We start from the raw sequence: 51,046 nt of genomic DNA, 5'->3' as shown, positions 1-51,046 counted from the left end.
CGACGCGGGCGGTCGTCGTTCTCACGACGCGGAGCACGGTCGTCGCGGTCGAAGCGACGAGGCGCACGGTCGTCCCGGTCGAAGCGACGGGGAGCGCGGTCGTCGGTGTCACGACGCGGAGCACGGTCGTCGCGGTCGAAGCGACGAGGACCACGGTCGTCCCGGTCGAAGCGACGCGGGCGGTCGTCGTTGTCACGACGCGGAGCACGGTCGTCCCGGTCGAAGCGACGCGGGGCACGGTCGTCCCGGTCGAAGCGACGCGGGGCACGGTCGTCGCGGCGCTGGCCGGCGTCGCGCGGCTCCCAGTTCGGACGGGCTGGGCGGTCGCCCTGCGCCGAGCGACCGCGACGCTCCTCGGCGTCCCAGCGCTGCTTCTGGCGCGGCTGCGACGGGTCGGCGGCGCGGAAGCCGCGGTGCTTGCTGCTGCGAGCGGCGGGGGTGCCGTTCGGGTGACGGACACGGTCGGAGGCGCGGTTGTCCGCGCCGCCCTTGTTGTACGGGGCCATGACTGCTTTCTCGGGTGCGCAACGTACCGCAGCGCCCGACAGCGACATCGGCGGGGGCTGCTTGCGGAGAGGGGGTTCATCCCGTCGCGATTCGACGTGATTCCAGCCCTCGAGCAACACACACCCAGCAGAAGTCCGTGATCACGATGTCACGGTGTCGAAGGCCGACCGGACGATCCTACGCGACCGGACGCCCCGGTACCAGCCCCGCCGGGACCGGCGGCCGTCCGCGCGGGGTGATCCGGGCCTCCTGACCGGCCTTCGACGACGCGCTCGCGCCCCTCAGGACTCGGCGAGCCGCTGCCGCTGCTCGGCGACGTCGAAGTCGGCCGCGGGCCACGACAGGTGCATGTCCTCGAGCGCGCGGAGCAGCAGCTGCTGCACGGCGAGCCGGGCGTACCACTTGCGGTTCGCCGGCACGACGTACCAGGGCGCCTGCGGCGTCGAGGTCCGGTCGAACACGATCTGGTAGGCCTCCTGGTACTCGTCCCAGAGCAGCCGCTCGTCGATGTCGGCGGGGTTGAACTTCCAGTGCTTGTCCGGGCGGTCGAGCCGATCGCCGAGCCGTTCGCGCTGTTCGTCCTTCGAGATGTGCAGCATGACCTTGACGACCGTCGTGCCCTGCTCGACGAGGCGCTGCTCGAAGTCGACGATCGCACCGTAGCGACGTTCGATCTCGTCCGGCTCGGCGAACGACCGAACGCGCTGGATGAGGACGTCCTCGTAGTGGGACCGGTCGAACACGCCGAGCTGCCCTGCCTGCGGTAGCTGCCGCTCGATGCGCCACAGGAAGTCGTGCTCGCGTTCCTCGGCGGTCGGGGCCTTGAAGCCGGCGTAGTGCACTCCGTTCGGGTCGACCGCACCGACGACGTGCGAGACGATGCCGCCCTTGCCCGCGGTGTCCATCGCCTGCAGGACGAGCAGGACGCGTCGCTCGTCCCCACCGGTGGAAGCCGCGTACAGGCGCTCCTGCAGGGCGGCGAGCCGCGATGAGCCGGCGGCGAGCGCCTCGAGGCCGTCGATCTTGCGGCCGGGGAAGCCCGGCGTCGCGTCGGGGTCGACCTGGTCGAGGCGGAACCCGGGCTCGACCCGCAACAGCGGCTCGGGGTCGGCGTTCCACGACTTGCGACTGCTCATGGGTCCTCCTGCGGTCCGGCGTCGCCCCTCATCCTGCACCACCGTGATGACGAGCAGTGGCCCCGCTCGTCCGCCTGTGGACAACCGTCCCTCCTCCGCTCGGGTGACGTCCGGCGCGCTGCCTGCGGCTACCGTTGATCCGGTGAACCCCGGCCGCCGCACAGTGCTCGCACTCGTCGCAGCGGTCGTGGCGCTCGGGGTGGCGACCGGGTGCAGCACGGACCCGCTCGGCGACGGGAACACGACGGTCACCGCGGACAGCGTCATCTACCCGCTGTCGTTGCAGTACCACGGCATCGACGTGGTCGCCGACGTCCCCTACGGAGCCGACCCGCTCCAGCGCATGGACGTGTGCCTGCCCGCGGACAGCGAGCCGGAGACGTCGGCGACCCCGACCGCGACCCCCACGGCCGGTGCCTCCGCAGCACCGGACGACGCCGCAGCAGCGGCCGCCGCCGGTCCGGGCACCGGGCGTCCGGCCGTGATGATGATCCACGGCGGCAGCTGGTCGCACGGCGACAAGGCGACCGCGGCGTACCGGTCCGTCTGCCAGTACCTCGCCTCCGAGGGCTTCGTCACCTTCAACGTGGACTACCGGCTCGCGCCGACCGACCCGTTCCCGGCCGGCCTCGACGACGTCCGTCGCGCGCTCGACTACGTCTTCCGACCAGCGACGCTCGAGACCTACGACGTCGACCCGCAACGCGTCGGCCTGTTCGGCGGCAGCGCCGGCGGGAACCTCGCCGCGATGCTCGCCGTCACCGACCACGAGTCGAGCGCCTTCGCCGAGGGCGACCGGATCCGCGCCGTGGTCGACCTGAGCGGGCCGACCAACCTGACGCGCCGTTCCACGGAGCCGGACGGGGTCTCCGCCTCGTTCCAGCGGAAGCAGCTGCTGTACCTGGGCTGCCGGAACTACACGGCGTGCCCGGCGGCGGTGCGGGCGTCGCCCGAGTACCACGTGACGTCGGACACGGCGCCGTTCTTCATCGGGCACTCGACCGACGAGTTCATCCCGCTGTGGGAGTCGCAGGAGTTCGCAGCGACGCTCCGCGAGCACGACGTGCCGGTGACCTTCATCGCGGTGGAGGGCTCGGCGCACTCGATCGCGCAGCTGGACGAGGCCATGAGCCGCCGCGTGGTGACCTTCCTGCGCGCCGAGCTGGGCTGACCGCGCGGGCGCCGGACGGCCCCGCTCGACCGCCCCCGCACGGTCGCCCCGTCTGGGTGGCACCCGGACTCGGGACTGCCCTCCGGGCGCGGGCGGGGTCAGACTCCGGGGGTGACCGACACCTCGACGAGCCCTACCCGCGCCGATGCCGCCCGCTGGGAGCACTCCGCGCTGCGGACGGTCGTCGAGCTGTCCCTCGGACTGACCTTCACCGCCGCGGTGGCGTTCGGCGGCTACGCGGCTGCGTCCGGCGGGCAGCTCCGTGTGGTGTCGCAGGTCGCCGGCGTGCTGTTCCTGGTCGCGCTGACCTGCGTGCTGGTCTCCTGGTTCCGCGCGGTCGAGCAGGACGAACGAACCGAGCGCACGCGTAGGACGCCTGCCGGCGTTCCCGCGGTCCCGACCGACGTCATCGCGCTCGTCGACGCCGAGTACCGGCGCTAGCCGACCCGGCTCGAGCTCCGACCGGCGCGGCACCGAGGTCGCACGACCCGCCGCACGACCGCCGCCGACGTCGCACGTTCTGTCGCCTGCGGCCCCGCCGAACGGCAGTTCCTGCGACCTCGACGGCGGACACCTCGGCCGCCCCGGCGCCCACTGACCGGGCACCGGACGGGCTCGCGCCAGCCGGCCCGCTCCGAGGTCGCACGACCCGCCGCACGACGGCCGGCGAGGTCGCACGACCGTTCGCCCGCGGCCCCGCCGAACGGCAGTTCGTGCGACCTCGACGGCGAGTCCGCCGACTTCGTGCGACCTCGACGGCGAGTCCGCCGACGACGGACACCCGGGCCGTGGCTACGCCGCCGCCTTCGCCCGGGCGCGCTCCTGCCGGCGCTCGGCGCGCTCCTGCTTGCGCAGCGCGCGGTCCTCCTTGCGGGTGCGACCGGCAGCGATGCGGTCAGCCCGGCGTTCCGCGCGCCGCTCGACGACGAAGTACAGCGCCGGCAGCACCACGAGGGTGAGCAGCGTCGACGAGACCAGGCCGCCGATCACCACGAGGGCGAGCGGCTGCGAGATGAAGCCGGACTTGCCGGTCAGCCCGATCGCCATCGGCACGAGCGCGAAGATCGTCGCGAGCGCCGTCATGAGGATGGGGCGGAGACGCCGGGTGGCGCCCTCGACCAGGGCCTCGGCGACGCGCAGGCCCCTGCGGCGGTACTGGTTCACGAGGTCGATGAGCACGATGGCGTTCGTCACGACGATGCCGACGAGCATGAGCAGGCCGATGAGCGAGGCCACCCCGAGCGGGATGCCCGTGATGATCTGCAGCAGCAGCGCACCGGTCGCCGCGAACGGCACCGACACGAGCAGCAGCAGCGGCTGGAGCAGGCTCCGGAAGGTCGCCACCATGATCACGTAGACGATGAGGATCGCGACGAGCGCGGCGAGCAGCAGCTGGCTGAACGCGGACGACTGGCTGGACGCGACGCCGCCGATCGACGCCGACGCGCCCCGCGGCAGGTCGAGGCGGTCGACCGCTGCGGTGACGTTCTGCACGGCCGCACCGAGGTTCGTCGAGTCCGGCGTGACCGTGATCGTGGCGGTGCGGGCCGCGTTCGACGTCGTGATCGTGGTCGGCCCCTCGGACCGTTCGACGGTCGCCAGGTCGGACAGCGGCACGTCGCCCGAGGCCGTCGGGATCGACAGCGCCCGGAGCGCCTTCGCCGTGGTGGGCGGCTCGGGGGCGGCGATGTAGACGTCGAGGGTGGCGTCCTCGATCTCGACGCTGCCGGTGTCGCGCGGGGAGATCGCCGCGGCGACGATCCCGCCGACCTGGGTCTCGGTCAGCCCCTTCGCGGCGGCCTTCTCGCGGTCCACCTTGACGGCCAGGAACGGCTCGGCGGCGGACAGGTTGCTCGTCGCGCCGGTGGTGCCGTCGACGCCGCGCATCTCGCGCAGGACCTGCTGCGCCGCGGTGCGGAGCTCGGACTGGGTCGGCGCGGTGACGTCGACCTCGATGTCGCTCGAGCCGCCGAAGCCGCCGCCCGCCGACGACAGCGAGACCTCGCCGACGTCGTCGATGGCCTCGATGCGGTCACGTGCCGTGGACTGCACGGTGGTCTGGTCGGCACCCGCGTCGGTGGTGACGTTGTACTGCACGGACGCCGACGCTCCCCCGCCGAAGGCCGCCTGGATCGACTGGCCGCTCGACCCGATGGTGGTCTGCACGGTCTCGACGCCGGAGACGTCCTGCAGCACCCGCTCGACCTTCCGCGCGGCGTCGGACTGCACGGCCAGGCTGGTGCCCGGCGTGAGGTCCTGCGTGACCGTGAACGTGTTCTGGCCGGAGTCGCCGAGGTAGTTCGTCTTCACGAACGGCACCGCGGCGGCCGTGCCGCCGAGCACGAGGACGGCCAGGACGAGGACGACCGCCGGCCGCCGCATCACCCAGCGGAGCACGGGCTGGTAGCCGCGCTGGAGCCGGTCGGGCCGTCCGGCGTCGTGCAGGTCCGCGGCGGACCTGAGCTCGCCGGTCGACGCGGACCCGGTGGCGGACGCAGCCGCAGTCGCGGCGTCGTCGCCGTCGCCCTCCGCCACCGCGTGCCGGTGCGCCTTCGGCGCGCGGAGGAACCAGTACGCGAGCACCGGGACGATGGTGAGCGAAACGAGGAGCGACGCCACGAGCGCCATCGTGACGGTGAGCGCGAACGGACGGAACAGCTCGCCGACGAGCTCGGCGACGAACGCCACCGGCAGGAACACGGCGACCGTGGTCAGGGTCGACGCGGTGACCGCACCGGCGACCTCGCGGACGGCCTCGCGGACGGCCTGCGCCCGGTCGACCCCGGGTTGCAGGTGTCGCTTGATGTTCTCGATGACGACGATCGAGTCGTCGACGACGCGGCCGATCGCGATGGTGAGGGCCGCGAGCGTGATGATGTTGAGGGTGTAGCCGGCGGCGCGCATGCCGATGGCCGCGAGCAGCACCGACGTCGGGATCGAGATGGCCGTGACCAGGGTCGACCGGACCGACAACAGGAACACCAGGATCACGAGGACGGCGAAGCCGAGGCCGAGCAGGCCTTCTTCGGCGAGCGAGTCGATGGACTGCTGGATGTAGGGCGCCTGGTCGAAGACGACGGTGAAGCGCGGGTCGCCCGCGACCTTGGCGGTGATGCCGGGCAGTGCCTGCTTCACGGTCTCGGAGACGTCGACGGTGTTCGCGTCCTGCGTCTTCGTGATGGCGATGGTCAGGGCGGTCTCGCCGTCGACGCGGCTGATCGAGGTGCGCGGCGACTCCTCGATCGCGACCTTCGCGACATCGCCGAGCGACGTCGGCGTCGTGGTCGTGGTCGTCGCGTCCGACGTGCCGCTCGCGGTGGTCCCGGTGCCGGTGGCCGGACTGGAGGCACTGCCCGCGCCCGTCACGCCGCTGCCGTCCGCCGTGCCGGTCGCGCCCGGGGCGCCGGTCGCGCCCGACGTGCCCGTCGCGTCGGTCGAGCCGCTCCCGGCCCCGGTGGAGTCGGAGGACGACGACGAGGACGACGACGTCAGGGGCAGTGCCTCGATGTCGGCGACCGAGGCGATCCGCTCGCCCGTCTGCACGGACAGGGTCGAGCCGTCCTGCGTGATGGTGCCGCCGGGGATGAGCGTGCCGTTGTCGTCGAGCGCGTCGGAGATCGACTGCGTGGTGAGCCCGCGTGCGGCGAGCTCGTCCTCGTCCGGGGTGATGACGACGCGACGGCCCGGGTTGCCGAAGACGTCGGCCTGACGCACCCCGTCGAGCTTCTCGAGGTCGGGGACGGCGGTCGCGTTGAGGCGGTCGACGAGCTGCTCCTGGTCGCCCTCGCCGGTGACGGCGAGCTGGAGCACGGGCAGGTCGTCGAACGAGCCCGTGACGATCTGCGTCTGCACCGAGTCGGGCAGCGACAGCGCGTTCACCGCGGTCTGGATCTTGTCCTCGGCGCTGGCCAGGTTCGACCCGTAGTCGAACGAGGCCGACACGACGCTCTGCCCGGTCGACGAGGTCGCGGTCGTCGACTCGAGGTCCGGGACGACCTGGATCGCCTGCTCGATCTTCGTCGCGACGTCGTTCGAGACGACCTCCGGCGTCGCCCCGGGGTAGGCGCTGACGATCGCCACCTGGGGGAACTCGACGCTCGGGATGAGCTCCTGCTTGAGGCTCGTCAGCGAGATCCCACCGAACACAGCGACGACGATGGTGACGAGCGCGATGAGGGCACGGTTGCGGAGGCTGAAGACCGAGAGGAGGTGCACGGTCCGATCCTCGCAGGCGCAGCCGACAGCCGCGCGCTTCAGCCGCTGATCAGCAGGTACGCACCGAGGACCCCGAGCGTCCCGAGCACCCCGGTGCCGAGTGCGACGACCCGGCCGAGCGGCGTGCGGGCGGTGCCCACCCCGAGCAGGAGCAGCGCGACCCCGACGACGACCTCGACGACCCACGTGGCGTGGCCGGTCGTGGCGGCGAGCTGGAGCAGTGCCCGGATGCCCTCGCCGACGAGCACGGCGGCGCTGACGCCGAGCGCCCCCGCCCGCCAGCGCTCGTCGCGGGACCGGACGGACACGGCGACGGCCCCCGCGAGCAGGCCGGCCGGCACCCCGAGCAGGACCCACGGGTTCGTGATCGACAGGGAGTCCGGGTACCCGCGCAGGTTCGAGGTGGCCCAGTAGCCGACGTGCATGAGCTCGAGCAGCACCACACCGAGCACCATGGCGAGGGGCAGTGCGGACCGACCGGCCCGGACACCGGCGGCCAGGCAGAGCGCCGCGGCGACGACGAACCACGGGCCGGCCGAGTTCGACGCCGACGACAACGCCGGCACGGCCTGCCCGAACGACGTGCCCACCCCGGCCAACAGCGCGCCGCTCAGCGCCATCGTGACCCGGGCGGCGGCCGGGACCGCCGGGCACCCGGACGGCACGGGGTCCCCGGAGGTCGTCGGTCGGGTGCCGGAGGTCAGGGTCGCGTCCACGGCTCCAGGATCGCCGCCCGGCACCCGCCGCACATCATCCGCGGGGTCGAGTCCGTCCCCCGCGGGTCAACCGTCCGGATGAGACGCTCAGACCACGGCGGCCAGCGATCCCCGCGTGCCGGTCGCCTCGCCGCCGACGCGCGCCCACGCCCGTCCGAGGACGTCGACGAGACGCCCCCGGTCCGACGGTCCCATCGTGAACGGCACCCGCAGGAAGCGTTCGAACCCGCCGTCCGGACCGAAGACCCCGCCCGAGGCGAGCACGACGCCCTCGGCCCGCGCGGCGAGCACGAGCGCGCTGGAGACCGGACGGCCGAGCCCCACCCAGGTCGTCAACCCGCCCGCCGGTGACGGGACGTCCCACTCCGGCAGCCGCGTCCGGAGCGCGGCCACGACCTCGTCGCGACCGTCGCGCAGGGTCGCACGCCGCGCCTCCAGGACGGCCGCCGTCCGCGGCACCAGCTCGCGCGCGACCAGCTGGTCGAGCACGGGGGTGCCGAGGTCGCCCGTCGGGCGGGCGCGGAGCAGCCGCTGCAGCAGTGCGGGTGCCGCGCGGACCCAGCCGATCCGCAGGCCGCCCCAGAAGACCTTGGCCGCCGAGCCGATCATCACGACCGACGTGCCGTCGGGGTCCGCGGCGGCGAGCGGGGCGGACGCCTCGCCGTCGATCCGCAGCTCGCCCATGGTCTCGTCGGCGACGACGACGGTGCCGACCGACGCCGCGACGGACAGCAGCAGGCGGCGGGTCTCCGCCGACATCGTCGCGCCGGTCGGGTTGTGCAGCTCCGGCATGACGTAGGCGACGGCCGGGGCGGCGCGACGCAGCGTCGTCTCGAGCGCGGCCGCGTCCCACCCGGTCCGTGCGTCCACGGGGACGCCGACCAGACGTCCGCCGGCCTCGCGGAAGGCCTCGTGCGCGTGCGGGTAGGTCGGCGACTCGACGAGCACGGCGTCGCCGCGGCGGACGAGCACACGGGCGAGCAGCGCGATCGCGTGCTGCGCGCCGATGGTGACGACGATCTGCGACGGGTCAGTCGGCAGGCCCCGTTCCGTGTAGCGCGCGGCGACGGCGGCGCGGAGACCCGGGTCGCCGACGGTGTCGTAGCCGATCCCGGCGAGCGCCGCGGGGACGTGGCGCACCGCACGGTCGATCGCCTCGGCGACCCCCGGTGCCGCGTGCAGGGCCGCCTTGCGCAGGTCGAGGAGTCCGCCGTCGACCACGCCGCCGAGCCGTTCGGGGTCCGGTCGCCCGGCGAGCTCCCGGGGCAGGCGGACCACGCTGCCGGAGCCCCGGACCGAGGTGAGGAACCCGTCGGACCGCAGCCGGGCGTAGGCGTTCGCGACCGTCGTGCGGGACACCCCGAGGGCGTCCGCGAGCCCGCGCTCGGCGGGCAGCCGCGCTCCGAGCGGGACCCGACCGTCGATGACGAGCACGCGGAGCGCGTCGGACAGCGCCTCGTACGCCGGCGCGTCGGTGGCGACCCGCCAGTCGGTGAGCAGGAGGGCGGCGGAGCGGGCGCTCAGCAGGACGGGGGTCACGGGTCCACCGTAGCCCGATTGGCTCTCGACCAGCAGTCCAATCCGTCGCCACGATGGAGCCATGTCCCTGACCCTCCGGTTCGTGCAGCTCCTCGTCGGCCTGTTCCTCTACGGCGCCGCGACCGCGCTCCAGGTCCGGGCCGTCGTGGGCGTCAGCTCGTGGACGGTCCTGACGCAGGGGCTCGAGCACGTGGTGCCGTGGTCGTTCGGCGTCATCACGATCGTGTCGAGCGGGGTGGTCCTGCTGTTCTGGATCCCGCTGCGGCAGAAGCCGGGGATCGGCACGCTGCTCAACGCGCTCGCCATCGGCCCGAGCGCCGACCTCGTGCTCTGGGCCGTACCGGAGCCGGACGGGCTCCTCCCCCGGATCGCGCTGTTCACCGCGGGCCTCGTGCTGCTCGCGGTCGCCACCGCCTTCTACATCGGTGCCGGCTTCGGCACCGGGGCCCGTGACGGGTTGATGGTCGGCCTGCACGAACGGCTCGGCTGGCCGATCTGGTTCGCCCGGACCCTGGTCGAGGTCACGGTCGTCGTCGTGGGGTGGGTGCTCGGCGGCGACGTCGGGGTGGGGACCGTCGTCGCCGCGTTCGCGATCGGCCCGATGGTGCAGCCGATCATGCCGTTGTTCCGTCGGTTCCCCTGGAGCCCCGAGCGGCAGGCCCGCACAGCAGCCGCGCCCGGTGCGACCGCCGCGCCCGCTCCTGCTCCCGGCCCGTGACCGGGCCGGCACCCGAGCGGCTCCCAGGAACGCGACATAGCGTATCCTCCACGACGCGATACATCGCGAGTTCGAGGAGACAACATGGCACAGGAGAAGTGGCTCGTCGAGGAGCCCAAGGTCATCGACACCGGCATCGTCCGACGCCTGCGCGTCGGGCTCGTCGCCGGTCAGGTGGACGTCGTCGCACACGACGAGCCCACGGCACGGGTCGAGGTGCACCGCGTGTCCGGCAAGGCCCTCAAGATCGAGGTCGACGGCGACACGCTGACGGTCGACCACCCCCAGATCCGGTGGGACGACCCGGTCGGCTTCGTCCGGTCCTTCAGCGGCAAGCCCACCGCGGACGTCAGCATCCTGGTCCCGCGCGACGTCGCGGTGACGCTCGGGGTCGTGTCCGCCGGCGCGCTGCTGTCCGGGACGAACCGCGGTGCGAACCTCAACTCGGCGACCGGTGACCTCGTGGTCGACGGCGTCGCCGGTGACGTCGCCGTCAACGCGGTGTCCGGCACCACCACGGTCCGCGAGCTCGACGGCGCACTGACGGTCCGCACCGTCTCCGGTGACGTCGTCGCGACCGGCCCGATCTCCCGCTTCTCGGCGGACGGCGTCTCCGCCGACGTCGTGCTCGACCTGCACGGCGTGCCCGAGTCCGCCCGGGTGAACACCGTGTCCGGCCGCGTGAGCGTCCGCCTCGAGGACGGCGTCGCCTACCAGGCCACCGTGAGCACGGCCACCGGCAGGCTGCAGTTCGACGACGCCGAGCTCCGCGGCGTGCGCGGCACCCACGTCGAGCAGGGCGGGGAGCTCTCCGGCCGCTGGCTCGAGCTCCGCGTGAAGTCCGTGTCCGGCGACATCGCGGTGGTGCACGCACCGCCGGTCCCCGCTCCGGCCGGCCTGCCCTCCGACGGCGCCGCCGACCAGGCGCAGGACCCGACGGCGGTGCACGAATGAGCCCCGTCTTCGCGTACGGCCACCTGCGCCTCTACCTGCTCGTCCTGCTCGCCGACCACCCGATGCACGGGTACGAGCTCATCCAGGCCCTCGGCGACCGGTTCGGCGGCACCTACGTGCCGAGCGCCGGCACGGTCTACCCGCGGCTGGCCAAGCTCGAGGAGGACGGCCTCGTCACGAAGACCGCCGACGGCCGCAAGACCGTCTACGCGATCACCGACGCCGGCCGTGCCGAGCTCGACGCCCGCGCCGACGAGGTCACCGCGGTGCAATCCGGCGTCGCCGACTCGGTGAAGTCCCTGGCGGACGGCGTCCGCGCCTCGGTCGGCGAGGCGATGCGGTCACTGCGCGCGGACCTCGCGGCCTCGGCCGAGACCCCCGACCCGGCGACCCCGGCCGCCGAGCCGGAGTCGGTCCCGTCGGACGGCGCCCGTGCCCTGCGTGAACTCGAGATGGCGCTGTCGTCGTTCCGGCAGCAGGTCCGCGCCGACCTGCGACGCCGTGCGACCCGCGGCACGCTCGGTCCGGACACCGTGACGCGCCTGCGCGACGGCCTGGAGGCCCTGCGCAAGTCCCTCTGAAACCGCCGGCCGACGCGGCGGACAGGAGCCGAGCCTCCCGTCCGCCGCGTCGGAGCCACGTTCCGCGACCTGCCGAACGCGACCGGCAGCGGCACCAGCGCACAGCGCGCACGCGCGCCGCACCCGGCTACCGCAGCGGCGCGAACCCGTCGAACACGCCTGCGGGATCGAGCGCCTCGCCGCGCTCGAGCCGGGCGACGGTCGTGCGCACGGCGGCGAGCTGCCGGGCGAGCCGGTCCCGCTCCCGTTCGAGCCACGCGACGTGCGTGGCGAGCACGGCGGCGTCGTCGTCCGGGGCCTCGTCCAGCAGCGCCCGGATCGCGGGCAGACCGAGTCCCTGCTCTCGCAGCAGCAGGATGCGCTGCAGCCGCACGAGCGCGCGGCCGTCGTAGCGTCGGACGCCACCGTCGCCGATCGCGGTCGGCGGCAGCAGACCGACGGCCTCGTAGTGCCGCAGGGTGCGGCTCGACACCCCGGCGGAACGCGCCACCGTGGCGATGCCGTGCGGCGCTTTCGCAGCAACGTCGTCCATGTCTGACGGATCGCTCATGCATGACACGCTAGGGGTTGCCCCTGCGTCAACGACGAACCCGACCGTGCACCGTCGGCGGAACCGCTGCGCCGATCCGGGAATACGTGCCCTGCGGCCCGTGTTGACTCGCGCCCGGAACTGAGTAGGTTTGCCGCTCGTGACGAACGAGATCCGGTCGTTGAAAGCGCGACTGATCGGGGATCCCCTCCCCTCCGAGAAGCTCGAAGGACAGCTCCTCCCGAAGCACCTGGCCCTGCCGATCTTCGCGAGCGACCCGCTGTCCTCGGTGGCGTACGCGCCGCAGGAACTGCTCATGATCCTGCTGCTCGGGGGCATGGCGTTCCTGACGTTCGCCCCGTGGGTCGCCGCGCTCGTGGTGCTGCTGCTCGTGGTGGTCGTCGCGTCCTACCGGCAGCTCATCAAGGCGTACCCGTCCGGCGGCGGCGACTACGAGGTCGCCCACCGGAACCTCGGCGAGAAGGCCGGGCTCGTGGTGGCGAGCGCACTGCTCGTCGACTACGTGATGACGGTCGCGGTGTCGGTGGCCTCGGGCGTCGACAACATCATCTCGGCGCTGCCGGTGCTCAACGGCGTCCGCGTCGAGCTCGCCCTGGTGTTCGTCGTGCTCCTCGCCGCCACCAACCTGCGCGGGGTCCGCGAGTCGAGCAAGGCCTTCGCCGTCCCCACCTACCTGTTCGTGGCGAGCGTGTTCGTGATGGTCGTCACCGGGCTCGTCCGCGTCGCCGCCGGCCACGCGCCGGTCGCCGAGTCGGCCGGGTACACCGTCGACAACGTCGAGCACACCACGCAGGCGGCGTTCGTCCTGCTGCTCCTGCGCGCCTTCGCCTCGGGCTGCTCGGCGCTGACCGGCGTCGAGGCCATCGCGAACGGCGTGCAGGCGTTCCGCCGTCCGAAGATCCGGAACGCGCAGGCCACCCTGGTCGCCATGGGCGGCATCGCGATCGTCCTGTTCGTCGGGCTCATCACGCTGGCGCTCGTGTCGCACGTGCACTACGCGGAGCGCGCCTGCGACCTGCAGGGCTTCGCGGACTGCGCCACCACGCCGCAGCGCTCGCTCATCGCGCAGATCGCGGCCGCGACCTTCGGCAACGACTCGGTCCTGTTCTTCGTCATCCAGGCGACGACCGCGGCGGTCCTGCTCCTCGCGGCCAACACGGCCTTCAACGGGTTCCCGCTGCTCGGCTCGATCCTGGCGCGCGACTCCTACGCCCCGAAGGCGCTGTCGACCCGCGGCGACCGGCTCATCTACTCGAACGGCGTCATCGTGCTGGCCCTGGTCGCCGCGGCGCTGCTCGTGGTCTACCGGGCGAACGTCACGAGCCTCATCCAGCTCTACATCATCGGCGTCTTCGTGTCGTTCACGCTCGGCCAGACGGGCATGGTCGTGCACTGGACACGGCTGCTGCGGGCCGACCGGGCGGGCACCGCCACGGAACCCGTGCACCGCGGCCAGGTCGTGCGCTCCCGGCTCATCAACACCGTCGGTGCGAGCTTCACGTTCGTCGTGCTCGTCATCGTCACGATCACGAAGTTCACGCACGGCGCCTGGCTCGTCTTCCTCATCATGCCGGTGCTCTACGTGCTGATGCTCGGCGTGAACCGCTACTACCGGGACGTCTCGCACGAGATCGAGGCGGACGTCGAGACGCGATTCGGCGCCACCGGCGACCACGCGATCGTGCTGGTGAACAAGCTGCAGAAGCCGGTGCTCAAGGCGATCGACTACGCGGTCGCCGCCGAGCACGCGAGCATCGAGGCGCTCCACGTCGCGATCGACGACGCGGACGCGCAGCGGCTGCGGGCGCAGTGGGCGGAGTTCGGCCTCGAGGTCCCGCTCACCATCGTGCCGAGCCCCTACCGCGACATCTCGATGCCGCTCATCAAGTACATCAAGGCGCACCGCCTCGAGCACGGCTCCGAGGTCGTGACCGTCTACACGCCCGTCTTCGTCGTCGGGCACTGGTGGGAGGGGCTGCTCCACAACCACCGGGGCCGCCGCATCCGCAAGAAGCTGCTGCTCGTGCACGGCGTGACGGTCGCCCTCGTGCCGTGGCTGCTCGACTCCTCGGAGCTGCTGTACGGCCGCCGGTCCCGTCCGCTGCCCGGGCAGGAACGCCGCGGCGAGCCCGTGCGGCCGCCGCTGCGCAGGACGTCGTCCGACGCACCGCAGGACCGCCTGCTCCGCTCGGCCCAGCGGAACAGCCTGCAGCCGCGTCGGGCGACGCGTCCGGCCGGTCCCGCCGAGGGCGCGGACCCCGCACTGTCCACCGGCGAGATCCGGGCCCTCGTCCCCGCACACCCGCGCCGAGCAGGCGACGAGTCGTAGCATCTGACGTCATGACGATCACCGACCTGCGCACCTTCGCCACGTTCGACGGCCACGGCGGCAAGGTCTCGAAGCGTGTCGAGGTGCTCGACCACGAGCCGCCGGCGGGCAGCCCGCACGAGGGCCTCGTCGCGGTGCGGGGCGAGCACCCGCTCGGCGCCCTGGACGAACGTGCCGCCGACGAGTCGGCGGCACTCACGCGGGGCGTCCCGAGCGTTGGGTGGGTGGACCCCGCGACCCTGCGCGACTGGTACCGCCCGGACCGCGTGGTCGTGTCCCGGCCGGAGGCACGGCAGTCCGGCATCACGCCCGGCCTGTACGCCGATTCGCGGGGACGCGGCCGCGTCCGCATCGACGGACTGGAGGCACGGCTCGCCCCCGACGGTCGGCCCGCCTTCCGCGCACTGGCCGGCCCCGACGACGCACCCGTGGTGGACGTGCCGCTGCCGACCGACCAGGCGGTCCGCCTGGTCGCGGTGTCCGAGGTGGACGAGGGACTCGAGGTCGTCACCGCCCCGGTGTCCCCCTTCCTGCAGCCCGGCGAGTACGCAGCGTACGACGACGACGTGCCCGGCCTGCCGCCGCGGCCCGCCAGCGGCCGGGTCGCGGTCTCCGCCACCGTGCTGCTCGACGGCGCCCTGCACCCCGTCGATCGCATCGACGAGCGCGCCGCCACGATCTGGATCCACCGGCAGGGCAGCGTCGTCCCGATCGCGACGAGCGCCGTCGGCCCCGACATGGTGCGCTACACCGCCGTCCCGGTCTGAGACCCCGCGCCCGGCCCGCACACCGGGGGACGCGGGGGACGTGGGGGCTGCGTGTGGCGTCGGAGGTGCGGCGTAGCGTCCGAAGCATGAGTGACGCAGAAGAGACCATCGGCGGGGCCCGCCCGGACCCGTCCACCACCGCGAGCAAGGACCCCGAGCAGTGGGTCACCGGCGACGAGCCCATGACGGGCCCGCAGCGCAGCTACCTCGACACCCTGGCGCGAGAGGCCGGCGAGGAACTCCCCGCCGACCTCACCAAGGCCGAGGCGTCGGAGAACATCGACCGCCTGCAGCAGGAGACGGGCCGCGGCACCGACTCCTGATCGACCCCTCCTCTGGTGGACCGGTCCACGGGCCGGTCCGCCGTTCGGCGGACCGTTGTCTGGGGGTGTTCTGGTGAAGTCCGGACAGACCCCCGGACGAGGGGCATCGATGACGCGTCACCGGTTACCGTCGTCCCCATGCGAACGACATCGACCTCCATCGGCCTGACCGTGCTCCGCATCGTCCTCGGCGTGGTGTTCATCGCCCACGGCGCACAGAAGTTCGCCCAGGGCATCCCGAACGTCGCCCAGGGCTTCGCCGGCATGGGCGTCCCCCTCGCCGACCTGGCCGCACCGCTCGTGGCCGGGCTCGAGCTCGTCGGCGGGGCACTCCTGGTGCTCGGCGTCGCGACCCGGGTCATCGGCGTCCTGCTCGCGGTCGACATGGTCGTCGCCGGGCTGCTCGCCCATGCGTCCTCCGGGTTCTGGTCGCAGGACGGCGGGTTCGAGTACGTGCTCGTGCTGGCCGTCGCCTCGCTCGCCGTGGCACTCACCGGGCCGGGCCGGTTCTCGCTCGACGCCGTGGTCCTGCGGGCCTCCCGCCGCCGCCGTGGCGTCGAGGAGCCCCTGCCCGCCTGAGCCCGTCGGGGCGGGCCGGCCGGGCTGCGCGCTCGCGTGCTGCGGCGGCCGGTGGCGCTCCTGGCCGCTGCTGGTCGGGGGCCGGGCCACCGCAGGACGGGCGCCGGTTGCCGGTCGCCGCCGGCTGCCTGATGCCGACCGCCCGCTGCCGACCGCCCGCTGCTGGCCGCTGCTGGCCGCTGGCCGGTTGCTGCTTGCTGCTTGCCGCTCGCTGCTCGCTGCTGCGCTCGATCGCTTGATCGGTTGCCGCTGGCCGCTCGCAGCCGTCCGCCGGCCGCGGGCCGCTCGCCGCTGGGCGCTGGGCGCTGGGCGCTGGGCGCTGGGCTGGGCGCTTCAGGCTCCCGGCAGGGCAGCCAGCGCGTCCACGACCTGCCGGGCGATCACGCGACCGGCACGGTTCGCCCCGATCGTCGACGCCTGCGGCCCGTAGCCCGCCAGGAAGAGGCGCGGCTCGTCGACCGACCGCCCCTGCTCCACGACGACACCGCCGGCCGCGGTGCGCAGCCGCAGCGGTGCGAGGTGGCGCAGGTCCGCGCGGAACCCGGTCGCCCAGACCACGGCGTCCGCGTGCACGTGCTCGCCGTCGGCCGTCACCACCCCGGTCTCGTCCATCCGGCTGAACACCCGTTCGTCGCGGAGCACCCCGCGGTCGATGCCGGCCCGGATCCGCCGCGACACGGGGACGCCGGTCCCGCTGACGATGCTCGGCAGGACCTCGCCGGCGCGCGCCGCACGGTCCTGCTCGTCGACCGCGGCGACCGCGGACTCGAGGTCGAGCGCGGCCGACTCCGCCCAGACGACCGGGCGCCGCGTGAACCACCGTGTCGACCGCGCCACGCCGTCGAGTTCGAGCAGGAACCCGATCGCGCTCGTGCCGCCGCCCACCACGAGGACGTCCTGCCGCGCGAACTCACCCGCGGAGCGGTACTCGGTCGTGTCGAGCTGGCGACCGCGGAAGACGTCGCGCCCCGGGTACCAGGGCACGAACGGGGTTCCCCACGTGCCCGAGGCGTTCACCACGACGTCGGCGACGATGCGGGTGACCGAGCCGTCCGCGCTGCGGGTCGTCACGCAGAGGCCGTCGTCCGCGCCCGCGCGCTCGACGGACGTCACCGAAACCGGACGCCGCACCCGCAGGTCGTAGTGCTGCTCGAACCGCCGGTAGTACTCGGCGACGACGTCCCGCGCCGGTCGGGACCGGTCGGCGTCGTCGAACTGCAGCCCCATCGCCCGCATGCCCGGCAGGTCGTGCACGCGGTGCGCGGCACCGAGGCGGAGGGCCTCCCACCGGAACTGCCACGCGCCGCCCGTGCTCGGCGCGCGGTCGGTGATGACCAGGTCGTCGCCCGGCACGAGACCGAGGCGGCGCAGGTGGTACCCCACCGAGAGACCCGCCTGCCCCGCGCCGATCACGACCACGCGGGCACGCTGGTCGACTGGGTTGTCGCGAGGTTCGGTCATCACTTCGATTCTCCTGTGCACGCCAGCAGTCGCCGCGACGTCCAGATCGAGGTACATGGTAGAGTCATCGGCAGATTTCAAACCACGAACCGTCTGGTTCCCCGAGTGATCCTCCGTCATTCGCCAGGACCGGACCAGAGCCGAACGAGGGGGTCACGCATGGGGCGCGGCCGTCAGAAGGCGAAGCACACCAAGGTCGCCCGTGAGCTGAAGTACTTCAGCCCGCAGACGAACTACGGTGCACTCGAGCAGGAGCTCTCCGCCGGACAACACTCCGATGACGAACTCGTCGACCGCTGGGCGGACCAGTACGGTTCCGACCAGGACGACGTCGACGAGTACGACGCAGAGCAGGACCAGAACAAGTCCGCCTGACGTCGAATGCCGTCACGCCGCGCACCCTCGGGGAGCGCGGCGTTTCTGCGTGCGCGTGCCGTGCCGTCGCCACGCGCTGAGATCGCACTCCGGCCCGCATCCGCGAACAGGTTCTCGGACGAAGTGCGACCTCACCGCCCGATGTCGACCCGGGACGCCCCGGCTCGCGCCCGCGCGACGCACGACGTCCGCTGAGATCGCACTCCGGACCGCATCGGCGGACCGGTTCCGGCACGAAGTGCGATGTCACCGGCGCCCCGCCCCGGCCGGGCCCGACCCCGCGGGGTCGCACGACGTGCCGTCGGCCGGACGCCGGGGTCGCACGAGCTGCCGGGCCGGACGCGCCCGAGCGGCACTTCCTGCGACCTCGGCGGCCAGACCGGCCAAGCCGGACCGGCCAGGCGGCCAGACCGGCCAAGACAGGCCGGACGGCCCCGACGCGCCTCAGACCGCGTAGCTCCCGACGAGCCGCACGGCGCCGCCGTCGACGCCCTTGGCGCCCTGCTCGAAGCCGTCCAGGTCGCGCGCGCTCGTGGCGATGGTGCCGACCGGCCACGTGGGCAGCCCGGCGGCGCCGAGCGTGGCGATGACGTCGGTGGCCGCGGCGGCCGAGACGACGGCGAACATGCCGATGCCGAGGTTCCAGGTGCCCTCGGTGTCCTCGATGGGCGTCCCGGCCATGTCGGCGAGCACGCGGAAGACCGGGAGCGGCTGCCAGGTGGACCGGTCGACCTCGACCCAGGAGCCGACGGGCAGCACACGCGCCAGGTTCGCCGCGATGCCGCCGCCGGTGACGTGCGACAGCGAGTGCACGGCGCCGGGGTGCGACGACAGCAGGTCGAGCAGGGGGGACGTGTACAGGCGGGTGGGCTCGAGCAGGGCCTCGCCCACCGAGACCTGACCGCCGAACTCCGGCCCGGTGAACTCGGGCAGCTGGTCGGTGAAGCCGATGCCGCGTGACGCCAGGATGTGGCGCACGAGCGAGTAGCCGTTCGAGTGCAGCCCCGAGGACTCGATCGCCAGGACGACGTCGCCGTCCTCGACCCGGTCCGCGCCCAACACCGCGGAGGCCTCGACGACACCGGTCGCGGCGCCGGCCACGTCGTAGTCGTCCGGACCGAGCAGGCCCGGGTGCTCCGCGGTCTCGCCGCCGACCAGGGCGGTGCCCGTGGCCGAGCAGCCGCGGGCGATGCCGGCGACGATGTCCGCGATGCGGTTCGGCACGACGCGCCCGCAGGCGATGTAGTCGGTCATGAACAGCGGCTTCGCACCGACCACGACGATGTCGTCGACGACCATGCCGACGAGGTCCTGGCCGATGGTGTCGTGCTTGTCGATCGCCTGCGCGATGGCGACCTTCGTGCCGACGCCGTCCGTCGACGTGGCGAGCAGCGGCTTGTCGTAGGCGTGCAGGAAGGAGACGTCGTAGAGCCCGGCGAAGCCGCCGACGCCGCCGAGCACCGAGGTGGTGTGGGTGGCCGCGACCGCGGACTTCATGAGTTCGACGGCCAGGTCACCGGCGGCGGTGTCCACTCCGGCTTCGGCGTACGGGTTGGGCATGCTGAGTCCTTCGCGGTGACATGGCAGACTTGTGCGGTACCCCCCGATTCTACTGATCTGGAGCACACCCGCGAATGTGCGGCATCGTCGGCCTCGTTGCACAGGGCCCCGCCAACCAATCCATCTACGACGCACTGCTCCTCCTGCAGCACCGCGGGCAGGACTCGACGGGCATCGCCACGGTCGAGGGTCACGTGCACCACATGCACAAGACCCGCGGGCACGTGCGCGAGGCGTTCCGGACCCGCGACATGCGTGCCCTCCTCGGCACCATGGGCCTCGGACACGTCCGCTACGCCACCAAGGGCGCCGCGACGAACGAGGAAGAAGCCCAGCCGTTCTACGTGAACGCGCCGTACGGCATCGTCCTCGTCCACAACGGCAACCTCACCAACACGCGGGAACTCACGCGTGAGCTGTTCGACATCGACCGTCGACACCTCAACACCACGTCGGACACCGAGCTCCTGGTGAACGTGCTGGCGCACGAGCTGCAGGGGCAGGTCCGCGGCGCGAACCTCGACCCGGGTCAGGTCTTCGACGCCGTCGAGCGCGTGCACGAGCGTGTCGAGGGCTCGTACGCGACGATCGCGACGATCGCCGGGCACGGGCTGCTCGCCTTCCGCGACCCGTTCGGCATCCGCCCGCTCATCCTCGGGCACAAGTTCGACGAGGCCGGGCAGCCGGAGTGGGTCGTCGCGAGCGAGTCGCTCGTGCTCGAGTCCGGCGGCTACGAGATCGTCCGCGACATCGCCCCGGGCGAGGCCGTGTTCATCGAGATGAACGGCCAGATGCACGCTCGGCAGTGTGCGAAGAACCCGCGCCTGGTGCCCTGCTCGTTCGAGTACGTCTACCTGGCCCGTCCCGACTCGGTGATGAACGGCATCTCGGTCTACGACGCGCGTCTGCGCCTCGGCAACCGCCTCGCCGACACCATCGAGCAGTACGCGCCGACCGGTGACATCGACGTCGTCATGCCGATCCCGGACTCGAGCCGGCCGGCCGCGATGCAGGTGGCGCAGAAGCTCGGCATCGAGTACCGCGAGGGCTTCTACAAGAACCGCTACGTCGGCCGCACGTTCATCATGCCGGGGCAGGCGGAGCGCAAGCGCTCCGTGCGCCAGAAGCTCAACGCGATGTCGTCCGAGTTCAAGGGCAAGAACATCCTCATCGTCGACGACTCGATCGTCCGCGGCACCACCAGCCGCGAGATCGTCGAGATGGCGCGGGCCGCCGGCGCGAACGAGGTCACGTTCACGAGCGCCGCTCCCCCGGTCCGGTACCCGCACGTGTACGGCATCAACATGCCGACGCGGGCCGAGCTCATCGCACACGACCGCAAGATCCCCGAGATCAACCGGGTGCTCGGCAGCGACCACCTGATCTACCAGGAGATCGGTGACATGCGGGACGCCATCATCGAGGGCTCCGACGTGACCGACCTCGAGATGAGCTGCTTCACGGGCGAGTACGTCACCGGCACGGTGTCGCCGGAGTACCTGTCCTGGGTCGAGGCGAACCAGCTCAGCTAGGTCGCGTCCAGGACGCGACCAGCAGACGGACGGGAGGCCCGTGGCGACACCGCCACGGGCCTCCCGTCCGTCAGGTGGTCGCGGCTACGGCCGCTGGTCGCCGTGCTCGTCGAGTTCGCCGTCGACCGTCTCGGGCGGGAGTTCGACCTCGACGCGCTCCGCCGTCAGGCGGGCAGCCCGCCGCGCGTAGACCCGGTCGAGCACGACCGCGACCACCGCGCCGACGAAGGCACCGATGGTGACGCCCCACAGGCTGAAGTAGCCGACGAGGCTGCCGAAGCTCGACTGCTCCTGCTGGCCGCCGAGGTTCATGGTGAGCGACACGACGACGAGTGTCGCGATGAACCCGAGGACCGCGCCGCCGACGATGAACACGCCGAACTTCGGCGCGCGGCGGATCGTGACCTCGTCCGAGGAGGCGACGGCGTTCGGCGCCGGGGCCACGGGCGGCTGGTCGTCGGGGCGATCGGGGGTGCTCACGATCCCATTGTCCCCCACTGTGGGACGTGCTCCGGCCGGTGTCCACGGGGCGATCCGGTGCAGGATGGTCCGAACCCGTCGTCGAACGATCGCAGGAGGTGGTGCGGGTGCCCGAACGGACGGTCCCCGGCCACGGCCGCCCGCCGCGCCCGCCCGCGCGCGTTCCGTGGCCCCTGTTGCGTCGCCGCGAGGAGGACCGCGCCGTCGCCGTCGTCGCCCAGCACCGCTGGAGCGTCGCGCTCGTCGGCGCGCCCGGACTCGGCAAGACCACCGTCGCCGCACGGGTGACCGACCGGGTCGTCGAGCGCGACCCGACCGACCGCACCGTGGTCGTGCCGATCACGGCCGTCGCCGCGAGCCGGTCGATGCCGTTCAGCGCCGCCGCGGAGCGGTTCGGCGAGCTGCCCACGACCCTGTCCGAGCTCGCGGACCGCGCCGGTGCCGAGGCCCGGCTGCGCGCGATCGCCGAGCTGCGGGACCGTGACGTCCTCATCCGCGTCGACGACGCCGACCACCTCGACGCGATCTCGGCGCGCTACGTCGCCTGGCTCGTCCGCGAGCAGGGCGCCCGGATCGTGCTGACGTGCCGCGACTTCACCGCGCTGCCGGAACCCCTGCGCGCGCTCTGGCAGGAGGACCTGCTCGAACGGATCGACCTGCAGCCGCTCGCGCTGCACGAGACGGCGGCGCTCATCGCCGAGGCGCTCGGTGCGCAGCTCGAGACGGCCTCGGTCGAACGGGTGCAGCGTGCGACGGCCGGCAACCCGCTCTACCTGCGCGAGGTGGTGCGTGCGGCGCGGACGTCCGGCGCCCTGGAGCACACGGCCTCCGGCTGGTACTGGCGCGGCCGGGTGACGGCGTCGAACAGCCTCGCCGACATGTACCGGACCGAACTCGGCTCGCTGCCGGAGGACCTGCGCGACGTCGTCGACATCGTCGCCCTCGCGGACCCGATCCCGTTGGCGCGCCTGCTCGGACTCGTGAGCGGCGGTGACGTCGACCGCGTCGTCGCGCTCGGACTGGTCCGCATCGACACGGTCGAGGACGGCGCCGCGGTCGTCCGGCCGTCGCACCCGCTCGTCGGCGAGGTCATCCGCGGCCTGGTGCCGGTCGCCCGGCGCTCGGCGCTGTTCGCGCGTGCGAACGCCTTCCGCGCCGACCGGCCGGAGGGCGCCCCGCCCGCGGCGCGGCTCCGGGCCGCGCTCTGGTCGCTCGAGTGCGGCGTGCTGCCCTCGGTCGAGCAGCTGCTGGACGGCGCGCAGGTCGCCGCACGGCTGCAGGAGCACGAGAGCACGCTGTCGCTGACCTCGGCGGCGCTCCGCACGACGCTGCACCCGACGGAACGGGTCACGGCGCTGTGCCTCCGGTCGCTGGCGTACGCCTACTCGGTCGGGCGCGAGGCCGGACGCGCCGACGCCGAGGCGGCCTGGGCCGTCGCACAGGCGTCGAGCGACGAGGTCTCCGACGACGCCGTGATCCAGGCGTGCGAGACCCTGGCGAACACCCGGCAGTTCCACGACGACGACGTCGACGCCGCGGTGGCCCTGACCGACGCCGCCGTCCCGCTCGTGTCCGGCGACGCCGTCGAACGGCTGCGCCTGCTGCGGTTGAGCCACCTCGGCTGGGGCGGACGGTTCGCCGAGGTCCGGGCCGAGGTCGAGCGGAGCGGGATCGTGCACGCACCGACCGTGCCGGCGTCCTTCCTGTGCCTCGCCGCCTGCGCCGTGATGGCCCTGGCGACGGAGGGTCGACTCGACGACGCCTCGGCGTTCGGACGCCGGGCGCTCGCCACCGCGGTCGAGCACCTCGAGGACTCCCCGTGGAGCGTCGGGGAGATCATCTCGGTGCTCCACCAGGTGCAGGTCTGGCGGGGCGACCTCGCCGACCTGTTCACCGAGGTGCCGGTCCGACGCTCGAGCCCCTACCTGAAGTACGACTTCACGCTCGAGCTCATCGGCGAGGGCAACCTGGCGATCGGGCAGCGCCGCTGGGACGACGCGATCACGGCGTTCACGGCGGCGTGCGAACGGTACGACGTCGCCGACCACGGCGGGTTCGCGGCGTACCCGTGGGCGCGCCTCGCGATGGCGTACGGCTTCGCCGGGCGGGCGGAGGACGCCGCCCGGGCGCTCGACCGCGCACGGACCACGCCGCTCAGGGCGATGCGCATCACCGGCGAGCTCATCCCCACGACGATCGCCTGGGCCGAGGCCGTCATCGGCAACCCCGCCGGAGCGCTGCACGCCGACGAGGTCATCGCGCGGAGCACCGAGTCCGGGTCCTGGACCGCGGTGATGTACGCACGGGCCCTGCACTACTCGACCGACCTGCTCGCGGGACGCGAGGCGGGACCGTCCCTCGACCGCCTGCGCGAGGCGGCCGCGCGCATCGAGGGGCCGCTCGCCGCCGCGGTCGTCGAGTACGCCGACGCGCTCCGGTCCGGGGACCGCGTCCGGACCGTGGCCGCGCAGGGCGTCCTCGCGTCGCACGGCATGGCGGTCGCGGCGAGCCGGGCGAAGGCACCGCTGACGAAGCGCGAGTACGAGGTCGCCGAGCTGGCGGCGGGCGGACTGAGCAACCGGCGCATCGCCGAGGTCCTCGGGCTGTCCACCCGCACGATCGACGCGCACCTGTCGCGCGTGTTCGCGAAGTGGCAGCTGCACGCCCGGTCGGAGCTCGGCGAGCTCTTCTGAGGGCCGTCGCCGCGCAAGAACGTTGCGGATTGCAGCACGACTCGCCGCGCCGGTTGACACCTGACGTGCAAGGTCGCGTACCTTGGTGCTTGTCGCCGGGTTCGGACCCGTTCGGGTCGGGTCCGAATCCCGGCGACTTCAAGCCTAGGCAACCGGTTGCACGATACGCATCGGTAGCGACTACCTAATTCGCGCGGACCGGTCGGCACGGAGCGCGACCGGGTCGCATCGCCGGCCGGACGTCCCGTCGTCCGCCGGGCCGGGTCGGTCGACCCGCGCCACGACGGCCGGGAGGCCCGAGGCGGGGCCGTCACGGGCCTCCCGTCCGTCGACCCGGCGGTTCAGAGCGCAGCGTGCACCGGCAGGAAGGCCGTCAGGTCCGCGCGCGAGCCGGACGCGCTGACGCGCGCCTGCGCGACCGCCTCGTCCCAGGTGAGCACCCCGGTGGCCAAGGCGAGCCACGTGGACGCGTCCGTCTCGACCACGTTCGGGGGCGTGCCGCGGGTGTGGCGCGGTCCGGGGACCGCCTGCACCGCCGCGAACGGCGGCACCCGCACCTCGACACTGTTCCCGGGGACGTCCTCGGCGAGCCGCTGCAGGGTCCAGCGCACCGCGGTCGCGAGCGTCGGCCGGGCCGTCTCCCCCTGCTGCACGGCACGCAGTGCCGCGATCCCGTCGGCGTCCTCGATCCTCCTGGGTGGCATCTCCACAGGCTAGCCGTCGCATCGCGGCGGGCGAGCCCGGATCGGTAGGGTGATCGGGTGCGAATCCTCGTCCTCGGTTCCGGTGCCCGCGAGCACGCGATCATCACGGCCCTGCTCGCAGAGCGCGCCGGTCACGTCATCACGGCGGCTCCCGGCAACGCCGGCATCGCCGCCGACGTCGAGACCGTCTCCCTCGACCCCACGAACGGCGCCCTCGTCGCCGAGTACGCGATCGAGAACGGCGTCGAACTCGTCGTCGTCGGTCCCGAGGCACCGCTCATCGCGGGCGTCGCCGACCCCGTCCGCACCCGCGGCATCCCGGTGTTCGGCCCGGGCAGGGCCGCCGCGCAGCTCGAGGGCTCGAAGACCTTCGCCAAGCGGATCATGTCCGAGGCCGGGGTGCCCACCGGGCGGCCCGTGTACGCCGGCACCGTGGACGAGGCCGTGGCCGCGATCGACGAACTCGGCGCCCCGTACGTCGTCAAGGCCGACGGGCTCGCCGCCGGCAAGGGCGTGCTCGTGACCGAGGACCGGCAGGCCGCCGTCGACCACGCCACGTACTGGCTGCAGCACGGCCACGTCGTGGTCGAGGAGTTCCTGGACGGCGAAGAGGTCTCGCTCTTCTTCCTGAGCGACGGACACGACGTCCGGGCGCTCAGCCCCGCGCAGGACTACAAGCGACTCGGCGACGGCGACGTCGGCCCGAACACCGGCGGGATGGGCGCCTACTCGCCCCTGCCGTGGCTCGCCGACCGCTGGGGGAGCGAGCAGGCCTTCGTCGCCGAGGTCACCGAGCTGGTCGCACTCCCCACCGTCCGTCGCCTCGAGCACGAGGGCACCCCGTTCGTCGGACTGCTCTACTGCGGGCTGATCGTGACCGAGCAGGGGGTCCGGGTCATCGAGTTCAACGCCCGGTTCGGCGACCCGGAGACGCAGGTCGTGCTCCCCCGCCTGGCCACGCCGCTGAGCGGTCTGCTGCTCGCCGCGGCCACGGGGCAGCTCGGCAACGCACCCGCCCCGGAGTTCCGCGACGAGGCCGCCGTCACGGTCGTGCTCGCCAGCGAGGGCTACCCGGAGAACCCGCAGACCGGCCGCGCGATCACCGGCATCGACGCCGCCGACGCCCGCGACGGGGTCTCCGTCGCGCACGCCGCCACCGGCCTGCTCGACGACCAGCTCGTCGCCACCGGCGGCCGCGTGCTCAGCGTCGTCGCCACCGGGTCCTCGTTCGCCGAGGCCCGCGAACGCGCCTACGCCGGCATCGGCGACATCACGCTCGCCGGCGCGCAGTACCGCACCGACATCGCCGCGAAGGTCGCCCGGTGACCGCCGCGCCGCGCGTCGCCGGGTGGGACCACGTCTCGTCGGGCAAGGTCCGCGAGCTCTACGTGCCGACCGGCACCCCGGACATCGCGAGCGCCTCCGAGCTGCTGCTCGTCGCGTCCGACCGGGTCAGCGCCTACGACTTCGCGCTCGAACCGCCGATCCCCGGCAAGGGCGAGCTGCTCACCCGGCTGTCCCGTTTCTGGTTCACGCAGCTGAGCGACGTGCCGAACCACCTCATCGGCCCGTCCGAGGGCGGCACCCCGGTGCCCGCCGACGTCGAGGCCCGCTCGATGCACGTGATGCCGCTCGAGATGTTCCCCGTCGAGTGCGTCGTCCGCGGCTACCTCGTCGGCAGCGGCTGGGCCGAGTACCAGGAGACCGGCAGCGTCTGCGGCGTGCCCCTGCCCGAGGGGCTGTCGAACGGTGACCGCCTGCCCGAGCCGATCTACACCCCGGCGTACAAGGCGCCGCAGGGCGAGCACGACGAGAACATCTCCTACGAGCAGACCGTCGACCTGGTCGGCGCCGAGGTCGCGGCGACCCTGCGCGAGCTGTCGCTGCACGTCTACACCGAGGCGGCGGCGATCGCGCTCGACCGCGGTGTGGTGATCGCCGACACGAAGTTCGAGTTCGGCCGCGACGCCGACGGCCGGATCCGCATCGCGGACGAGGTCCTGACGAGCGACTCGAGCCGGTACTGGGACGCCCGCGCCGACGCCCGCACGGACTCGTTCGACAAGCAGATCGTGCGCGACTGGCTCAGCGCCAACTGGGACCGGCAGGGCACCCCGCCGGTCCTGCCCGACGCGATCGTGGCACGGACCGCGGCGCGGTACGCCGAGCTGATCGAGCGTCTCGGGGCCTGACGGCGGGCGCGCTGCGCCGGCCGGCGCTGCCCGGGTGTCACCGACGGGTCGGCCCCCGGCGGCAGGCGTCGGACGTCAGGCGGCAGGCGTCAGGCGTCGCGAGCGACGACGACCACCGTCAGGTCGTCGCCCGGGTCGTGCTCGACGGCCCGTTCACGCACGCGCTGCAGGAACGCGGGAATGTCCGGCGACTGCCGGTACAGCGCACCGAGTTCGGTGAGCGACGCCAGGGTCGAGTCCCACAGCTCGAGCGCGCCGTCGCTCACGATGATGAGGACGTCGCCCGGCCGGAGCACGAGCGAACCCGACGCCCGCTCGATGCCGACGGGGTGCAGCCCGATCGGCAGGTCCGAGGAGCGCAGGACGCGCTCGGCCCCGTCGTCGCGGAGCTGCAGCACGAGCCCGTGCCCCGCGTCGGTGAAGTCGAGGCGCCCGGTCGACGGCGTCAGGCGTCCGTGGAACATCGTGGCGAAGGACTCGGCGCGGCTGAGCTCCGGGGCGACCTGCGCCTCGAGCTCGGCGACCGCGACGTCGGGCGCCGTGTCCCCGCGCGCGAGCAGGCCACCGCGGATGGTGGCGGCGAGCAGCCCGGCCGACATGCCCTTGCCCATGACGTCCGACACGGTCAGGTGCACGGAGTCGTCGCCGGAGCGGTGCCAGTCGTGGAAGTCGCCGGAGACCACACCGTGCGGCACGGACATGCCGGCCAGGCGGTAGCCGGGCACGTCGATGGCGTCGGGTTCGAAGCCCGTCAGCACGGAGCGGAGACGGTCCTCGTCGGCGCCGGCGGCGAGTTCGCGCTCGGCCCAGGTGCCGAGCTCCTGCAGCAGGGAGACCTCGTCGGCGTCGAGCGTCCGCGGCTCCGGGTCGATGAGGCACAGCGTGCCGACCTTCACGTGGTCGTCCCCGATCCGCAGCGGCACCCCGGCGTAGAAGCGGACGTTCGGGTCCTCGACGACCATCGGCATGTCGGAGTACCGGGCGTCGACGCGGGCGTCCGGCACCAGCACCGGACCGTCCTCGCCGAGGGTGCGCCCGCAGAAGGTGTCGAGCAGCGGGATGGTCGGCCCGAAGTGCGCGTCGCTCTGCTGGGACTTGATCGTCACCGTGGAGGTGCCGGCGAGGTTGAGGAAGGAACCCGAGACGCCGAAGGCCTCGCGCGCGATCCGGGTGATCCGTTCGAAGCGTTCCTCGGGGCCGCCCTCGACGACGTCGAGCGCAGCGAGCAGCGCTGCGCGGCGGACCGCTTCGGGCGAAGCACTGCCGAGGGCGGTCGTCGCTGGATCGGTGTGGTGCATGCCTCCACGCTAACGCGCCGAACGGACAGAGGGCGTCCCCCCATCGGAGGACGCACACCCCCAGTAGGCGGGGAACCGCTGGCCGGGCACCCGCCGACGCCGGACTAGCCTGGACCGGTGCCCCGTCCCGTCGCCCCCGCGCTCGCCCTCGCTGCCGCAGCGCTCCTGACGCTGGCGGGCTGTGGTGCTCAGGACTCGACCGGGCAGATCGCGGTCACCGTGTCGTCGAACGCCGCTGAGCACCCCTACGAGGTCGAGGTCTTCGCGTCCACCGGCGGGCTGTCCGAGCACCAGCGGGTGTTCCCGGGCGGCACCGCGTCGTTCGCGGGCGTGCCGCTCGGATCGGTCACCGTCCGGGCGGGCGACCTGTGCCCCCGGACGGCGAAGGTCTCGAACGGCGCCGTCGCCCACGTCACGTTGACGACGACCGGCTGCTGACGCCCCGCCGGCCCCACCCGCTTGCCGCGGTCAGGGTGCGGGGACCGCGTCCCACTCGTCGCCGTACCGCGAGAGCACGGTCCAGCGCGACACCGGCCACGTGGTGACGAACGCGCGCCCGACGACGTCGTCCACCGGCACCGTGCCGTGCACGCGCGAGTCGGCGGAGTCGTAGCGGTTGTCGCCCATCACCCAGATCCGCCCCTCGGGGACGGTCACCGTGAAGTCGTCCGCCGCGACCCGGTCGGACCCGGGCTCGTGCACCACGTACGGTTCGTCGACGGCGAGCCCGTTCACCGAGAGCCGTCCGGCCGTGTCGCAGCACGAGACGGTGTCGCCGGGCAGCCCGATGACCCGCTTGATGAGGTCGTCGCCCTGACCGGTGCCGAGCCACCCGCCTGGGTCCTGGAAGACGACGACGTCGCCGCGCCGCAGCGGCACCAGGCCCGGGACGAGTTCGTTGACGAGCACGCGGTCACCGACCAGCAGCGTGTTCTCCATCGACGCCGAGGGGATGTAGAACGACCGGACCAGGTAGGCCTTCACCAGGAACGAGGCCAGGAGCGCCACGACGACGATCACCGCCAGGTCGCGCAGGAACCGCCACCCGGCGCGGCCCGGCCGCTGCTCGGCGCCGGCCCCGGACTCGGACTCGGACTCGGACTCGGACTCGGACTCGACGGCACTCAATGCGTCAACACCACCTTCACGAAGCCGATCACGAACGCCAGGGCCGCGAGCACGATGCCGCCCCAGAGCCCGAGGAACGTCGGCTGCTTCCCGCTGAACCGCTGCATGAAGACCCCGACCAGCCCGATGCGGACCACCAGGATCACGAGGGCTGCGGTCTGCGCCCACTCGGCGGGCACCCACTCGAGCCAGGCAGCCGCGTAGAGCACCGCGGGGATGAGCCCCGAGGTCGCGATCGGGTTGGCGTTGCGCGTGATCGTCACGACCGACTCGCGGCGCACGGCGTCGGGCACGATCTCGTCGGCACCGAGTCCGTGCGCGACGAGGTGCGACAGCACGTGCGCCAGGTACGTCAGCACGGCGGTGGCCAGGACCGCCCAGACGGCGGACCCGTGGCGGATCGCCTCGGGATCGACCGCGATGGCCGCGGCGAGCACCGTGATGTTGCCGTAGATGTACGACGACATCCGGTCGCGGACGTGCTCGATCGGCAGGTCGCGAGGGTCGGGACGACCGCCGCGGGGTCCGCGCCCGCGCGGGACCGGTCGTCGTGTGCGTGGCATCCGTCCATCTTGGCCTCCGCAGCGCCCGCTTCGCCGACAGGACACCGAGTGCGATGGCACCCGCGTGTCCGGTTCCGGCAGACTGGCTCGCGACCGGTGCACCGCAGCACCGGAGGGGAGGCCCGGATGACGTCCGAACGACCGCTCGCGTTGGTGACCGGCGTGGGCCGCAGGGCCGGGATCGGCGCTGCGCTCGCCGTCCGGCTGGCGACCGACGGCTGGGACCTGGCCATCTCGTGGTGGAGCCCGTACGACGACCGCGTGAGCGGCGGGGCGGACCCGGACGGGATCGACGCCGTGGTGCAGGAGTGCAGGGCCGCGGGTGCACGGGTGACGCGCCTCCCGGTCGACCTGGAGGACCCGGACCAGGCGGCCGCGCTCGTAGGCCGCGCCGAGGCGGAGGCGGGCGCGCCCGTCACCGCACTCGTGATGTCGCACTGCGAGTCGGTGGACTCGGACTTCGCGACGACGACCGTCGAGTCGTTCGACCGGCACATGGCCGTCAACGCCCGCGCCCCGTTCCTGCTCGTGCAGGCCTACGCGGCGAGGCTGCGTGCGGGTGCCGACGCCCCGCGCGACCGCCGACGGGTCATCGCCCTGACGAGTGACCACACGGCGTTCAACCTGCCGTACGGCACGAGCAAGGGGGCGCTCGACCGGCTCGTCATCGCAGCCGCGCACGAGCTCGCGGACGTCCACGTGAGCGCGAACGTCGTGAACCCGGGGCCGAACGACACGGGCTGGATGACGGACGAGATCCGGCAGGCCGTGGTCGAGCAGACCCCGGGCGGGCGGCCGTCGACGCCGCGCGACACCGCTGCGCTCGTCGGGTTCCTGTGCGGCCCGGACGGCGGGTGGGTGAACGGGCAACTGCTCAAGACCGACGGCGGGTTCAGCGCCCGGTGACCGTGTGCGCTCATTTGGTTGACGCGTCAACCAAACCGGCGCACACTGGGGACATGCACACGCAGGACCTCCTCGCCGCCACCACCGGGATGGGCGCCGTCACGCTCCGCGTCGCGGACCTCGACCGGATGATCGGCTACTACCGCGACGGCATCCGGCTCGCGCTGCTGTCGAACGACGGCGGCGTCGCCGTCCTCGGTCGCGGCACCACCCCGATCGTCGTCCTCGAGCACGCGCCGTCGATGCAGCACGCCGGCGCGCACGAGGCCGGGCTCTTCCACACCGCGATCCTGTTCGACACGAAGGCCGACCTGGCGGCCGCGTTGTACTCCGTCGCGACGCAGTACCCGCAGACCTTCACCGGCAGCGCCGACCACCTGGTGAGCAACGCGTTCTACTGCACCGACCCCGAGGGCAACGGTGTCGAGCTGTACTGGGACCGCGACCGGACCGAGTGGTCGTGGACGCACGGCATGGTCGACATGGCCACCATCTTCGTCGACCCGAACGCCTTCCTGCAGGAGAACCTGAGCGCCGCGGCGCTGGAGTCGGCAGCGTCGGCGCCGGGACGCGTCGGGCACGTGCACCTGTCCGTCGGCGACGTCGCCTCGGCCCGCGACTTCTACGTCGACCGGCTGGGCTTCGCGACCACGGCGGCGATGGGCGACCAGGCCCTGTTCGTCAGCGCCGGCGGGTACCACCACCACATGGCGATGAACACGTGGAACTCCCGCGGGGCCGGACGTCGGCAGCTCGCGCTCGGGCTCGGCCTCGTGCGCATCGAGGTACCGGGGGCGGACGACCTCGGGGCCCTCGTCGCGCGCATGCACGACACCGGGGTGCAGACCGCGGACGACGGTCGGACCGTCGCGTTCGAGGACCCGTGGGCGAACCGCATCGAGGTGACCGCGCCGGGTCGCGGCTGAGGGCCGGGTGGGCGCGGCGGCGGTTGCGGGGCCGCGCGGCGGCGGGCGCGCGGCGGCGGGCGTGCGGCGGTCGCGGGGGCGCGCGGCGGCGGTCGCGCGGCGGCGGGTTGCATGCGAGCGCATCGTGCGACGACCCACGGGTCGATCGACGCGTGCTCCGTCGGAGGATACGCACGCATGTGATGCACGCGCATGTTCCGACCGTGCACGAGACGATCGACGCGTGGTCCGTCGGACGATGCACATGCAAGCAGTGCGGCGAACGGGTCGCTCGGAGGCACGGAGCCACGGAGCCACGGACCCACGGGCCCGCGGAGCCACGGGCCCAGCGGTCAGCGTGCGCGGAAGTACCGGTGCAGGGACCGCTCACGGACCATCGCGGCCGCCGCGGCCCCGCCGACCAGCACACCGACGAGCCCCATCGCCGCGACACCGACCGCCTCGACCACGATCGGCACGGCGTCCGCCGGTCCGAGCCCGCGGACGGCCACCACGCCGACGGCCACCGCCACGCACGACCCCACCGCTCCCCACAGCCCGTGTTGCAGCACCAGACCGAGGGCCTGCGCGCTCCGCGGGACACCGACGTGCAGGTCGGACGCCAGCGAGAGGCGCCGACGCCCGACGGACGCAGCACCGACCGCCATCCCGGCCGCGAGCGCCGCACCGAGTGACGCCGCCACCGGGTCGTTCGCCGCCGGGGTGAAGGTCACCCCGGCGCGGGGGTTCAGCTGCCCGACCGTCGGACGGGCCTCGTCGTCGGCACCGGTGCCCGGCAGGACCGTCCGCCGGAGCGCCGCGAGGGTGTCCTCCCGTTGCGGCCACACCGTCACCCAGCACGCATCGAACGCGCGGCCGTCGTCCGGGGTCGGCGCGAGGAGCGCGTACTCGAGGTCCGGGTCGCGGCCGTCGTCCGGGTACGGGTACACACCTGCCACCGGCGGCCCGGGCCCGACCGACGTGCCCGCCGCCGTCACGAGCGTGTCCCCGGGCGCGAGGCCTAGCGACTCCTGCACCGACGGGGACAGGACGACCCCGACCGACCCGGTGGCACCGGCCGCGGACCCGACGACCGCCGGGAAGCCCGCCGTGACCTCGTACGTCGGCACCGCCGAGCCGGGCAGCGCGGCCGGCACCGTGCCCTCCTCGAGCCGCCGGAGCGCCCCGGATGCCCGGACCCCCTCGGAAGCCGCAAGCGCGTCGCACGCACGGCCGTCGATCCGCCCCTCGGCACGCTGCACCGTCGTAGCCGCCCCGCTCGCCACGTAGTCGGCGGCACCACGGACGTCCGCGGCGAGCGCCGTGGCGCGGAGACCGACGACCCCGCCGACGAGGACCGCGAGGACGAGGGCGCCCGTCGCCGCCCACCCGGCACCCGTCACGACGTCCCGCCAGGCCTCGCGCGCGACCTCCCCGAGCCGCATGTCCCGTCGTCGACACGCATCAGCGGCCCGGGGCCGGTCGGGCCGCCTCACCGGTACTGCCCGAGGTCGAGGACGGAGTCGCACGCAGCTCGGGTGTCGTCGTCGTGCGTCGCGACGACGACCACGGTCCCCGACGCGGCGAGCGCCCCGATCGCCCGGTTCACCTCCGTCGCCGTCGCCCGGTCGAGCTGGGCCGTCGGCTCGTCGACGAGCATCAGTCCCGGGCTGCTCGCCACGCCCCGCGCCAGCATGAGGCGTTGCGCCTCGCCCCCGGACAGCTCGCCGAACCGGGCGTGCACCCGCCCGTCGAGGCCGAAACGACCGAGCAGTTCGACCGCCCGCCGATCGGCAGTCCGGCGGTCGTCACCGCGCGCGAGGAACGGCAGCGCCACGTGGTCCAGCGCTCGACGCCGAGCGACCCCGTGCGGGTTCTGGAACACCCAGAGCGGTCGGCACCCTGCCGGACGGTCCACGGAGCCGGCGGTCGGCCGGAGCATCCCCGCGAGGACCGCCAGGAGCGTCGACTTCCCCGAGCCGCTCGGCCCGACGACCGCAGTGACCGTGCCATCGACGAAGGTGCGATCGACCTGGCGGAACAGGACCGTGCCGTTCGACCAGGTGTGGCCGACCCCGGCCAGCGTCACCGGCACGGACGGGACCGGTCGGGATCGGCACGGACCCGGTCGAGTGGTCGACCCTCGGGCCCGCGCACGAAGGACTGACCGAGCTCGGAGCCGAGGACCTCGACCTCGAGTGCCGGGCCCGACGTCGGTTGCACGCAGGCCTGATCGCCGTCGAGGTCCCACAGCGCCGTCGGCGGAACGACCTGCACCGTCCGGGGACGGCGGAGCGACCAGGCCGCCGGGAGCGTCGGGACGCCGTCGGCCGACGACACCGTCACCGCGTACTCGGGCAGTGCGGCGACCGCAGCCAGCGCATCGGGTGCCGACACGACACCCCGCGCATCGACCGGGACGTCGGCGCCGCCGACCCGCAGCACCCGGTCGCCCGGAGCCGAGTCGGCCGACAGGGTCTCGATGCGCGCTCCGCGGAGCTCCGCCGGCAACTCGACGAGCGTCCCCTCGGCGTCGACGGGGGCGCCGAGGACCGCCGTGCAGGCACGGACGCTGTTCTCGACAGCCGGGACCCAGGCGAAGGGCGCCCGCGGCACCACGCCGTCGGGCAGGTCGTCCGCCGTCACGCCGCGGTCGACCAGGAACTGCCGTGCGGCAAGGAGGGTCCCGGGGCCGACGAGTCCGTCGACCGCGAGTCCCGCGCCGAGGCGCGTGAGCTCGGCCTGCAGCCCGGAGACGTCGTCGCCGCGGTCACCCGGTTCGAGGTCCCGCCAGAGCGGTTCCCCCGTCGCCAGCGCGACCACCGGCTGACCGTCGACGCCGGCGATCACGTCACCGCTGACGAGCGGGGCGCCGGTCGAGCACGACGACGCTGTCACCGTCCCGGTCCGGGTCGTCACCACGGCTCTGGGTGCCCCGGTCTCGAGGGCGAGTTGCACCTGCCGCTCGTCGGCGTCGGTGCGCTCGGTGACCGCGACGGTCCTGGCGGGCGACGCGGTCCGGAGCGCAGCCGGCGGCTCGGCCGGCACCGCCACCACGACCGCGGCGGCGCTGCCGGCCGCGACGAGCATCGCGCCGAGGCCGAGGAGCGCTCCGTACGGGCGCTGCATCAGCCGTCCCGCCACAGCCCGAGCGGATCGAGCTGACACTGCCGCGCCTTCTCGTCCATCCAGTCGAACGGCAGCGTGTCGTCGTCGTAGTCCTTCCGCCACTGCTCCTCGGTGTACCCCCGACCGACGAGCCCCGCTCGCTGCAGGCACGGGACGGTGATCTCGGCCTCGTCGAGTCGCTCGGGGTTCCGGCGAGTCTGCTCGAAGAGGAAGGTCACGTACTCGTCGTACCGCTTCTCACACGCGCGGAGGACCGGGTCCGACCGCTCGAAGTAGTCATTCGGATACTTCCCGTCCAGCGATGGGAGCGAGAACCCGCCGTCCGGGTCGTACTCGATCCCGAGACCGGAGTCGGCGAGACACCGCCGGACGCCTTCGTGCGCCTCCTCGAGCTCTGCGGCCGTGACCTTTCCGTCGGCGAGCATCGACGCCTCGGAGTCGGAGACTCCGTGGTCCAGAGCCGATCGGAACTCGTCGGCCCAGGGGCCGGCGTGCTCGAGCGACGCCGTCCGACTCGACGACGCATGGCCCGGGATGACAGGGGCAGCCGCACAGCCGGACGTGAGCAGTGCCACGAGCGTGAGGAGAGCAGCTCCCGCTCCAACGCGCCTCACGGCGCCCGCCAGAGGCCGAGCGGATCGAGCATGCACTGCCGCGCCTTGTCGTCCAACTCGAAGTGCGGGAGCGTGTCCGCGTCGAGGTCCTCCCGCCACTGCTGCTCGGTGTAGTCCCGTCCGACAAGACCGGCCTTCCGCAAGCACGGCACGGTGATCTCCGCATCGTCCAGACGCTCCGGGTTCCGTCGCGTCTGCTCGTACAGGTAGGTCACGTACTCGTCGTACCGTTTCTCGCAGGCCCGCAGGATCGGGTCCGACCAACCGAAGAAGCCCTCGTCGACCTCCCTGTCGAAGGGATGCAGTCGGAAACCACCGTCCGGGTCGTAGGTGATGCCCAGGCTGGAGTCGGCCAGGCACCGACGCACCTGTTCGTGCGCCCCCTCGACCTCCTCGGTTGTGATCCGGCCGTCGGCCAGGATCGATGCCTCGTAATCGGACGCACCGTCATCCAGGGCTGCCTTGAACTCGTCCGACCAGGGGCCGGCGTGTTCGAGTGTCACGTCGGTCCGAGCCGACGGCCTACCCGGCTCAGCCGGGATGGTGGCACACCCAGTGCTTGCCAACGCGATCGTGACCACGAGTACGCACACGTGTGCTCCGTGTCCCCAGCGACCGGCGGCCATTCAACGTGCCGTCATCCCGTATGACACGACGTTGATCCAGCAGGCCCTCTGGCTGGACCATGAGCCGCGATCGGCCCAGTTCCCGTAGGCCGTGTCCTTGCCCTTGATCACGTCCCAATGGCGAGCGCCTCGGGAACAGGAGTTGTTCTTGCCCTTGAACGTCGAGACCGACCCGTAGCAAGCCGCGTTCGCCTCCGGAGCCGTGGCCGCGTCGACCGCGAGCCCACCGCCCATGACGCTTCCCAGCACAGCCATCCCCAACACCACGTTCTTGATCGACATCAGGCCCCTTCGCTCGTCGCTAGTGATGTATCACCGCTAACGTACAACAAGGGTGGGTTACGGCGCAACCGTCGGTGGGGCATCCGTGCAGGATGGATGCGTGACTGACGACATCCGCTGGGAGGTGCTCGAGGAGAGCACCCTCACGCTCCCCGACCACGAGGCCATCACCGCACTGCTGGCGCAGGCCTTCCCGGACTGGTCCCACTGGTACGTGGGCGGCCGGAGCTGGGCGGGCATGCAGCCCGAACGGCGGGTGATCGCCCGCGACGCCGACGGTGTCGTGCTCGCCCACGTCGGCATCCGCCGGATGTACATCTCGGTGGGCGGCCGTGATGTGCTGGTCGGCGACACCGGGTTGGTCGCTGTCGCACCGCGACTGCAGGGCACGGGCAAGGGCCGCGAGCTGATGGAGCGCGCGCACGCCGTGCTCGAGGGCCTCGCGGTGCCGTACGGCTTCCTCGGCGCCGGAGAGAACCGCATCCCGTTCTACGCGAACCTCGGCTGGCACCACTTCGACGACGTCGTCGGGGACTACACGGCCTTCACTGCCGAGGGCGCCGGCATGCCGATGACCGACCAGGGCGGCTGGATGGTCCTGCCGGTGGCGGAGCGGCTGGAGGACTGGCCGGACGGTCCGATCCTGCTCAACGGCCAGCAGGTCTAGGTCCAGGACGAGGACCGGGCGCGATCCTGCTCGACGGGCCACCGGTCCGGAACGTGAGAACGGACGGGAGGCGCGGTGCGGGTCCGACCCGCACCGCGCCTCCCGTCCGTCAGCAGTGGGGCTTACGCCTCGACCGCCACCGTCTCCGGGTCCTCGTTCGAGCCCGGTGCGCTCGGCACGACGGCCGCGCGCACGCGCGCGCCGAGGTCGGCGTCCACGTTCGTCCAGTAGGCGAACACGCGCTCACGCAGGTCGTCGCGGGTCACCTTCGAGACGTGACCGGCGATGTTGCCGACCAGGCGCTCACGGGCGGCGTCGTCGAGGACCTCGCGGACCATCGTGCCGGCCTGGCCGAAGTCGTCGTCCTCGGGGTGCAGGGTCGCGGCGGAACGCTGCAGCGCGCCGTCCGACTCCCAGCCCGGGGTCTCGTCGGTCGCGTCCGCGTCGGCGTGCGCGCCACCGAGCGAGTTCGGAGCGTAGACCGGCACCTCGGACTTCTGGAAGTCGAAGCGCATGGCGCCGTCCTTCGAGTACGAGTGGACCTCGTTCTTCGGGGCGTTCACCGGCAGCTGCGCGTGGTTGGTGCCGACGCGGTAGCGGTGCGCGTCCGCGTAGCTGAAGATGCGCGCGAGGAGCATCTTGTCCGGGCTCGCGGCGATGCCGGGCACGAAGTTCGAGGGGGCGAAGGTCGCCTGCTCGATCTGCGCGAAGTAGTTCTCCGGGTTGCGGTTGAGCTCCATGGTGCCGACCTCGATGAGCGGGTAGTCGGCGTGCGGCCAGACCTTCGTCAGGTCGAACGGGTTGAACCGGTACGACTCGGCGTCCGCGTAGGGCATGATCTGCACCTTGAGCGTCCAGCGCGGGTGGTCGCCACGCTCGATCGCGGCGTGCAGGTCGCGGATGTGGAAGTCAGCGTCCTCGCCGGCGATGCGGTCGGCGTCCTCCTGCGTGAGGGTCTTGTGGCCCTGCTCCGTCAGGAAGTGGTACTTCACCCAGAAGCGCTCGCCCTCGGCGTTGATCCACTGGTAGGTGTGCGAGCCGAAGCCGTCCATCTCGCGCCAGCTCGCCGGCAGGCCACGGTCGCCCATGAGCCAGGTGACCTGGTGCGCGGACTCGGGCGACAGGGTCCAGAAGTCCCACTGCATGTCGTGGTCGCGCAGGTGCGACCCGGGCAGACGCTTCTGCGAACGGATGAAGTCGGGGAACTTGATGCCGTCGCGGATGAAGAAGACGGGGGTGTTGTTGCCGACGAGGTCGTAGTTGCCCTCGGACGTGTAGAACTTCAGCGCGAAGCCGCGGGGGTCGCGCCAGGTGTCGGGCGAACCCTGCTCGCCGGCGACGCTGGAGAAGCGCGCGAGCATCTCGGTCTGCTGCCCCGGCTGCAGGAACGCGGCGCGGGTGTAGCGGCTGATGTCCTGCGTGACGGTGAAGGTACCGAACGCGCCACCACCCTTGGCGTGGACGACGCGCTCCGGCACGCGCTCGCGGTTGAACTGGGCGAGCTTCTCGACCAGGTAGTGGTCGTGCAGGGCGAGGGGGCCGTCGGCCCCGACACCCATGGAGTGCTGGTCGCTCGAGACGGGCGCGCCGCTGTTCGTCGTGGTGATGGGGGTGCCGGACGGGGTGCCGGTCGTGTTCTGGTCGGACACGGTTCCTCCTTGGGTGGAACGGTTGGTTCGGTCAGGGATGCTCGGGTGGTTCAGGGGACGCGCGGGGCGTCGGCGGCGGCGTCACCGGGGACCGCGGCCACCGCGGGGGCACCGGTCGCGTCGACGGGCGCGGTGGCGTCGTCGCGCTCGGCGGCGGCGCACCGCTCGCAGATGCCCCAGTAGGTGACCTCGGCGGTCGTCACGGCGAAGCCGTGGGTCTCGGAGGGCGTCAGGCAGGGGGCGTGACCGACGGCGCAGTCGACGTCCTCGATCGCGCCGCAGAGGGTGCACACGACGTGGTGGTGGTTGTCGCCGGTGCGGCGTTCGTACCGCGCCGGACTGCCGGCCGGTTCGATCCGGCGCACGAGGCCGACCCCGGTCAGGGCGGCGAGCACGCCGTACACGGCCTGGTGACTGGTGGTCGGGAGCTCGGCGGTGAGCGCGGTCACGATGTCGTCTGCTGTGGCGTGCGGCATCGCCCCGGTCGCGCGCAGCACGGCGAGTCGCGGGGTGGTGACCCGCAGCCCCGCTCCCCGGAGCAGATCGGCGTCGGCGTCCATGCTGAGCCTTTCTTTTGCAGCGATCAAGACAAGAGCAACACTACACGAGTCGAGTGGACCGTCACCGACCCGTGCGCATGCCGCTACCGGAATACGTCATGTCACGATCCGGTCGCGATCCGCGGGGACGCTCCTGATCCGGGCCGATCGCGCGCTAGCGTCCGGACATGTCCACGCACCAGGGCCTGCCCGAGCAGGCACCCACAGCAGCGGACGTCCGGGGGATCATCGCGAAGCGGGACCTGGTCGTCGACCTCATCCGGACGGCCTGCGTCGTCCTCGTCGTCTTCGTGCACATCACGATGGTCGGCGTCGCCGCCGACGAGGGCGGTCTCCGGGTGACGAGCCCGCTGCAGGAGCTCCCCTGGTACGTGGCCGCCACGTGGATCGGCCAGGTGATGCCGCTGTTCTTCGTGGTCGGCGGCTTCGCGAGCGCCGTGGGGTGGCGCAGCACCGTGGCGCGCAGCGGCGCCGACGGCAGTCCTGCCCGAGACTGGGTCGCGACCCGACTGGTCCGGCTGTACCGCCCCGCCGTCCCCCTCTTCGTGGTGCTCGCCCTCGGCCTCGGCGTCGCCACCGCCGTCGGCACCCCGCCGGAGCTGCTCGCCGAGGTCGCCTTCGGCATCGGTTCGCCCCTCTGGTTCCTCGCCGCCTACGGCATCACGCAGTGCTGCGTCCCCTTCATGGTGCGCCTGCACGAGCGGGCCCCGTGGCGGACCCTCGGCGTCCTGCTCCTGCTGGCCGGCGCGGTCGACGCCGTGCGCCTCGCCACCGGCACCGCCGAGGTCGGGCTGCTCAACCTCGGTCCGGTCTGGCTGTTCGCGCAGCAGCTCGGGTTCCTGTGGGCCGACGGCTGGTTCGCCCGCCGTCCGAAGGTGCTGCTCCTCGCGGTCGCGGCTGCGGCCTACGCACTGCTCGTGCCGATGACCTCGATCGGGCTGTGGGCGCCGGACATGCTGCAGGACCTCAACCCGCCGATGCTGCCGCTGGCGTTCCTCGCGATCGCGCAGGCGTGCCTGGTCCAGCTCGTGCACGCTCCGCTCACCCGGCTCATGCGCACGAGGGCGGCACTCGGCACCGTCTTCGTGCTCGGCCGCGACGGCATGACGATCTACCTCTGGCACCTGCCGCTCTTCATCGCCCTGAACGGTGTCGCCCTGCTCCTCGGCGCCCCCTTCCCCGAACCGGGATCCGGCGTGTGGTGGGCGACACGACCGGTCGCCCTGGTGGTGCTGCTCGCCGTGTCGCTCGGCATCGCCCGCGCGCTCCGCTGGTTCGACCGCCCGCTCCCCCGCCTCGTGCCGACCACCGACCGGCCGGCGTGGCCGGTCGTCGCGGTGGCGGCGGTGTGCACGATCGGTCCGGCCTTCCTGGTGATGCAGGCGCACCTGTCGTTCGGCGTCGCCGTCGTCGGCGCGGTGGGCGTGCCGATCGGGGTGTGGCTGCTCTCCCGCACGGCCCCGGCGCGGAGCGTCCGGCAGATCTGAACCGGTTCTCACCGGCAGACGCCCTGCACGGAGGGGCGACGGGCGGAGGATGAGGAGCGCCGCACGATGACCGCCAGCCGGACGGTCCACGTCGGTCCCACCGCCGCAGGAGGCACCCGACGCCGTCGACACCCGAGTTCTGGAGCACCTGGCGGTTCGATCCTCTCGCCGCGGTCCTCGTCCTGGTCGCCGCCGTGGCCTACGGGCGGTGGGTGGTCGGTGCCGCCAGGCGCGGGACCCGGTGGCCGTGGTGGCGCACACTGGCCTTCGCCCTGGCGCTCGGACTGTTCGTCGTCCTGCAGTTCGGCATCGTCGGCGTGTACGACCAGCAGCTCCGGTGGGCGTTCGTCCTGCGCGCGGCCCTGCTCTTCTTCGCGGTCCCCGCGTTCGCTGCGCTGGGCGCGCCCGTCCCGTTGCTCCGGACAGGAGGCCCGGCTCGCCTCGCACGCGCCGCCGACGCGACGATGCGCTCGCGTCCGGTGCGACTGCTCGGGAACGCGATCGTCGCGCCGGTGGTCGCCCTCGTGCTGTTCGGCGTCCTGATCACCCCGCTGTCGGCGGTCGTCCGCGGCTCCGAGGGCTGGGCCGTCGCGCTCACCGCAGGACTGCCGGCGCTGGGGTTCGCACTGCTCGCACCCCTGTCCGAGCCGGGGGTGCTCCGCTCGTCGACGTTCGTCACCGCCGAGTTCCTGCTCGCCTTCGTGGAACTCGTCCTCGACGCGGTCCCCGGGATCGTGCTCCGGATCACGAACCACGTCCTCGACGGGTCGGTGGTGGCGGTGACCGGCAGACCGTGGTCACCGTCGCCGCTGCAGGACCAGCACCTGGCCGGCGACCTGCTGTGGTTCATCGCCGAGGTCGCGGACGTCCCCGTGCTCATCGCCCTCTTCGTGCGGTGGCAGCGGACCGACCGCCGCGAGGCCCGGGACGTCGACGCCCTGACGGACGAGCAGGTGGAGGCGATGACCCGCGCCCACCTGGAGCGCCGGGGCTGAGCGGGCCGCGGAGGGGCCGGCGGCGGGGACCGGGGCCTGCGGGCAACGTCGCCGACGTGAGTCGACATCGTCGCGGTCGTACGACGTCGATGACGTCGCACGTCGTCGGCCGCACCCGTCGTGTCGCTCCCCCGCGGACGCGACGCCTGCACCACCGCCCCGGACGCACCCGGGCCCCGGGCCGCTCGTGTGAGCAGCCCGGGGCCCGGGTGGACGGCGCTGGTCAGGCGTCGGCGTGCTTGCCGTGGTGGTCGATCGCCGCGAGCTCGTCCTCGGGCGTCGCCGGAGCGGCAGCCGCGGCGTGCACACCGTGCTCGGACGCCTTCGCGCCCTGCTCGGTCGGCTCCGTGCCCTGGTCGGACGACTGCCCCTCGCCGCCGGGCTGCGTGGTCACGTCGCCGGTCTTCTCCCACTGCACGGTCTGCTTCGGCTTCGCCAGGAACAGCGCCGCCACGATCGCGGCGACGAGCACGATCGCCGGCAGGAAGAGCGACTCGCCCATGGCGCGCGAGAACGGCTCGAGCAGGGGGCCGGGCAGCGCACCGACCTGCTGCTCCGCGCCGCCGGCGGACACGCCCCCGCTCGAGGACGGGAAGTTCGCCGTGATCCGGGCCTCCATCAGGGCCGCGATGCCGGCCGAACCGAGGACCGCACCGATCTGACGCGTGGTGTTGTAGACACCCGAGCCGGCACCGGCGAGCTTCGGCGGCAGGTTGCGCGTCGCCGAGACGGACAGCGGGCCCCACATGCAGGCGTTCGCGAGCCCGAGCAGCGCGCTCGGCAGGAGCACCCACCCCCAGTCGGCACCGGTCGACAGCAGGCCGCCGAACCAGAACAGCCCGCCCGAGAAGCACGCGAGCCCGAAGGCGGCCACCCAGCGCGGGTTCCAGCGGTTCAGGTTCTTGCCCACGAGCGGGGCGAGCGCCGCGGACAGCACGGCCTGCGGCACGAGGAGCAGCGCCGCCTGGGTCGGCGAGAAGCGCAGGACGTCCTGCGCCCAGAGCATGATCGGCAGCGCGAACGAGGCGATGGCGACACCGACGGCCGTGATGGCGACGTTGGCGAGCGTGAAGTTGCGGTCCTTGAACAGGCCGAGCGGCAGGAGCGGCTCCCCCTTCTGCACGCCCTGCCAGACCACGAAGGCGGCCAGCACGACGAGGCCGACGATGATGAGCATCCAGACCGAGATGATCCCCGTGATGGTGCCCCAGTCGTAGGTCTCGCCCTCCTGGATGCCGAAGACGAGCAGGAACAGCCCGGCAGCCGACAGGAAGATGCCGAGGTAGTCGAAGCGGTGGCCGTGGCGGTCGAACGAGGGCACGAAGCGCTGCGCGAGGACGAACGCGACGACGCCGACGGGGACGTTCACGAAGAAGATCCACTCCCAGCCGAAGCCGTCGACGAGCAGGCCGCCGACGATCGGGCCGACGAGCGAGGCGACACCGGCGACGGCGCCCCAGAGGCCCATGGCCGCGCCGCGCTTCTGCGGCGGGAAGATGCGCGTGATGACGGACATCGTCTGCGGGCTCATCATCGCGGCGCCGAGGCCCTGCACGACGCGGGCCACGATGAGCACCTCGATCGAACCGGCGAGACCGCACCACAGGCTGGCGAGCGTGAAGACGACGAGGCCGATCTGGTACATGACCTTCGGGCCGAAGCGGTCACCGAGGCGGCCCGTGATGAGCAGCGGCACGGCGTAGGCGAGCAGGTAGGCGCTCGTGACCCAGATCACCGCGTTGATGTCGGCGTCGAGCGCCTGCGCGATGGTGGGCGTCGCGACCGAGACGATCGTGGAGTCGACGAGGATCATGAAGAAGCCGACGACGAGGGCCCAGAGTGCGGGCCAGGGCTTCTTCTCGGTCGTCCGCGGGGGCGTTGCGGTGGTCATCGAGTGGGTTCCTTGCTGTTCGTGGGGGTGTCTGCGGGGACGGCCGGGCCGTCCCAGGTGAGGTCGCCGCTCTCGATGCGGTCGACCGTGGTGCTGAGCCACTCGATCTGCGCGGTGAGCATCGCACGGACGTACGACACGTCGAGCCAGTACCGCTCGGCCAACTGCTTGGCGTGCACGCGCCCGACGGCTGCGTCGTAGTCGTCGCGCTCCTGCTCGAGCGCGACGACCCGGGCCCGGACGGCATCGACCGCCTCGGTCCGCGACAGGTTCTCGACCACCGAGAGCGCCAGGTGGAACTGCGGGTACTCGTCGGCGGGTTCGGCGACCATGCCGCGGAGGCCGTCGGCCAGCGCCGCACGACCGGCGTCGGTGATCGTGTAGGTCGTGCGCTCCGGTCGGTTGCCGTCGCGGTCGGTGCCGACGACCTCGGCGAAGCCCAGCTCGGCCAGCCGGCCGACCTGGTGGTACAGGGTGCCCGGCCGGACCTTGACGTTCCGTTCCTGCTGCCGGTGGACCATCGTCTGGAACATCTCGTACGGGTGCATCGGTGCCTCGTTGAGCAGGTCGAGCGCGGCGAACGCGAGCGGCGTGAGCGGCGTCACCCGGGCCTCCTGACCGATCGATGGCGATGATGTTCCGACTGGACTATTCGACTTCGAATATACGGAGTGGAACACAGGTGAGCAAACGCACAGCACACTCTCCACAGGAGGCCCGGGTCCGGCCCGGCGGGCCGCCGCCGCCCCGTAGACTGGTCGCGTCCCCCCACCCCTGAAGTGCTGGAGAGAACACGTGCCAACGATCGTCGTCGAGGTCATGCCGAAGGCCGAGATCCTCGACCCCCAGGGCAAGGCGGTGGGCAACGCCCTCGCGCGGCTCGGCAAGTCCGACCTGACCAACGTCCGCATCGGCAAGCGTTTCGAGGTGACCGTCGACGGCCCCGTCGACGACGCGAAGCTCGCCGAGGTCCGCGACATCGCGGTCGACGTCTTCTCGAACGCCGTGATCGAGGACGTCGTCTCCGTGACGGTCGAAGGCCAGTGACCCGGATGCGCATCGGCGTCATCACCTTCCCCGGCTCGCTCGACGACCGCGACGCCCAGCGCGCCGTCCGTCTCGCCGGCGCCGACCCCGTCGCCCTCTGGCACGGCGACCACGACCTGCAGGGCGTCGACGCGATCGTGCTGCCCGGCGGGTTCTCGTACGGCGACTACCTGCGGGCCGGTGCCATCGCGGCCAAGGCCCCGATCATGGCCGAGGTCATCGACGCCGCCGGCAAGGGCATGCCCGTCCTCGGCATCTGCAACGGGTTCCAGATGCTGGCCGAGGCCCGTCTGGTCCCCGGCGCGCACACCCGCAACGCGCACCAGCAGTTCATCCGCCGCGACCAGAAGCTCCGGGTCGAGACCACCTCGACGGCGTGGACCTCGGGCTTCGCGCCCGAACAGGAGATCACGATCCCGCTCAAGAACGCCGACGGCCGCTTCGTCGCCGACGCCGACGAGATCAAGCGCATCGAGGACAACGGCCAGGTCGTGTTCCGGTACGTGGGCGTCAACCCGAACGGGTCGATCGACGACATCGCCGGCGTCTCGAACGAGCGCGGCAACGTCGTCGGGCTCATGCCGCACCCCGAGCACGCGACGGAGGCCGGCTTCGGTCCGGACACCCCCGCCGCGATGGCCTCCGGCACCGACGGCCTCACCTTCTTCACCTCCGTGATCGAGTCCACGCTGGTCAAGTGACCGCGACTCCAGTGACAGGGAACAACGACACCGTGACGACCTCCGTTCGCCCGAAGCCCGACACCGTGCAGGACGCGGCAGCGACCCCCGACAAGGAACAGCCGTACGACGCGCTGGGGCTGAAGCCCGACGAGTACGCCCGCATCAAGGAGATCCTCGGCCGCCGCCCCACCTCGGGCGAGCTGGCGATGTACTCGGTGATGTGGAGCGAGCACTGCTCCTACAAGTCCTCGAAGAACTACCTCCGTCAGTTCGGCAAGAAGGTCACGCCGGAGATGACGAAGAACCTGATGGTCGGCATGGGCGAGAACGCCGGGGTCGTCGACGTCGGCAACGGGTGGGCCGTCACCTTCAAGGTCGAGTCGCACAACCACCCGTCCTACGTCGAGCCCTACCAGGGCGCGGCCACCGGTGTCGGCGGCATCGTCCGCGACATCATCTCGATGGGCGCCCGTCCGGTCGCCGTGATGGACCAGCTGCGCTTCGGTGCGATCGACCACGAGGACACCGCGCGCGTCGTGCACGGTGTCGTCGGCGGCATCTCGTTCTACGGCAACTGCCTCGGCCTGCCGAACATCGGCGGCGAGACCTACTTCGACCCGGTGTACCAGGGCAACCCGCTGGTGAACGCCCTGGCAGTGGGCGTCCTGCGCCACGAGGACCTGCACCTGGCCAACGCGTCCGGTGCCGGCAACAAGGTCGTCCTGTTCGGTGCCCGCACCGGTGGCGACGGCATCGGCGGCGCCTCGATCCTGGCGTCGGACACCTTCACCGAGGGCGGCCCGACCAAGCGCCCCGCCGTGCAGGTCGGCGACCCCTTCGCCGAGAAGGTCCTCATCGAGTGCTGCCTCGAGCTGTTCCAGCAGGAACTCGTCGAGGGCATCCAGGACCTCGGCGCCGCGGGCATCTCCTGCGCGACGTCCGAGCTGGCGAGCAACGGCGACGGCGGCATGCACATCTCGCTCGACGACGTCCTGCTGCGCGACCCCACGCTCACCGCCGAAGAGATCCTGATGTCGGAGAGCCAGGAGCGCATGATGGCGGTCGTCCGCCCCGACAAGCTCGACGAGTTCCTGCGCGTCGTCGGCAAGTGGGAGGTCGAGACCAGCGTCCTCGGCGAGGTCACCGGCACCGGCCGGCTCGTCATCGACTGGCAGGGCCAGGAGATCGTGAACGTCGACCCGCGCACCGTCGCCGTCGACGGCCCGGTCTACGACCGCCCGGTCGCCTACCCGACGTGGATCGACGCGCTGCAGGCCGACACCGCCGCTTCGCTCGACCGACCGGTCGACGGCCCGGCGATCAAGGCGCAGTTCCTCAGCCTGCTCGGCTCGCCGAACCTGGCGTCGAAGAACTGGGTCACGAACCAGTACGACACCTACGTGCTCGGCAACACCGCGCTCTCGTTCCCCGACGACGGCGGCATGATCCGCGTCGACGAGGAGACCGGCCTCGGTGTCGCGATCGCCACCGACGCCAACGGCCGCTACTGCCAGCTCGACCCGAAGCAGGGTGCCCGCCTGGCCCTCGCCGAGGCGTACCGCAACGTCGCCGTCACCGGCGCCGTCCCCGCCGCGGTCACCGACTGCCTGAACTTCGGCTCCCCCGAGAACCCCGAGGTCATGTGGCAGTTCTCCGAGGCGGTCGAGGGGCTCGCCGACGGCTGCATGGAGCTCGGCATCCCGGTCACCGGCGGCAACGTCTCGTTCTACAACCAGACGGGCACGACCCCGATCCACCCGACGCCCGTCGTCGGCGTGCTCGGCATCATCGACGACGTCGCGAAGCGCGTCCCCTCGGGCTGGCAGGACGACGGCCACAACATCTACCTGCTCGGCACCACCTCGCTCGAGCTCGACGGGTCGGCGTGGGCCGGCACCGTGCACGGCCACCTCGGTGGCCGTCCGCCGGCGGTCGACCTGGGCCGCGAGAAGGCGCTCGCCGACCTGCTGCAGGCCGCGACGAGCGAGCAGCTCCTGACGAGCGCCCACGACCTGGCGGACGGCGGCCTCGGCCAGTCCCTCGCCGAGTCAGTGCTGCGCTTCGGCATCGGCGCGCGCGTGGTGCTGGACGAGCTCGAGTCCCGCGACGGTGTCGACACCGCCACGGCGTTGTTCTCGGAGTCGACGGGTCGTGTGATCGTGACCGTCCGTCGCGAGGACGACGTCCGGTTCCAGGGTCTGTGCGACGGCCGGGGCTTCCCGGTGCTGCGCATCGGCGTGACCGACGCCACGTCGGACGCGCTCGAGGTCCAGGGCGCGTTCGAGGCGTCGGTGGACGAGCTCCGGGGCACGCACCGTGCCACGCTGCCGTCCCGCTTCGGCGACGTGATCGTCGAGGACGTCACCGAGGGGTACGTCGGCCGCGGGCCGCTCGACTCCGACGGCGCGTTCTCGCCGCGCACGGACGCCTAGGCCCCGCGAGCGACCCGGGATGCCGATCGTCACCCTGCCCTTCGCCGAGCTCGTCGACCGGTTCGGCCCCGTGCCGGACGGCATCGAGCTGGACGTCTGGGACGTCGAGGCGCCGTACGGACGGCCCGACGACGTCGCCATCACGTTCCTGCCGTTCTACTTCGCCGGACGGCACCGGTGGCAGTTCGTGCACGACCTGCCGGCGCTCGAGCTCCTGCAGCTGCCGAGCGCCGGCTACGAGCACGCGGTGCCGCACGTCCCCGGGCACGCGAAGCTCGCGAACGGTCGCGGGATCCACGACGACGAGACCGCCGAGCTGGCGGTCGGCCTGGCGCTGACCTCGCTCCGCGAGATCGCGGCGTTCCAGGCCGACCGGGCGAACGGCGTCTGGGACGCGCGTGAAACCCGCTCGCTCGCCGACCGACGCGTCACGGTCGTCGGCTACGGCGCGATCGGTTCGGCGATCGCCACCCGGTTCGAGGCGTTCCGCACCGAGGTGACCGTGGTGGCCCGGACCGCTCGCGAGCAGGACGGGCGCCAGGTGCATGCCTTCGGTGCGCTGCGCGAGCTCGCGGCGACCACCGACGTGCTCGTGCTCATCGCACCGCTCACCGACGAGACCGAGGGGCTGGTGGACGCCGGACTGCTCGCCGCCCTGCCCGACGGGGCCCTGGTCGTGAACGTGGCGCGGGGCAAGGTCGTCGACACCGACGCGCTGGTGGCGGAACTGCAGTCCGAGCGGCTGTTCGCGGCACTCGACGTCACCGACCCCGAGCCCCTGCCCTCCGGCCACCCGCTGTGGACGACGCCGAACACGGTGCTCACGCCGCACGTCGGGGGCAACACGGACCTGAGCGTCCCGCGGTCCGTCGACCTGATGCGCCGGCAGGTCGCCGCGCTGGCCGAGGGTCGCCCGTTCGAGAACCTGATCGACTTGTGACCGTACGGTCGGGCGCGACCCGACCGCGGTCCGGTCGCCAGGGCGCGAAAGCGTCACTGTCCCGCGAACCATCGGCGGCACACGGACGCTTCCGCGGGACAAACGGCGGCACGGCCATGGCCAGCCGTCGCGAGGACGAGCGCCAGGACGAGCGTCAGACCGCGACGATGCAGGCCGGCGTGCCGACCGCGATCTGTTCCACCGCAGGGCCGGGCACGCCGTCGTCGCCGAGCGGCAGGACCGCGATCGCGTCCGACATCTGGTTCGCGACGAGCAGGTAGCCAGGAACCCGGGCGAAGTGTCGCGGCCAGACCCCGCCGCAGGGCGCCGAGCCGATGACCGTCAGGCCGCCGTCGGCGGCGTCGAGCACGACGACGACGTCACGACCACGGACGGCGACGACGACGCGTCCGGCGTCGTCGACCTCGAGGTGGCTCAGCAGGGACTCGCCGACCGCGCCGTCGAAGGTGGGCGTGGACGCGATGACCCGGAAGGACCCGGTGTCGTCGCGGCGGAGGCGGTGCACCTGGCCGTCGAGCTCGCCGGCGACGATGAGGTCGCCGTCGTGCCACGCCATGTGCCGCGGTCCGACGCCGGGTGCGACGTGGTGCACGTGCAGGGGGTCGATGGTCGGTGTGCCGTCGGTCGAGACGGCGACGCGGAACTCGTGCAGGGCGTCCCCGCCGAGGTCGGCGACGAGCACGGTGCCGTCCGGGGTGCCGATCGACTGGTGGGCGTGCGGACCCTCCTGCCGGTCCTCGACCGGGCCGGTGGTGTCCGGCAGCACCGCGACGGCGACCGCGTCGTCCGGGACGGCAGCGCCGGTTCCCGCCTCGGCGGCGGCCAGCCCGACGGCCGTGACCGTGCCGGAGACGTAGTTCGTGACGACGATCGTGCCGGAGGGGTCGACCCGGACGTGGCACGGGGCGTCCCCGCCGGCCGGGGCGTCCCAGAGGTGCTCGAGGGCGCCGTGCTCCAGGCGGAACGCCGAGACGCTGCCGTCGGCGACCTCCGAGACGGCGTAGACCCGGTCACCGTCGACCGCGAGGAACGAGGGGTCGTCGAGCACGGCGACCGTGCGGGCCGCTCCGTCGTCGACGATCGAGATGCCGGTCGCGGTGCCGCCACCGGTCGCGGTGTAGGAGCCGACGAGCAGGGTCGGCAGGTCGACGCTCACTCGTCGCGCCCGGCGATGCGCTCGTGGTGGTGGATCACCTCGGCGACGATGAAGTTCAGGAACTTCTCCGCGAAGGCCGGGTCGAGATGGGACTCACCGGCGAGCGACCGGAGTCGCGCGACCTGGATCTGCTCGCGCTCCGGGTCGGCGGCGGGCATGCCCGACTCGGCCTTGAGGTGCCCCACCCGCTGCGTGTACTTGAACCGCTCCGCGAGCATGTGGATCACGGCGGCGTCGATGTTGTCGATGCTCTGCCGGATGCTCCGCAGTTCGGCGACCGCGGCCGCCGACGCGTCGCTCGCGGGCGATGGCGGAGTCGTGGCCGAAGGCGTGGAGACGTCGTCGTTCATGGCCCGAGCCTACTGGCGCACACTGGCCGCCCGCAGCACGCCCGACGGGCCGCGGCGCACCCGCACACCGCACGTGTCAGCGCACGTCCCAGCGCCCGTCTCAGCCCCGTCTCAGCGCACCAGGGACCGCGCGTCGCGTCGCGGGCGTGCCCGGCTGCCCCGCGCGCCTGCGAGAATGAGTGCATGTCAGTCCTGCTCGTGATCTCGGGCGTGTTCGCGGTGCTCGCCGGCCTCGTCCACGTGTACATCTTCTTCCTGGAATCGGTGGCGTGGACCAGTCCGCGGGCACGCCGGACGTTCGGCATCGCGTCGGAGAACGACCTGCAGGCCACGCGCACCCTCGCGTTCAACCAGGGCTTCTACAACCTGTTCCTGGCGATCGGCGCGCTGCTCGGTGTCGTGCTCGTCGTCGCGGGCAGCACGACGAGCGGGTGGACGCTCGTGGTGTTCTCGACGGCGAGCATGCTCGGCGCCGCGGTGATCCTGGCGGGCACCGGTCGTCGGTACCTCAACTCGGCGTTCAAGCAGGGCACGCTGCCGTTCATCGCCCTGGTGTTCGCGCTGCTCGGCTCGACGATCGGCGTCTGACGCCGGCGCGCGAGCGCACGCACCCACACGAACGCGCACGGCCGACC

The 51,046-nt window shown here is 72.7% G+C and carries 48 protein-coding genes and 2 pseudogenes; 25 read left to right on the top strand and 25 right to left on the bottom strand.

Features of this window, described 5'->3' with window-relative positions; genetic code table 11:
* Together BIU97_RS01840 and BIU97_RS01835 are read right to left on the bottom strand one after the other, a co-directional pair.
* Positions 1–506, bottom strand: a pseudogene (locus BIU97_RS01840) (DEAD/DEAH box helicase); the annotation flags it as partial.
* A gap of 282 nt (positions 507–788) precedes the next feature.
* A complete protein-coding gene (locus BIU97_RS01835) occupies positions 789–1,643 on the bottom strand; it encodes a polyphosphate kinase 2 family protein (protein ID WP_071296903.1) in 855 nt (284 codons plus the stop codon).
* 142 nt (positions 1,644–1,785) lie between these two features.
* Here BIU97_RS01835 and BIU97_RS01830 point away from each other — a divergent pair, with 142 nt between their 5' ends.
* Both BIU97_RS01830 and BIU97_RS01825 read left to right on the top strand, forming a co-directional pair.
* Positions 1,786–2,814: an alpha/beta hydrolase gene (locus BIU97_RS01830; RefSeq protein ID WP_139195852.1), complete on the top strand. Its 1,029-nt coding sequence runs from the start codon at positions 1,786–1,788 to the stop codon at positions 2,812–2,814.
* Positions 2,815–2,925: 111 nt separating this feature from the next.
* Entirely contained in the window at positions 2,926–3,255 is a 330-nt protein-coding gene (locus BIU97_RS01825; protein WP_071256671.1) for a hypothetical protein, read from the top strand.
* Positions 3,256–3,606: 351 nt separating this feature from the next.
* Here BIU97_RS01825 and BIU97_RS01820 read toward each other — a convergent pair whose 3' ends face one another.
* The 3 genes from BIU97_RS01820 to yczR form a co-directional block, all read right to left on the bottom strand.
* Positions 3,607–7,029, bottom strand: a complete 3,423-nt coding sequence (locus BIU97_RS01820) for an efflux RND transporter permease subunit (protein WP_071296902.1) — start codon at positions 7,027–7,029, stop codon at positions 3,607–3,609.
* 38 nt (positions 7,030–7,067) lie between these two features.
* Positions 7,068–7,745, bottom strand: coding sequence for a DUF6518 family protein (locus BIU97_RS01815; RefSeq protein ID WP_071296901.1), 678 nt, complete (start codon positions 7,743–7,745; stop codon positions 7,068–7,070).
* A gap of 87 nt (positions 7,746–7,832) precedes the next feature.
* Positions 7,833–9,284 (bottom strand): MocR-like transcription factor YczR, encoded by a 1,452-nt coding sequence (gene yczR, locus BIU97_RS01810; protein WP_071296900.1) that lies wholly within the window; start codon positions 9,282–9,284, stop codon positions 7,833–7,835.
* A gap of 61 nt (positions 9,285–9,345) precedes the next feature.
* Between yczR and yczE the strand changes: the two genes are divergently transcribed.
* The 3 genes from yczE to BIU97_RS01795 all read left to right on the top strand — a co-directional run bounded on the left by yczE (position 9,346) and on the right by BIU97_RS01795 (position 11,537).
* Positions 9,346–10,002, top strand: coding sequence for a membrane protein YczE (yczE, locus tag BIU97_RS01805; protein ID WP_071256687.1), 657 nt, complete (start codon positions 9,346–9,348; stop codon positions 10,000–10,002).
* An 84-nt stretch (positions 10,003–10,086) separates the two neighbouring features.
* Positions 10,087–10,956: a DUF4097 family beta strand repeat-containing protein gene (locus BIU97_RS01800; RefSeq protein WP_071256689.1), complete on the top strand. Its 870-nt coding sequence runs from the start codon at positions 10,087–10,089 to the stop codon at positions 10,954–10,956.
* A complete protein-coding gene (locus tag BIU97_RS01795) occupies positions 10,953–11,537 on the top strand; it encodes a PadR family transcriptional regulator (RefSeq protein WP_071296899.1) in 585 nt (194 codons plus the stop codon). The genes BIU97_RS01800 and BIU97_RS01795 overlap by 4 nt, the downstream gene beginning before the upstream one ends.
* Positions 11,538–11,664: 127 nt before the next feature.
* Here the strand turns inward: BIU97_RS01795 and BIU97_RS01790 are convergent, their stop codons facing one another.
* Positions 11,665–12,087: a MerR family transcriptional regulator gene (locus tag BIU97_RS01790; protein WP_254782829.1), complete on the bottom strand. Its 423-nt coding sequence runs from the start codon at positions 12,085–12,087 to the stop codon at positions 11,665–11,667.
* A gap of 130 nt (positions 12,088–12,217) precedes the next feature.
* On the opposite strand from BIU97_RS01790, the gene BIU97_RS01785 reads away from it, so the two are divergent.
* The 4 genes from BIU97_RS01785 (at position 12,218) to BIU97_RS01770 (ending at position 16,085) form a co-directional block, all read left to right on the top strand.
* Positions 12,218–14,416 (top strand): APC family permease, encoded by a 2,199-nt coding sequence (locus tag BIU97_RS01785; RefSeq protein ID WP_071296897.1) that lies wholly within the window; start codon positions 12,218–12,220, stop codon positions 14,414–14,416.
* A gap of 11 nt (positions 14,417–14,427) precedes the next feature.
* The gene (locus BIU97_RS01780; protein ID WP_071296896.1) at positions 14,428–15,183 is read left to right on the top strand and encodes a hypothetical protein; all 756 of its coding nucleotides are present in this window, start codon (positions 14,428–14,430) and stop codon (positions 15,181–15,183) included.
* Positions 15,184–15,269: 86 nt separating this feature from the next.
* Positions 15,270–15,506 carry a DUF3072 domain-containing protein gene (locus BIU97_RS01775; protein WP_071256703.1) on the top strand — a complete coding sequence of 79 codons (237 nt, stop codon included), beginning with the start codon at positions 15,270–15,272 and terminating at the stop codon, positions 15,504–15,506.
* Positions 15,507–15,644: 138 nt separating this feature from the next.
* A complete protein-coding gene (locus BIU97_RS01770; RefSeq protein WP_071296895.1) occupies positions 15,645–16,085 on the top strand; it encodes a DoxX family protein in 441 nt (146 codons plus the stop codon).
* Positions 16,086–16,418: 333 nt separating this feature from the next.
* On the opposite strand, the gene BIU97_RS01765 is transcribed toward BIU97_RS01770, so the two are convergent.
* A complete protein-coding gene (locus BIU97_RS01765; protein ID WP_071256708.1) occupies positions 16,419–17,546 on the bottom strand; it encodes an NAD(P)-binding domain-containing protein in 1,128 nt (375 codons plus the stop codon).
* A gap of 159 nt (positions 17,547–17,705) precedes the next feature.
* Here BIU97_RS01765 and BIU97_RS01760 point away from each other — a divergent pair, with 159 nt between their 5' ends.
* Positions 17,706–17,921 (top strand): DUF3073 domain-containing protein, encoded by a 216-nt coding sequence (locus BIU97_RS01760; protein WP_071256724.1) that lies wholly within the window; start codon positions 17,706–17,708, stop codon positions 17,919–17,921.
* 444 nt (positions 17,922–18,365) lie between these two features.
* On the opposite strand, the gene purM is transcribed toward BIU97_RS01760, so the two are convergent.
* Positions 18,366–19,481: a phosphoribosylformylglycinamidine cyclo-ligase gene (purM, locus tag BIU97_RS01755; RefSeq protein ID WP_071256727.1), complete on the bottom strand. Its 1,116-nt coding sequence runs from the start codon at positions 19,479–19,481 to the stop codon at positions 18,366–18,368.
* Between the two features lie 74 nt (positions 19,482–19,555).
* On the opposite strand from purM, the gene purF reads away from it, so the two are divergent.
* Positions 19,556–21,013: an amidophosphoribosyltransferase gene (purF, locus tag BIU97_RS01750; RefSeq protein ID WP_071256743.1), complete on the top strand. Its 1,458-nt coding sequence runs from the start codon at positions 19,556–19,558 to the stop codon at positions 21,011–21,013.
* Positions 21,014–21,097: 84 nt separating this feature from the next.
* On the opposite strand, the gene BIU97_RS01745 is transcribed toward purF, so the two are convergent.
* Complete coding sequence (locus BIU97_RS01745) at positions 21,098–21,493, bottom strand: hypothetical protein (protein WP_139195851.1); 396 nt, start codon at positions 21,491–21,493, stop codon at positions 21,098–21,100.
* 176 nt (positions 21,494–21,669) lie between these two features.
* Between BIU97_RS01745 and BIU97_RS01740 the strand changes: the two genes are divergently transcribed.
* Positions 21,670–24,186: a helix-turn-helix transcriptional regulator gene (locus BIU97_RS01740; RefSeq protein WP_139195850.1), complete on the top strand. Its 2,517-nt coding sequence runs from the start codon at positions 21,670–21,672 to the stop codon at positions 24,184–24,186.
* Positions 24,187–24,527: 341 nt separating this feature from the next.
* Here BIU97_RS01740 and BIU97_RS01735 read toward each other — a convergent pair whose 3' ends face one another.
* Positions 24,528–24,890, bottom strand: a complete 363-nt coding sequence (locus tag BIU97_RS01735) for a sterol carrier family protein (RefSeq protein ID WP_071256972.1) — start codon at positions 24,888–24,890, stop codon at positions 24,528–24,530.
* Between the two features lie 57 nt (positions 24,891–24,947).
* Here BIU97_RS01735 and purD point away from each other — a divergent pair, with 57 nt between their 5' ends.
* Both purD and BIU97_RS01725 read left to right on the top strand, forming a co-directional pair.
* Entirely contained in the window at positions 24,948–26,216 is a 1,269-nt protein-coding gene (gene purD, locus BIU97_RS01730; protein ID WP_071256749.1) for a phosphoribosylamine--glycine ligase, read from the top strand.
* A complete protein-coding gene (locus BIU97_RS01725) occupies positions 26,213–27,082 on the top strand; it encodes a phosphoribosylaminoimidazolesuccinocarboxamide synthase (protein ID WP_071256751.1) in 870 nt (289 codons plus the stop codon). Before purD ends, BIU97_RS01725 begins: the two co-directional genes overlap by 4 nt.
* A gap of 89 nt (positions 27,083–27,171) precedes the next feature.
* On the opposite strand, the gene BIU97_RS01720 is transcribed toward BIU97_RS01725, so the two are convergent.
* Positions 27,172–28,380, bottom strand: coding sequence for a PP2C family protein-serine/threonine phosphatase (locus tag BIU97_RS01720; RefSeq protein WP_071256753.1), 1,209 nt, complete (start codon positions 28,378–28,380; stop codon positions 27,172–27,174).
* Positions 28,381–28,497: 117 nt separating this feature from the next.
* On the opposite strand from BIU97_RS01720, the gene BIU97_RS01715 reads away from it, so the two are divergent.
* On the top strand, positions 28,498–28,818 hold the full coding sequence (locus tag BIU97_RS01715) for a hypothetical protein (RefSeq protein WP_071256755.1): 321 nt from the start codon (positions 28,498–28,500) through the stop codon (positions 28,816–28,818).
* A gap of 30 nt (positions 28,819–28,848) precedes the next feature.
* On the opposite strand, the gene lepB is transcribed toward BIU97_RS01715, so the two are convergent.
* Together lepB and BIU97_RS01705 are read right to left on the bottom strand one after the other, a co-directional pair.
* The gene (gene lepB, locus BIU97_RS01710; protein ID WP_071296894.1) at positions 28,849–29,508 is read right to left on the bottom strand and encodes a signal peptidase I; all 660 of its coding nucleotides are present in this window, start codon (positions 29,506–29,508) and stop codon (positions 28,849–28,851) included.
* Positions 29,505–30,071: a hypothetical protein gene (locus BIU97_RS01705; RefSeq protein WP_071296893.1), complete on the bottom strand. Its 567-nt coding sequence runs from the start codon at positions 30,069–30,071 to the stop codon at positions 29,505–29,507. The genes lepB and BIU97_RS01705 overlap by 4 nt, the downstream gene beginning before the upstream one ends.
* A 126-nt stretch (positions 30,072–30,197) precedes the next feature.
* Here BIU97_RS01705 and BIU97_RS01700 point away from each other — a divergent pair, with 126 nt between their 5' ends.
* On the top strand, positions 30,198–30,977 hold the full coding sequence (locus BIU97_RS01700; RefSeq protein ID WP_071296892.1) for an SDR family oxidoreductase: 780 nt from the start codon (positions 30,198–30,200) through the stop codon (positions 30,975–30,977).
* Between the two features lie 53 nt (positions 30,978–31,030).
* The gene (locus BIU97_RS01695) at positions 31,031–31,903 is read left to right on the top strand and encodes a VOC family protein (RefSeq protein WP_071256764.1); all 873 of its coding nucleotides are present in this window, start codon (positions 31,031–31,033) and stop codon (positions 31,901–31,903) included.
* 332 nt (positions 31,904–32,235) lie between these two features.
* On the opposite strand, the gene BIU97_RS01690 is transcribed toward BIU97_RS01695, so the two are convergent.
* The 6 genes and pseudogenes from BIU97_RS01690 to BIU97_RS01665 all read right to left on the bottom strand — a co-directional run bounded on the left by BIU97_RS01690 (position 32,236) and on the right by BIU97_RS01665 (position 36,533).
* Entirely contained in the window at positions 32,236–33,327 is a 1,092-nt protein-coding gene (locus BIU97_RS01690; protein WP_071256767.1) for a hypothetical protein, read from the bottom strand.
* Positions 33,328–33,508: 181 nt separating this feature from the next.
* Positions 33,509–33,971 (bottom strand): annotated as a pseudogene (locus tag BIU97_RS01685) (ATP-binding cassette domain-containing protein); the annotation flags it as partial.
* Positions 33,968–35,011, bottom strand: a complete 1,044-nt coding sequence (locus tag BIU97_RS01680; protein WP_139195849.1) for a peptidoglycan-binding domain-containing protein — start codon at positions 35,009–35,011, stop codon at positions 33,968–33,970. The gene BIU97_RS01680 and the pseudogene BIU97_RS01685, both read right to left, overlap by 4 nt.
* A complete protein-coding gene (locus tag BIU97_RS01675; RefSeq protein ID WP_139195848.1) occupies positions 35,011–35,661 on the bottom strand; it encodes a hypothetical protein in 651 nt (216 codons plus the stop codon). Before BIU97_RS01675 ends, BIU97_RS01680 begins: the two co-directional genes overlap by 1 nt.
* A complete protein-coding gene (locus tag BIU97_RS01670; protein ID WP_139195847.1) occupies positions 35,622–36,128 on the bottom strand; it encodes a hypothetical protein in 507 nt (168 codons plus the stop codon). The genes BIU97_RS01675 and BIU97_RS01670 overlap by 40 nt, the downstream gene beginning before the upstream one ends.
* A 123-nt stretch (positions 36,129–36,251) precedes the next feature.
* Positions 36,252–36,533 (bottom strand): hypothetical protein, encoded by a 282-nt coding sequence (locus BIU97_RS01665; protein WP_071256785.1) that lies wholly within the window; start codon positions 36,531–36,533, stop codon positions 36,252–36,254.
* Between the two features lie 100 nt (positions 36,534–36,633).
* On the opposite strand from BIU97_RS01665, the gene BIU97_RS01660 reads away from it, so the two are divergent.
* Positions 36,634–37,200, top strand: coding sequence for a GNAT family N-acetyltransferase (locus BIU97_RS01660; RefSeq protein ID WP_175472129.1), 567 nt, complete (start codon positions 36,634–36,636; stop codon positions 37,198–37,200).
* A 122-nt stretch (positions 37,201–37,322) separates the two neighbouring features.
* Here the strand turns inward: BIU97_RS01660 and BIU97_RS01655 are convergent, their stop codons facing one another.
* Both BIU97_RS01655 and BIU97_RS01650 read right to left on the bottom strand, forming a co-directional pair.
* On the bottom strand, positions 37,323–38,849 hold the full coding sequence (locus tag BIU97_RS01655; protein WP_175472395.1) for a catalase: 1,527 nt from the start codon (positions 38,847–38,849) through the stop codon (positions 37,323–37,325).
* A 50-nt stretch (positions 38,850–38,899) separates the two neighbouring features.
* Positions 38,900–39,409, bottom strand: coding sequence for a Fur family transcriptional regulator (locus BIU97_RS01650; RefSeq protein WP_217640086.1), 510 nt, complete (start codon positions 39,407–39,409; stop codon positions 38,900–38,902).
* 167 nt (positions 39,410–39,576) lie between these two features.
* Here BIU97_RS01650 and BIU97_RS01645 point away from each other — a divergent pair, with 167 nt between their 5' ends.
* Complete coding sequence (locus BIU97_RS01645) at positions 39,577–40,896, top strand: acyltransferase family protein (RefSeq protein WP_071296889.1); 1,320 nt, start codon at positions 39,577–39,579, stop codon at positions 40,894–40,896.
* 194 nt (positions 40,897–41,090) lie between these two features.
* Positions 41,091–41,891: a cytochrome c oxidase assembly protein gene (locus BIU97_RS01640; RefSeq protein WP_083404663.1), complete on the top strand. Its 801-nt coding sequence runs from the start codon at positions 41,091–41,093 to the stop codon at positions 41,889–41,891.
* Positions 41,892–42,114: 223 nt separating this feature from the next.
* On the opposite strand, the gene BIU97_RS01635 is transcribed toward BIU97_RS01640, so the two are convergent.
* Together BIU97_RS01635 and BIU97_RS01630 are read right to left on the bottom strand one after the other, a co-directional pair.
* Positions 42,115–43,782 (bottom strand): DHA2 family efflux MFS transporter permease subunit, encoded by a 1,668-nt coding sequence (locus tag BIU97_RS01635; RefSeq protein WP_083404664.1) that lies wholly within the window; start codon positions 43,780–43,782, stop codon positions 42,115–42,117.
* On the bottom strand, positions 43,779–44,387 hold the full coding sequence (locus BIU97_RS01630) for a PadR family transcriptional regulator (protein WP_175472394.1): 609 nt from the start codon (positions 44,385–44,387) through the stop codon (positions 43,779–43,781). The genes BIU97_RS01635 and BIU97_RS01630 overlap by 4 nt, the downstream gene beginning before the upstream one ends.
* Before the next feature lie 190 nt (positions 44,388–44,577).
* Here BIU97_RS01630 and purS point away from each other — a divergent pair, with 190 nt between their 5' ends.
* The 4 genes from purS to BIU97_RS01610 are packed head-to-tail and all read left to right on the top strand — an operon-like array spanning position 44,578 to position 48,884.
* Positions 44,578–44,829: a phosphoribosylformylglycinamidine synthase subunit PurS gene (purS, locus tag BIU97_RS01625; RefSeq protein ID WP_071256793.1), complete on the top strand. Its 252-nt coding sequence runs from the start codon at positions 44,578–44,580 to the stop codon at positions 44,827–44,829.
* A 5-nt stretch (positions 44,830–44,834) separates the two neighbouring features.
* A complete protein-coding gene (gene purQ, locus BIU97_RS01620) occupies positions 44,835–45,530 on the top strand; it encodes a phosphoribosylformylglycinamidine synthase subunit PurQ (protein WP_071256977.1) in 696 nt (231 codons plus the stop codon).
* Between the two features lie 32 nt (positions 45,531–45,562).
* Positions 45,563–47,944 (top strand): phosphoribosylformylglycinamidine synthase subunit PurL, encoded by a 2,382-nt coding sequence (purL, locus tag BIU97_RS01615; RefSeq protein ID WP_254782827.1) that lies wholly within the window; start codon positions 45,563–45,565, stop codon positions 47,942–47,944.
* A gap of 19 nt (positions 47,945–47,963) precedes the next feature.
* Positions 47,964–48,884, top strand: coding sequence for a 2-hydroxyacid dehydrogenase (locus BIU97_RS01610; RefSeq protein ID WP_071256800.1), 921 nt, complete (start codon positions 47,964–47,966; stop codon positions 48,882–48,884).
* A gap of 154 nt (positions 48,885–49,038) precedes the next feature.
* Here BIU97_RS01610 and BIU97_RS01605 read toward each other — a convergent pair whose 3' ends face one another.
* Both BIU97_RS01605 and BIU97_RS01600 read right to left on the bottom strand, forming a co-directional pair.
* Positions 49,039–50,061 (bottom strand): lactonase family protein, encoded by a 1,023-nt coding sequence (locus tag BIU97_RS01605; protein WP_071256803.1) that lies wholly within the window; start codon positions 50,059–50,061, stop codon positions 49,039–49,041.
* Positions 50,058–50,411, bottom strand: coding sequence for a chorismate mutase (locus BIU97_RS01600; protein ID WP_071256806.1), 354 nt, complete (start codon positions 50,409–50,411; stop codon positions 50,058–50,060). The genes BIU97_RS01605 and BIU97_RS01600 overlap by 4 nt, the downstream gene beginning before the upstream one ends.
* A gap of 183 nt (positions 50,412–50,594) precedes the next feature.
* On the opposite strand from BIU97_RS01600, the gene BIU97_RS01595 reads away from it, so the two are divergent.
* Positions 50,595–50,999, top strand: a complete 405-nt coding sequence (locus BIU97_RS01595; protein ID WP_175472131.1) for a DUF1304 domain-containing protein — start codon at positions 50,595–50,597, stop codon at positions 50,997–50,999.
* Positions 51,000–51,046: the final 47 nt, after the last annotated feature.

The sequence above is a fragment of the Curtobacterium sp. MCBA15_009 genome, assembly GCF_001864895.1.
GTDB lineage: Bacteria > Actinomycetota > Actinomycetes > Actinomycetales > Microbacteriaceae > Curtobacterium.
This window is presented reverse-complemented; position numbering and strand designations above follow the sequence as displayed.

Bases quoted from the DNA above. Each gene is read 5' to 3' on its own strand.
- BIU97_RS01835 (WP_071296903.1), bottom strand. From the start codon at position 1,643: ATGAGCAGTCGCAAGTCGTGGAACGCCGACCCCGAGCCGCTGTTGCGG.
- yczE (WP_071256687.1), top strand. From the start codon at position 9,346: ATGTCCCTGACCCTCCGGTTCGTGCAGCTCCTCGTCGGCCTGTTCCTC.
- BIU97_RS01800 (WP_071256689.1), top strand. From the start codon at position 10,087: ATGGCACAGGAGAAGTGGCTCGTCGAGGAGCCCAAGGTCATCGACACC.
- BIU97_RS01795 (WP_071296899.1), top strand. From the start codon at position 10,953: ATGAGCCCCGTCTTCGCGTACGGCCACCTGCGCCTCTACCTGCTCGTC.
- BIU97_RS01790 (WP_254782829.1), bottom strand. From the start codon at position 12,087: ATGAGCGATCCGTCAGACATGGACGACGTTGCTGCGAAAGCGCCGCAC.
- BIU97_RS01780 (WP_071296896.1), top strand. From the start codon at position 14,428: ATGACGATCACCGACCTGCGCACCTTCGCCACGTTCGACGGCCACGGC.
- BIU97_RS01775 (WP_071256703.1), top strand. From the start codon at position 15,270: ATGAGTGACGCAGAAGAGACCATCGGCGGGGCCCGCCCGGACCCGTCC.
- BIU97_RS01770 (WP_071296895.1), top strand. From the start codon at position 15,645: ATGCGAACGACATCGACCTCCATCGGCCTGACCGTGCTCCGCATCGTC.
- BIU97_RS01765 (WP_071256708.1), bottom strand. From the start codon at position 17,546: ATGACCGAACCTCGCGACAACCCAGTCGACCAGCGTGCCCGCGTGGTC.
- BIU97_RS01760 (WP_071256724.1), top strand. From the start codon at position 17,706: ATGGGGCGCGGCCGTCAGAAGGCGAAGCACACCAAGGTCGCCCGTGAG.
- purM (WP_071256727.1), bottom strand. From the start codon at position 19,481: ATGCCCAACCCGTACGCCGAAGCCGGAGTGGACACCGCCGCCGGTGAC.
- purF (WP_071256743.1), top strand. From the start codon at position 19,556: ATGTGCGGCATCGTCGGCCTCGTTGCACAGGGCCCCGCCAACCAATCC.
- BIU97_RS01735 (WP_071256972.1), bottom strand. From the start codon at position 24,890: ATGCCACCCAGGAGGATCGAGGACGCCGACGGGATCGCGGCACTGCGT.
- BIU97_RS01720 (WP_071256753.1), bottom strand. From the start codon at position 28,380: ATGCACCACACCGATCCAGCGACGACCGCCCTCGGCAGTGCTTCGCCC.
- BIU97_RS01705 (WP_071296893.1), bottom strand. From the start codon at position 30,071: ATGCCACGCACACGACGACCGGTCCCGCGCGGGCGCGGACCCCGCGGC.
- BIU97_RS01700 (WP_071296892.1), top strand. From the start codon at position 30,198: ATGACGTCCGAACGACCGCTCGCGTTGGTGACCGGCGTGGGCCGCAGG.
- BIU97_RS01695 (WP_071256764.1), top strand. From the start codon at position 31,031: ATGCACACGCAGGACCTCCTCGCCGCCACCACCGGGATGGGCGCCGTC.
- BIU97_RS01690 (WP_071256767.1), bottom strand. From the start codon at position 33,327: ATGCGGCTCGGGGAGGTCGCGCGCGAGGCCTGGCGGGACGTCGTGACG.
- BIU97_RS01680 (WP_139195849.1), bottom strand. From the start codon at position 35,011: ATGCAGCGCCCGTACGGAGCGCTCCTCGGCCTCGGCGCGATGCTCGTC.
- BIU97_RS01665 (WP_071256785.1), bottom strand. From the start codon at position 36,533: ATGTCGATCAAGAACGTGGTGTTGGGGATGGCTGTGCTGGGAAGCGTC.
- BIU97_RS01650 (WP_217640086.1), bottom strand. From the start codon at position 39,409: ATGGACGCCGACGCCGATCTGCTCCGGGGAGCGGGGCTGCGGGTCACC.
- BIU97_RS01645 (WP_071296889.1), top strand. From the start codon at position 39,577: ATGTCCACGCACCAGGGCCTGCCCGAGCAGGCACCCACAGCAGCGGAC.
- BIU97_RS01635 (WP_083404664.1), bottom strand. From the start codon at position 43,782: ATGACCACCGCAACGCCCCCGCGGACGACCGAGAAGAAGCCCTGGCCC.
- purQ (WP_071256977.1), top strand. From the start codon at position 44,835: ATGCGCATCGGCGTCATCACCTTCCCCGGCTCGCTCGACGACCGCGAC.
- BIU97_RS01610 (WP_071256800.1), top strand. From the start codon at position 47,964: ATGCCGATCGTCACCCTGCCCTTCGCCGAGCTCGTCGACCGGTTCGGC.
- BIU97_RS01600 (WP_071256806.1), bottom strand. From the start codon at position 50,411: ATGAACGACGACGTCTCCACGCCTTCGGCCACGACTCCGCCATCGCCC.
- BIU97_RS01595 (WP_175472131.1), top strand. From the start codon at position 50,595: ATGTCAGTCCTGCTCGTGATCTCGGGCGTGTTCGCGGTGCTCGCCGGC.